Consider the following 43697-nt stretch of genomic DNA (forward strand, 5'->3'; position numbering starts at 1 on the left):
TTGTCGTTAAAAACATTGTACCGTAAAAGGACTGTTATATGGCCTTTTTACTTTTACACAATTATACGGACTTTATCCAGCTAATAGGTCTTTCCAATTAGGATATTTAAAAATATAAAAATCATGGAATTGTAATATTGCATTATTGCGATAGGCCAATTGTAAAACTAGTAAAAAACCACTATTCAACTCGTCATCAACGTACATACAATAATAATTTTCTCCGTTCGATAAAACGACGTTTACCGTTAACAAAAGGCCTGAAGGAATTACATTAATATACTTTATATTATCTAAACTAAATAACTCTTCTGGATTAGCAATGTACTTTATCTCTGGAGTATCATAGTTCTCCCCACTAATTTCTAAAAATGGGAAAGAATGTGCTAAATCGGGTAAACCGAAGGTATTTGAATTATCCTCTTTTAAATAAAAACTACTTAATCTGTTACGCACCATGAAATTTGAAGGATAATTTTGCTCTACAATTTTAATATAATCATCAATTCCATTGGTTTCCAGAGTGCTACACTCAATCACACTCTGATCATACTCAAACTCTCCATTAACCCATGATATAGTTTGTATTAATTTACTAAATCTCCTATTGGGATTGAAGTCAAGTCGACGCTCTATGCCACAACTACATTTATTGTAAGAATTGCATCTAGAACAACGACCTTCTGACATTACAGTTTGTAACTGAGAAAGAGTTGTTATAGATTCTAGACCAAATTTAGTAACATCAATATTAAACGCATCTCTACCAATTAATAGTAGACAATTAATCAATGATTGTATTTTTTCCGTTGTATAATTGATAATCCGAAAATAACCAAGATGCTTGTTCTTATATGAAAGATTCTTAAAATAATTGAAATATACTTTATTATATTCTCTCATGTATATTGCTTCATTTTTAAATGCTTCCACTCCAGATTTCTCAAGAAGTCTCAACATTTCTATATATGTAGCAAGCTGCTCTTGCATTCTTTTATAATATTTACTAACACCTTGTAAAATTTCATCTCTAGTAGAATCTGTAAGAGATATTTTTTCAAACATTATCAATAGTAGACCCAAAGAAGATGTATGGAAAATTCGATGGTGAACAGTCTCATGTTGAATTATCGGTAATAATTCATGTAAACTCTTATCATGTAGTCCACCATTAATAAAAAATGATTCACCGTTATTGTAATAACCTGACTCAGTTGTATCAAACATATAATTAATCCTTTAAAATAGTTAGAATGATCGGAACTAGACTGGCTTTGTGATTATATTATTGAACGAATTTATTACTCTAAGAAATGTAAAAGTCTACCGACAAGTCTTCATCAGATTCATGTGGTTTCCAAGCTACATTAAAGCCATATCTCTCGCTCAAATCTGGATGCCAGTCGTTATAATATGGGACACGGCTGTATTTGCCAAGTGTCACTTCATCCTCCTCTGATGATTCCTGACAGGTTATCCCAAACTGGATACCATCAAGTTCCCAGGAATTTCCCCAAACATAATCATCAGAAATGACATCAACCCATCGAGAAGCGTCAATCTCAAAGTCGGTACATAACTTTAACGATTGGAAAGTACTGTAATTCATCTTGAAAGGTTTGATATGTATAGCGCAGTCAACGTGATACTTTTCATAATTGGTATTCAATAGGACAACCTTCATTGGAATGGGAACGCCATTCAGTTCCAACCACCAGTATCCAAGTTTATTGTGCAAAATATCGAAATAGTCATCTGCTACTAATGATTTAGAAAAATCATCTATTTGCAAACATCGACCTGACCTTAATAATTCAGCTGCAATCTCTTTTGCTTTCTCTTTATCAAAATCAGAATAACGCTTAATCACATGCTTTAACTTGTCAATTGGATATGAGAGGTCTTTTTGCGAAGCCTGAAATATCTTCACAACATGAGCAACCTTTTCGACATTGTTGATTCCAACAGGTACAACCACAAAATGGTCTTCCCTGATTGATTCATCCTCACAAATATAGATGTACTCCTCACCAAACTCTGAGAAAGTGACTGATGCAACTCTATAAACTATATCTGATGAATTTGAATCAGTCTCTTGATCAGTTAGCTCCTTCTCTTTACGATCTAAATCTATCCACTTATAGAAAGTATAACAATTTGGATTCTCATCCTCACCGAATACCATCAAGCTATGACAATTTGGACATTGCCAGGCATAGTATGAAGCATCAGAAATATCATAATAATCAATCTTATTATTTTCATCTGCGGTATCCGTTATCTTTTCCCATAACTCATTCGAGAATACCGAAAAAGCATTCGGGTCTGGGGCAGCATGGTCATTCATTGAATATCCGCATTGACAAGTCCACTTACCCATAATATAACTCCTACAGCTAGTAACCAATCTTACCGTTTATCGTTTTAGCTTATTATACCACAAAACAACACAAAAAACCGCAACCTTTCGATTGCAGTCTCCTACAAGTCAACTTCTGTTCCTTCTAGAAAGGTTACAGGAATCTGCCCACTTCCTGAGATTGTGATGTTGTCGAGAAATTGGCACATGATATTCCTGTAAAAATGACTACTAAACTTAACCAAAATCCTATCCAGTTTACCATCTCTACAATCCTATATTAGTCGGTTAAAGGCATCACCACACTCAGCGGTTCGGACTTACCGTATCATTTCGTCGGTTTCCCTCCTCATTCTACGAGTCCTATCCCATGGGCGGAGCATCTTCTTCTACTTTGCTGATGCCTCAGCTCGTATAAGCAGTGATACCGCCTCAACATGATGCGTTTGAGGAAAAAGATCCACCGGCTGGACTTTCCTCAACTCATATCCCAATTCTTGATAGAGTTTGATATCACGCGCCATGGTTGCGACATTACATGAAATATAAGCGATGCGGTCTGCTCCTGTTTGGGCGCTTGCTTTGATAAAGCTCTCGGTCAAGCCCTTGCGTGGTGGGTCCACTAGGATAACACTTGGTTGAATACCTTCCTTGAGCCAATTCTTCATGGCATTTTCAGCTGTGTCACAGACATAGTGAGCATTTGTAATATTGTTTAATGCAGCATTCTTCTGGCTATTCTCTACTGCTTCTGGAATCACTTCAACACCGTAGACTTCTTTGACATGCTTGGCAACGGATAATCCAATCGTTCCAATCCCAGAATAAGCGTCAATCACCACATCATCTGCTCTTAACTCCGCAAAGTCAATAGCTGTTTGATAAAGTTTTTCTGCCATTTCTGTATTGACCTGATAAAAGGCTGGTCCAGCGATTTGGTAGTCATTTCCCAACATCTGGTCCGTGATATTGTCTTGACCATAAAGAGTCTTCCACTCCTTGCCAAAAATCGCATTGGTATTCTGGTCGTTGATATTTTGCATGACAGACACAATCTCTGGGAACTGCTTGATAAGGTGTTCAATCAATTGCTCCACTCGGAAAACTTTCGGACGAGTTGTTACTAAAATGACCATGATTTGTCCGGAATAATGACCACGTCGCACTACAAGATTTCGAATCAAGCCAGACTGCTCCTTTTCGTCATAAGGTTTTAAATCAAAACGACGAAGCAAATCGCGTAGAACTACCACAACTTGGTCAATGACAGGATCCTGGATAAAGAAATCTTCAAGAGGCATGAGGTCATGCGAATTTTTACGGAAAAAACCAGTTTCCAAGACACCATTCACTCGACGAACGGGCACCTGTGCCTTATTTCGATACTTGACTGGATGTTCCATGCCAAGCGTTTCAGCAACCTCTACATCCGTGATTCCAGCAATCTTATATAGACTATCTTTTACTTGTTTGGTTTTAAACTTGAGCTGCTCTGGATAGGCAAGATGCCCCAAATCAGCGATACCTGAGCGTAGATAAGCTAGGTCAAGATCTTGGTTACGATGCGGAGAATGTGTAAGGTATTCTTCAACTTTCCCGTAGCCAATCTTTTTATTGACCTTAAGGACTCGCATGAGGATTTTCTCAGTTGGAAGAGCATTTTCTACAAAGAAAACCAAACCATCTACCTTAGCAACCCCAGCACCTTCATGGGTCAAATCAACAATTTCAACTTCTACAATATCATTTTTCTTTAGCATATTTTTCACTTTCTATCGGCCGTCAAAAAAAGACGGCAACATTTCTGTTACCATCTATTATATCATGAAATGACCTAAGCACCAAAACTCTTGAAGAAGTTGACAATGGCTTGCCAAAGGGAGCTAAAGAAGTTACCCCCCTCTTCTAGCGCTTTATTGGCATCAAAGTTGAGGTTGATATTTTTGAAGCTATCTCCAGCTTGGGAAACAATGCTTTCCTTGAGGTCATTTAGGGTTTTAGTGAAATCAGCATTGTTCAAAATGTCACTCTTTGAGAGGTTGAGTGCAAAATTGATAATGATATTGACCTGGTTTCCTGTTATAACCTGATCGAGTTTGTAGTTTTTTAGCGTGTCTTCAACGATTTTGCGGACATCTTCTTCTGTCAGGTTACCTTTGGCTTCTTTTGCTTTTGCGATTCCTGCCTTGATATCTGCCAAAGCGACATTGAGTTTATTGGCATCGTACCCTGACTTGTCCTTGTTTTCAGCATTGATATCTGATAAGGCTTTTAGCTCCTCTTGGGCCAAGTCTTTATTAGCTTGCGGTACTTTGGCACCATTGGCCTCTAACGAGTAGTAAATCCCTGCTAGGGCGCTCTCTCCTGTAACTGGAATAGGAGCTGCAACTGTGATTTTGGCATGCTCCACTCCCAGCGTCACTGCTGCGTTACGGTACATATCTTGCGTCACCTTGGTGATATTTTCAGGCGTTTCAATCTTGACTTCTAGAGGCGACTTATCCCCCAGCTTTTGAATCTTAGCTGACGAATAGAGCTGTAGGCTAGCATCATTAGCAACATTCATAATTTTCGAGTAGACATCCGGTGTCATAGTTTTGATATCTTTGGTGTCTTTTGATGCGTCATAGCCAAGTTTGCTAAGAGTTTGGTTTTTCTGGTCTTCAGATAGAGAAGAACCTAGAACATATTCAGGTTGAACATAGGTTTCATCGATTACTTTTTGAACATCAGTTGCTGCGTGGACACTCGTCATAGCTGTTACGGCCCACAATACTGCAGCACTTGTTAGAAAGAATTTCTTTCTCATGGGGTATTCCCTCCTTTACCTTTCTAGGGTAATAAAACAATCTTAAAGAAAACTTATAGTGAAAAACACCTGGTCAAACCAGATGTTTAGAAGAAATTAAAGAATTTCATGATATAGAGATTAAAGCGAACCTGTCTTGAGTAGTAATAATTTCCACCATTTTCATAGAGTTCGGCTCCGTGAAAGATAGAAATGGGGTTGATGTAGGTGTAGGTCTTCCCTGTAGTATTACCAAGGATTGGAGCGACCGTTTCTCGGGAGTAACGCTTGGCTAAGGCCAAAGTATTTTCCTTACCATTCTGAGCAATAAAGTCGATATAGGCAGGTCCAAAATTATAGGCTTGAACGGCGGTCCAGACATCTACTCCTTTGCTCTGTGCTAAATAGAGATTATCTGTTAGTGTCTGTACCCCTTGGCGAATACTAGAGGCACCATCATCAATAGTATTGGTAGCGCCACTAGCAGACTCACTAGACTGCATGACATCCCGCTCTTTACCCTTTGTTTCGGTATAAATCATGGCGAGCACCAACTCTTCATTGGCTGGAGTATCTCTTTCACTGAGGATTTCCCGAACCATAGGTTGGTAGGTCATGACTTGTTTAACATCCTGATGGATATGATAAGCTTTGTATCCTGCGAAAAGGAAGACTGCTAGCACAAGCACTCTTCTTATAAATTTAAACATTATTTACTTTGAATATCCTCGATATTTTTGATTAAGATAGAATAGGTTCCATTGTCATTTTGGATAAACTCAACAGATTCCGCGTCTTGGTATACATTGTTGGGAACGATGAGCTCGATTCCATTTGACAAGGAGAGTTTTTGGTTTTCAAATTTCTTGAGCTGACGACTGGCATCGATTTCATCGAACTGGACTGGTTCTGGTACGGCTTCCTTGACTTGGTCGATAAAGCTCAAACGAGCCGTCAGATTGTTATCAAAAAGGTCATTAGCCAATTTCTCAGGTGACAATTCATTGCTTTCTTCTAGGTTGTTGAAAATCGCTGATTTCACTTTAGATTGAAATTGAAAATCATCTGTGTTAAAAGTCTCAGCAATTCTCTGGGCCGTTTTTTCCAGTTCCTTGATGGATTTCTTGGGAGAAATCTTAGGGGAAACGGCAAGAAGATTGTCTGAAAAATAGTTCAAGAAAGTCCCATTGTACTTGATGCGTTTTTCAATGAGATGGTACTTGCGACTCTGAAGATTGACCACCAAGGCCTCATCAGCACCCGTTCCAAATCCAGGCAGGTTATTCTGAGTCAGCTTGATTGGATTATCAACTTCTCCACCGAGGTGGGTCAGGGTCTCACGCAGGGCAATTCGTAAGAAAGCGAAATGTTCTACACCTTCTTTAGAAAATTGCACAAAAATCAAGTCATTGGTCTTGAGATTTTCGGAAATGCTGAACTCCTCTTTCCAGAGATTAGCCAGTGTTACTGATGTCTCCAACAAATCGTCTGTGATGTGATTGAAGAAGGGATTTTCTTCTTCGAAAATCCCAGTCTTGGCTTCATCTGAATACACACGTTCAATTTTTTTACGCAAGTATTCTTCGATTTTTGGAGTGATATTGAGAAACTTATCCGCTAGAAACAGCTCGGTATCATCCGGGCTAAACTGATGGATAATGGCTTTCTTAATATAAATGTCCATAAAAGTTTTAGTCCTCGTATAATGGGAAGGCATCTGTCAATTCTTTAACTGCACTTCTCACTTCTTCTAAGACAGCTTCATTTTCTGCATTTTTAAGGGTTTTAATGATTAGTTCAGCCACTTTGCGACTCTCTTCTTCACCAAATCCACGTGCAGTGATGGCTGCAGATCCGATACGAATCCCACTTGTCTTGAATGGTGACAAGCTTTCGTATGGGATTGAATTTTTATTTAGGGTAATATTGACTTCATCCAGCAAGTTTTGAGCAACTTTTCCGTTTTCTATAACCTTAGTCACATCCACTAGGAAGAGGTGGTTTTCAGTTCCTCCAGAAATGATACGAAAATCAGGGTCTTGCAAGAAGACATCTGCCATAGCCTTGCTGTTCTTGATAACATTAGCAGCATATTCCTTGAAAGCTGGATCCAAAACTTCTTTGAAGGAAACAGCCTTGGCAGCTACAACATGCTCCAAAGGACCACCCTGAATACCAGGGAAAATAGCTGAATTGATTTTCTTGGCAAGTTCTTCGTCATTAGTCAAAATCAAACCACCACGAGGTCCACGAAGGGTTTTGTGGGTTGTTGTTGTCGTGATGTGAGCGTATGGCACTGGGCTTGGGTGGAAACCAGCAGCAACCAAACCAGCGATATGAGCCATATCCACCATGAGCTTAGCTCCAACAGCATCTGCGATTTCACGGAATTTTGAGAAGTCGATAATTTGAGAATAGGCTGAAGCACCAGCTACGATTAGTTTTGGTTTTACTTCTTGGGCTTGTTTCAAGATAGCATCAAAGTCCAAGAGTTCTGTTTCAGGATCCACACTATAAGAAACAAAGTTGTAGGTTTGACCAGAGAAGCTAACAGGAGCCCCGTGGGTCAAGTGACCACCTGCAGCCAAATCCATTCCCATAACCGTATCGCCAGGCTCAATCAAGGCCATGTAAGCCGCACAGTTGGCTTGGCTTCCTGAGTGTGGTTGGACATTGGCAAATTTAGCACCGAAAATTTCTTTAGCGCGTTCAATAGCTAGAGTCTCTACTACGTCTACTACATCTGTTCCACCATAATAACGGCGTCCTGGGTAGCCTTCGGCGTATTTATTCGTCAAGATAGACCCTTGAGCTGCCATAACTGCCTTGGAAACCACGTTTTCCGAAGCAATCAATTCAATGTTGTTTTGTTGGCGTTCTTCTTCTTTGGCAATAGCATTCCAGAGATCAGTATCGTATGCTTTAAAATCGTCTTTGTCAAAAATCATAGGTCTTCTCCTTTATAGTGTAACTGGTCCTTTAGTTTGTTTTACAACAAGAAAATAAACTAAAAGATGCGAATAAATCGTTTTTGCACTTTATCACAAGTATAACCAACTTTTTCATAAAATGCATGAGCACCCAGACGATGATCAGCAGAGTTTAAGCGGATAAACCCATAGCCGCGTCTTTTTGCTTCTTGCTCCAACCCTTGCAGTAAGCTTTTACCAATACCTTGACCTTGCGCTTGAGGTGAAACTGCTAAAGCTAAAATATTAAATCCTGCTTTAGAATAAAGTGATTCATAGACCTCAGCGTGGACATATCCAAGCAAGGCATGACTAGCTGCATCCTCATAAGCAAGTAAGAAATGATGGGAATTCTGAGATAGTCTAGCTAGTTGACTAGCCGTTTCCTCTGGACTAAAAGAATAGCCCAAAGCCTCTTGGTTAATGTCACATATAGCTTTCAAATCAGTTTCTCTTAAGTCTCTTAGCATTTCATTCCTCCTCAAAAGAAATCTCTGGCAACTGAGCAAGAATATCTTCTCGCTTAATCGCCCCTTGGCGTAAGATTCTCACCTTGTCTCCAGACAAATCCACGATAGTTGAATCCTGTCCAGTTAAAAAAGCATCGTCTTCCAGACCCAGAACCTCTTGATCAAAATTCTTCAGAATTTGTTCAAAGGTCACTCCACTTGCCTGACCTGAAATATTGGCAGACGGCCCAATCAAGGGACCTGTCTCTCGAATCAAATCAAGGGTAATGGGATGACTAGGCATCCGAAATCCAACAGTTGCAAGACCAGAATTGACCCAATAGGGAACTCGGTCATTGGCTTCGAGAATGATGGTTAAGGGACCTGGTAAAAAGTTCTCTACAAGTTTTTGTAGATAAGGTGGCTGATTCTTAGAAAAGTGCAAGATGTCCTCTAGAGAGGCGATATTGAGATTTAGTGCCTTGTCTCTTGGACGACGTTTGAGCTGGTAAACATGGTCAACTGCTTCTTCGTCTAAAGCCTTGGCAAAGAGACCGTAAACCGTCTCTGTAGGCAAAACAACAGCTCCGCCCTTTTCCAACTCTTGTCTAATCCTGTCCATCATCAACCACAACCATCCTATCTTGACCAAATTGGTCCTTAAGTGTTCGTACTCGTTTTTCAGGAAGATGCTTACTAAAAAGTTCAGGAACACTTTGACCTTGCTTGTATCCAATTTCAAGGTAAATCTTACCACCATCTTTGAGATAGTCTTTTGCATCTTCCGCAATTCTACGGTAAATAGCTAGGCCATCCTCGTCTGCAAAGAGAGCTAGATGAGGCTCCGAATGCAAAACATTCAAACCGACCTCTGACTCATCTTCACGAGAGATATAGGGTGGATTGGAAACAATTATATCATATTTTTCAGAAATTTCTGTAAAACAGTCAGATTTTTTTAAAAATATTTGAAGATTTTGATTTTTAGCATTTTCGGATGCAAGGTCAAGAGCCTCTTGGGAAATGTCTGCTGCTGTCACTGACCAAGCTGGTCTGTTTTTTGCTAATCCAAGAGCTATGGCGCCACTTCCAGTCCCAATATCTAGGACCTTAAGATTTTCCTCAGGATTTTCTGTGAGGATGAGTTCCACCAACTCTTCTGTTTCTGGACGAGGAATCAAAACCCGCTCATCCACTTTTAACTGCATTCCAAAGAATTCTGCGTGGCCAATGATATACTGAGCTGGTTTGTGGGCCGTTAACTGCTGGTAAATTTCCTCTACAAATTGTTTTTCTTCCTCTGTTACTTCTTGCTGGAGGGCAAAGACGAAATCTGTAAAAGAGAGTTTTTTTAGGCTACGATAGACAAAAGAGAGGCTTTCTGCTTCCTCTCCTTGTCTTATCAATTCTTCTTCAAAATCTGAAAATAATTGAGCTAGTTTCATTATTTGTTTAATTCTTCTAATTTCTGTGTTTGATCGTAAAGGACCAAAGCATCCACAACTTCATCCAATTTACCAGACAAGATGGTATCTAGTTTTTGGAGGGTCAATCCAATACGGTGGTCTGTGACACGGTTTTGTGGGAAATTGTAAGTACGGATACGTTCTGAACGGTCACCAGTACCGATTGTCGACTTACGCTCAGCGTCTTGTTCATCCTGGGCAATCTGAGCAAAATGGTCAGCAACACGCGCACGGATGATTTTCATGGCCTTCTCACGGTTTTTCTGCTGGGTACGTTCTTCCTGCATCTCAACCTTGATATTGGTTGGCAAGTGGACAATACGAACGGCAGTTGCAACCTTGTTGACGTTCTGACCACCAGCACCAGATGCGTGGTAGATGTCAACACGAAGATCTTTTGGATCAATATCGTACTCTACTTCTTCGACTTCTGGCATGACAAGGACAGTCGCTGTAGAGGTGTGAACACGACCCTGACTTTCTGTCACAGGGACACGTTGAACACGGTGGGCACCAGACTCATACTTAAGTTTAGAGTAAACGGATTGACCAGAAACCATAGCAACCACTTCTTTGAATCCACCGACACCGTTCATAGAGGCTTCCATGACTTCAAAGCGCCAACCTTGGGCTTCCGCATACTTTTGGTACATAGTTAGAAGATCTCCAGCGAAAAGTGCTGCTTCGTCACCGCCAGCCGCTCCACGAATTTCAAGGATGATGTTCTTGTCATCGTTTGGATCCTTTGGAAGGAGCAAGATTTTCAGTTTTTCTTCGTACTCTTCTTTTTCAGCCTTAGCATCTTTGAGTTCTTGCTTGGCCATTTCTTCCAAGTCTGCATCTCCGCCTGATTCCTTAATCATTTCTTCAGCATCGACGATGTTTTGAAGGACTTGTTTGTACTCACGGTAGGCTGTTACTGTGTCACGAGTGGAAGCTTCTTCTTTGGACAATTCCATGAAACGTTTGGTATCAGATACCACATCAGGGTCACTGAGCAATTCTCCTAATTCTTCATATCGGTCTTCTACAGCTTGTAGTTGATCATAGATGTTCATTTTTCCTCATTCTCCTTATTGATTTCAGGGGCAAAATAATGTTTACGGCAGACTGAGATATAGGTTTCATTGCCACCGATTTGAATTTGTTCACCATCATAGACTGGCACACCATCGTGCGTACGCAACACCATAGTCGCCTTTTTCTTACAGTACTGACAAATGGTCTTGATTTCGTCAATCTTGTCTGCTAAGAGCAAGAGGTATTTGGAACCTTCGAACAATTCATTGCGAAAGTCATTCTTCAAACCAAAAGCCATGACAGGTATGTCTAGCTCGTCCACAACACGAGCTAGGTCGTAAACATGGTGACGCTTGAGAAACTGGGCCTCATCGACCAACACACAGTAAGGTTTTTCAGGTAAGTCTCGGATATAGCCAAAGATATCTGTCGTTTCCTCAATCGCAATGGCTGGGCGTTTCATGCCGATTCGACTCGACACATAGCCAACACCGTCACGCGTATCCAGAGCCGAAGTCATAATCACAACTCCCTTTCCTTGCTCCTCGTAGTTATAGGCCACCTTGAGAATCTCAATCGTCTTACCAGAGTTCATGGTCCCATAACGATAATACAACTGTGCCATGCTTCTATTTCACGTCCATTTCTAAATTTTTGCTACATTCTAGTATATCATAATTTTCTGAAGCTTTAAACGGCAAAATGTGGTAAAATAGAAGAAATCAAAAACTAGTGGAGGAAGCTATTATGCCATTTGTACGCATCGATTTATTTGAAGGTCGCACGCTCGAGCAAAAGAAAGCTCTTGCTAAGGAAGTAACGGAAGCTGTTGTCCGTAACACTGGAGCCCCTCAATCAGCCGTTCATGTCATCATCAACGACATGCCAGAAGGGACTTACTTCCCACAAGGAGAAATGCGCACCAAATAAACCAGCTTAAGCAGTATTGCTTAGGCTTTTTCAATCTCCAAGTAGCATCCATTGAAGAAATAGTCTAATTTTGTTACAATTTGAAGAGATGCTTGGATACCTATCCTAAGAAAAGAAATACAAAAGGAAATAGTATGATTACACGTGAATTTGATACCATTGCTGCTATCTCTACTCCTCTTGGAGAAGGGGCCATTGGTATTGTCCGCTTGAGCGGAACAGATAGTTTTGCCATTGCGCAAAAGATTTTTAAAGGAAAAGACTTGAGCAAGGTTGCAAGCCATACCCTCAACTACGGTCACATTATTGACCCGCAGACAGGGAAGGTCATGGACGAAGTTATGGTTGGAGTTATGAAGTCTCCAAAGACCTTCACTCGTGAGGATATTATCGAGATTAACACTCACGGTGGGATTGCGGTGACCAATGAGATTCTCCAACTAGCTATTCGTGAAGGAGCTCGGTTGGCCGAACCTGGTGAATTTACCAAGCGTGCCTTTCTAAACGGTCGTGTGGACTTAACACAGGCTGAGGCGGTGATGGACATCATCCGTGCCAAGACTGACAAAGCTATGAATATCGCAGTCAAACAATTGGACGGTTCTCTTTCTGATCTTATCAATAATACTCGTCAAGAAATCCTCAATACACTTGCCCAAGTTGAGGTCAATATCGACTATCCTGAGTATGACGATGTTGAGGAAGCCACTACTGCAGTCGTCCGTGAGAAAACTATGGAGTTTGAGCAATTGCTAACCAATCTCCTTAAAACAGCTCGTCGCGGTAAAATCCTTCGTGAGGGAATTTCAACTGCCATCATCGGACGCCCCAACGTTGGTAAATCGAGCCTCCTCAACAATCTCCTTCGTGAAGACAAGGCCATCGTAACGGACATCGCTGGTACTACCCGTGATGTCATCGAAGAATACGTCAACATCAATGGGGTTCCTCTCAAATTGATTGATACAGCCGGTATCCGGGATACAGATGATATCGTGGAACAAATCGGTGTCGAACGTTCTAGAAAAGCCCTCAAGGAAGCTGACTTGGTACTACTAGTACTAAATGCCAGTGAACCACTGACCGCCCAAGATCGCCAACTCTTAGAAATCAGCCAAGATACCAACCGCATTATTCTACTTAATAAAACGGATCTTCCTGAAGCGATTGAAACTTCAGAACTCCCTGAAGATATCATCCGTATTTCAGTTCTTAAAAATCAAAACATTGATAAGATTGAGGATAGAATCAACAACCTCTTCTTTGAAAATGCTGGTTTGGTTGAGCAAGATGCTACTTACTTGTCAAATGCCCGTCATATTTCCTTGATTGAAAAAGCAGTTGAAAGCCTACAAGCTGTTAACCAAGGTCTTGAGCTGGGTATGCCAGTTGATTTGTTGCAAGTTGACTTGACCCGTACTTGGGAAATCCTAGGAGAAATCACTGGAGATGCCGCACCTGATGAACTCATCACCCAACTCTTTAGCCAATTCTGTTTAGGAAAATAAGAAGAATCCATGATCGTTCTTGCAGTCATGGATTTTATTGTCTTCATTAGTAATCTGGTCTAAGGACACCTGTTACGGTTGCCTTAGTTGCTTCGTAGTCACCATCTACGACAACTTTGATAATGCGTTTAGCATCTTCTTCTGGTGCTGGAACTAGAGGTAATCGAGTTGGTCCAGCTTCAAATCCCATATAGTTCAAAACAGCCTTAACCGGAGCAGGACTTGGATAAGAGAAGAGGGCGTTGACCTTAGGAATGAATTTACGTTGAATAGCTGCTGCTTTCTTCATATCGCTTTCTGCAATGGCAGTGAGCATCTCGTGCATCTCATCTCCATTTGTATGGGAGGCAACAGAAATAACCCCATCCGCACCAAGGTTCATGGCATGGAAGGCATCTCCATCTTCACCTGTATAAATCAAGAATTCTTCTGGCTTGTGCTCAATCAAGTAAGCCATATTGGCCAAGCTGGTACATTCTTTAACACCGATGATATTTGGATGGTCAGCCAAACGAAGCAAGGTTTCTGGAGTTAATTCAACAACTACACGCCCTGGAATGTTATAAATGATAATAGGTAAATCTGATGCATCTGCAATAGCTTTAAAGTGCTGATACATGCCTTCTTGAGAAGGTTTGTTGTAGTATGGTACGATCGCAAGTCCAGCAGCGAAGCCACCAAAGTCTGCTACTTCTTTGACAAACTCGATCGAGTCACGCGTATCATTGGTACCTACACCCGCAATCAAAGGAACACGTCCATTAACAATCTTTTGTACAGCCGCAAAGAGTTCCAACTCCTCATCGTGGGTCAAGGTCGGACTCTCAGCAGTCGTTCCAGCTAGAAGAATGCCGTCTGTGTGATGGGCCAATAAATGCTCAATCAAGGCTGGAATGGCATCAAAGTTGATGGAGCCATCCTCATGGAAAGGGGTAATAAAGGCCGTGATGATTTTACACTCTTTTAAATCTTGATAAGACATGAGAAACACCTCTCTATTTCAAAGAAGGAGTTCATCTGAACTCCTAAACGATATGACTATTTTAATTCAAATTTCAACTCAGCTGTTGGACGAACCAATCCACGTTCATGAAGCGTTTCTGCAATCTGAACTGAGTTCCAGGCAGCACCTTTGAGAAGGTTATCTGAAACAACCCACATGTGGATTCCTTTTTCTGCATCCAAGTCTTTACGGATACGACCAACAAAGGTATCACGTGAACCAACTGCATTGATGGCTTGTGGATAGATTTGATGAGCTACATCATCTTCAAGAACTGCACCTGGGAAGGCTGCGATAGCTGCTTTCACTTCTTCGATTGGGGCCACTTCTTTTGTTTCGATATAAACTGACTCAGAGTGAGCTGATAAGACTGGAATACGAACACATGTTGCAGACACTGCGATGCTGTCATCTTCCATGATTTTCTTCGTTTCCTTGGTCATCTTCATCTCTTCGTAAGTGTAATCATTGTCTGTGAAGACATCGATTTGCGGAAGAGCGTTAAAGGCGATAGGATAGTGTTTCTTGTCACCACCTGAAGGCAAGATTTCCGCATGCAAATCACGTGGATTCACACCATCATTCAAGACTTCACGAAGTTCACGTTGTGTTTCAAGAATCGCTCCCATACCTGCACCAGAGACTGCTTGGTAAGTTGAAACGATGATACGATCCAAGCCCCATTTTTGACGAACTGGCTCAAGAGCCACCATCATTTGGATTGTTGAACAGTTAGGGCAGGCAATAATCCCGTTGTGGGCATCAAGTGCATGAGCATTGACCTCTGGAACAACCAAAGGAACATCTGGATTTTGACGGAAATAAGATGTGTTATCTACTACTACAGCTCCAGCTTGAACTGCGTATGGTGCATACTTAGCTGATGTCGAACCACCTGCTGAGAAGAGTGCAATATCAACACCCTCAAAAGCGGTCTCAGTCGTTTCTTCAATCGTAATATCTTGGTCTTTAAATTTCAAAGTCTTGCCTGCTGAACGTGCAGAAGCAAGGTAACGAATTTTATCGATTGGAAGTGTTGATTCTTCCAACATTTTTATCATCTGAGCTCCGACAGCACCTGTCGCGCCGACTACAGCAACTGTATATCCCATAAATAACCTCTTTCGGAATTTTCTAAAAATTTCTATAATAGATGTATTATACTACTTTTTCCAGAAATTGAAAAGCATTTTTGGGTTATATTTTCTGAAAATTAAAAATCCCTAGTCATTGACCAGGGACTAAGAGGCATCTTCATGTGATGAGCAGGTTCACACAACTCATCAAGGTCCGCTCCTGCGTTATGACCTCCTTATGCTCAATAGCAGTCCGAAGACTGCCTATCGACTCATCGCATCTACTATTCTACTAGATAGAGTCACTTTTGTCAACAGCCAAAACGCTTTGCTTCATTTATACAGGTGCATAAGAAATATCTTTGAAAAATTTGGGGCAGACATAACAAAAACCCTTGTAAATAAGGGTTTTTCTATCTATTTAATGCTAATTGCCGGGATTGAACCGGCGACCTCATCCTTACCATGGATGCGCTCTGCCAACTGAGCTAAATCAGCTTACCTAAAAAGTATACTATAGTTCTATGTTCTTGTCAAGCGCTCTCTTTTAATTTTATGGAATGAAAAAAGCTAGATTTAGCAAGAATCTAGCTTATAAACTTCTTATTTTGTTAGATCGATTCGCTGTCCCAGTTTACCAATCAAAATCGCTCCCACAATAAGTGATGCAAACTCACCAATTCCAGTAGAGAACCATGTGAAGAAGAAGGGAGCTTCTGTCAAAATATGGAGTTCAGCTGCAATGGTAATCATTGAAATGGAGAAGAGGATTGAAAAGAAGAAATGATCTTTTCGAATCAATCCGTTAAAGAGGTAATCTTTGCTGTATTTTGCAAAGAGCAATACCCCTAGACTAAGGAAAACTAGGGTAGAACCTCCACCAACAAAGACATCTATTAGGCCAAAACTACTAAATAAATTAGCAATCATACATCCAATTGTCACACCGATGATGTATTTAGGGTTGTAAAATGCCAAGAAATTCAGCATTTCTGAAATCCGGAACTGATACACCCCAAAACTAAGAACATTGATTGGTGGTGTAATAGTCAAAACCACATAAATAGCAGCAACAATAGCGATGTCTGCCATGTCACGAACAGTTAATTTTTTCATGTTTTCTCCTTTAGCGGTTTCCCGCGTAAAATATGCTTGGTGAAAGAAGCTAAGCACCAAGGGTTGAGGTTATCAACCTTACTAGTATAGCACATTAGCTAGCATTATGCTATACTAAAATCATGAAAAAACGAATAAAAGCTTTCTTTGATAACGAGATTCTCTCCTACCTATTTTTTGGTGGCGCTACGACTTTGGTTTCTATTGTATCTCGTTTACTTATTTACCATATCAGCCACCAGGAAATCCTCGCAACTGCCCTCGCAAATATTATCGGGATTCTCTTCGCCTTTCTCACAAATGATACAATCGTCTTTAAACAAGAGAGAAGGAATTGGCCACCCCGCCTGGCTAAGTTTTTCTTAGCTCGTCTTTCTACTCTTGGTCTTGACGTTCTTTTAACTTATATCTTTGTTACAACTTTCCCTGATATTATTGGCCAGTTTGTCGAATTTAATATAGATAGGGTTAATACGATTGAAACTATTCTAGCACAAATCTTGATCATCATTTTAAACTATATTTTCAGCAAAATCTATATTTTTAAAGGAAACAACTGACCACTTTGAGCGTTCAAGTTGCTTTTTGTCACAATTTAGGATATAATAAATTAGAAAATTAGGAAAGGAATTTATGAAAATGTTAAAGGATCTTAAAGAATTCTTGCTTCGTGGTAATGTCGTTGACCTCGCTGTCGGTGTGATCATTGCCTCTGCATTTGGTGCTATCGTTACTTCATTTGTTAACGATATCATCACTCCACTTCTATTGAACCCAGCTTTGGAAGCTGCGAAAGTACAAAACATCGCTGAGCTTGCATGGAATGGTGTTACATATGGTAAATTCTTGAGTGCTATTATCAACTTTCTCGTTGTAGGTACTGTGCTTTTCTTCGTTATTAAAGCTATGGAAAAAGCGCAAAACCTTCGTAAGAAAGAGGAAGTAGTTGAGGAAGCACCTGCTGCTCCAACTGAACTTGAAGTTCTTCAAGAAATCAAAGCTCTTCTTGAGAAAAAATAAAACAGATAAAGGATTTAGCTTAAAGCTAAATCCTTTTTTCTTTACTCTTTTGGTAACTTCCCAGCTTTTTCGAGCATTTTCTTAATCAAGTAAGGCATCTTCACATTTTCACGGCCTTTTTTCTCAATGAGCTTTTTGACAAATTCTGGCATCTGAAGGTCGTCTGTCTCCTCCATAATGTCCTTGGTAGTTGCTGAAGGCGCTAACTCATCGAAGGTTTCTTCTTCTGGGAGAAAAGCTTTAAATTCCTTGTTTTCGTTGGCTCGTACAGTAGCAACTAAAGCGTCAATTAAACGGCTATCCGTATTGGGCATAGGTGGACGATGGTAGGTGACACCTAATTCTTGACACAACTCATAACATTCTACATCGTTGTCAAACAAGACTTCGATGTGCTCACTGATAAAGCTAATCGGGACAAAAATATAATGATCTGGATGTTGCTGTTGATCTCGTAAATATTCTAAGACATCTGGCTTGATCCAAGGGATTCCAATATCGCTTTCGCTCTGCCAAGTATTGGTATACTGGTCGGCTGTTAGGCCGAGTTGTTCAGCGATTAGCTTGCTATTATCAAAAATCTGGTCAATATAAGGATCTCCATAGTCTAAGGCAAAAATGGGAACACTGTGAGCTGAAAAGATTACCTTGAAAGGCTCTTCTCCCACATGGTTTCGTAAAATTTTTTCAATCTCATCTGTCCAGAAGTCCAGCAAAGGCTGTTGTTGATACCAGTCCTTAATGACTAAAAATCGGATCTGCTGACTTTCCAAAAACTTTTCATACCCCATCACCGAGTAAAAGGAATAATGAGGTTCCAAAATCAAGCAGATACATTCTTCAACACCATCAGCTTCCATCTGCTTGATCACGTCTGGAATAAAGGGACGAGAAAATTTGTTGGCAAAGTAGATACCATACTCCTCCCCTAATCGTTCCTTGACTAAATTGACCTCATCACGTGTAATCCGCTGCAAAGGTGTCCCACCGATAAGGACGTAGTTGTCATAGAGAGTCTGGATCTCGTGGTCTTGGGGTCTAACTCCACGACGAATGTTTGTAAAGAATTCTGCTACTCCTTCAAAACTAATCTCCTCTGGAGATCCAAAGGTCATCATCAATATTGCTTTTTTCATGTTATCATCCTTATGATATTATTTTCACTATCTATTCTATCATGAAAGAAAAAAATAGTAAACGCTTCCGACGTCTACTATTTCTTTTGTTCTTTTGTCTTTCTATCTCGTCTTATGATTAGGATGATAACGACAAGGAGTAAAATAACAATAATCAAGAGAAGAAAGGCAAGGATATAAATCCAATGCGTTGCTAGCCCTTGGTCAAAATAGCGTGTTCCTACTGCTTCCCCACTTTTATCCTGGGATGCTTTTAGTGGTGCATCCGTTATTTTAGCTAAGAGGATATGCCGTCCGTTGGTAATGTTAAGGAAACAGGTGCTTAACAAAACAATCTTGTCCGTTGAGGTCAAGGAAACATCTCGCTTGTACTTGGATTTACTTAGCAGATATTGATAGTAAGCCTGGTGTTCCTCATCGTTGGAACTCAAAGTCCGGTAAATCTCCGTGTCATAGGCATCCACTTCTAAAATCCCAAATATCTCCAGACCACGTTCACGACCATTGTAGTAGATAGAACCATAACGGTGATTTTCGAAAAACTCTTGGTTCGCAAACTTTTGTATCTCACCAAACATGGCACCAGAGGCCATAGAGTGACCGTAGATGATGGTGTTAAAGTCGGTAAAGTTGGGGTTAAAACGATAGTCTAGGAATATAGAACCTGACACAGTATAATCGCCAAAGGCATTGCGGTCAAGGTATTTGACATTGTCCTGACTCTGCAAGAGGGGATAGTCTACCTTGGTTCCATCAAGGCTAATCCAACCACAAACATCCTTGTTGAGATGCTGCAAGGTTTCAAAGCCCGTACTGCTGGCATCCTTTTCAATGGGATTATAATGATCATAGTCACTTGCAAGGACTCTATCAGCTGTAAAAAGACAGAAAAAAGCTAGAAAGAGGGATAGAATGACCTTTATAACTTTGCGACTCGTACTTGTTTTCATATTTCCTTCTTTCTCCTTTCTAGCCTTGAAAATAAAAGAGCAAGAGAGGCTGTCCCTTTCTCTTTTATTGGTAGTTTAGTCAGTAATGGTATCTGCCCCTTTTTCCTTTGCTTCTCTTCTACGACGCAAGATCAAGTAGAGGATGATGAGCAAGAAGATCAATAGCAAGAGCAAGATAAATAAGATGATATACCATATCCACAAAGGAATCGATGAGAGAAATCGTCCGAGCGACGAATTATCAAAGACGCTGTAAGGAAATGGTTTTGATTTTTTCGTATGGAAGGTGTTCTTTGGAACTGTATCCGTAATCTTGGCAACTACGATATGTCTCCCATTTGTTACGTCTAGGAAACAGGTACTGAGAAGAATGATATGGTCATTTGGCCCCAGTGTAATGTCTCGTTTGTGAATGGCAACCGAGAGTAAGTGATCGATATATTCTTGGCGCCGATCATCCCCATTAATACCTGGATCGTAGATGTTAAAGTCATAGGCGTCCACCTCGAGCATCTCAAAGATCTCAAGACCTTTTTCTACGCCATTATAGTAAATACTACCGTAGCGATGCTGGTCAAAAAATTCCTTATCAGAAAACTTTGCTACATCTCCAAACATAACCCCATTTTCTACATGGTGTCCGTAGATGATGGTATTAAAGTCTTCGAACTTGGATTCATTTCGAGCCTCAAGGAAAATAGCTCCTGTAGCTGCAAATTCTCCTTTTGAGTCCTTGTTCAGGTACTTTTCATTGTTTTTGGCTTGAACTAAGGGATAGTCGATATTGGTGCCATAGACATTGATCCAACCGAGAACCTCTGGATTGACTTGCTGTAGCTTGTGAAAGCCAGAAAAACTAGCAAGCTCATCCTTCTCACTGGTACTAACAGGTCTATAAGCCTCATACTCACTTGATGAAGCCTGAGAATAAACCTGATTGGCATCCCAAAGGGCGTAGAAACCAAAGAGAAAGACTAAGGCTGCCAAGAGGAGCAAGATATGATTCATCAATGCATCTACAGCAAGGACCAGACGCCTAGACAAACTCCTTTTTGGTTTCTCACGCTTGATTTTCATCGGTCAAACCACTTGCTTAAGCTTGTCTGCGTTTTTTAGACAAAACAACAAATCCAGCCAAACCAAGACCAATCATCAAGATGAAAGGAAGGTTATCAATCAAGAGACCAGTAGGGGTAACGTCTGGTAAGCTATTTGTGATAGTGTTATCGTTTGGTTTTTCACCAATAAGGATACTATCTTGAGTGAAATTTGTAGAAACTGTACCAGCTTGATTTTTTGATGCTCCGTTCTCCTTATATGCAGCTGAAGCTGTGTAACCTTGAGATCCAGTTTCAACCAATTTATAACGAGTACCTGCTGGGATTGTATCAAACACTAAGGATTGATCATGGTGTAGTTTAATTATTGTTTCTTTTCCATATTCAAAAGTTTTGGAATCATTACCAATCTTTCCTACAATTGAAGTTTTATCTTCTGTAGATGCTTTTGTGAAAGTAAGCTTGAAAGTGAAGTCTTTCGTTTTATCTGCAGTAGCTCCAGACACAACTTTTTTAATTACTAATGATTTAGCATTAGGATCGTATTTTCCAAGGTGAGGATCATTAGGATGGGGATCATTAGGATCTGTTATTTTACCAGCATTCTTACGATAGATATTTGTGAACAAATCATACTTAAAGGTGGCTCCTTTTTCAGATGGCTTCACTTTAGCAGTGGCACCTGTTGTAACTTGTTTAAAGTATACTGATGAAATGTACACACCACTGCCACTAGTCACTCTATTTTTTACAATAACGTGCATTTCATAGCTACGGTTATCATACGTCATTGAGTCAATTGCAACATCACCTTTTTGCATTGCCGTCCAACCATCATTTTGTTTTTCAGCTACAGTGTAAACATATTCTCCAGCGTGAGTGTAGGTTACATTTGCAAAAATATTTCCAGTGTTTTTCTTAATACTTGTTTCACCAGATACCAAAGCATCTGTTCCTGAATAGGATACTGTTTTATCTGCTATTTGACCGTTTGAGGCAGTGACTGTTTCGTATGGTACTCCGTTATTCGAGTTACCACTTTTAGGTGTAAAAGTAAAGGTGAAGCGAGCTAGTGGAGTAGTGATTCCTTCCGCAATATTCAACACCTTGTTAATGGATACTTGTACATTTGATTCTCCAATGGACATTGCGGTTGCGTCAGAGTTTTCATCCGCAAATGTTGGCACTCCTCTAAAGACCGACAAGGCGGTTACAGCTGCAATACTTGCAGTAACTAATTTTTTCAAAAATGTTTTTTTCATAAATTGTCATCAAAAGCCCCGTCGCCTTAGGACTGTTACTACCTTGCCATGGGTATCCTGTATAGGAATGGTTCCAAAAGCACGACTATCTACAGCCGTTGTTCGATTGTCTCCGAGGACAAAGAGTTGTCCTGCTGGGACTTTCATTGGGAAGCTAGCCCCTTCCTTATAGAGCAGCGTTTCTTTGTAGATATCCTGCTCTTGTTGAGGAGAAGCGTTGATGATGAGACCATTTTCGTTTATATCGATCGTACTTCCTTCGGTTGCTATGACACGCGCCACTCTTTCCTTGCCCTTATAACTATAGACGAGCAAATCACCAATCGAATAACGTTTATCCAACCTATAGTAGACAACCAAGTCGCCATCTTTTAAGGCTGGCTTCATGCCATCGTCATTGTATCTCAATAGTCCAAAGACAAAAAAGTAAAGGGTGGCCAGTACAAACCCAACCATCAGAAGCTTACTGACTAAGTAGAGGATATCTCCCCATACACTCGGCGGAGACTTATCCCGATTAACTTGTGTTACTGTTTTCTTATGTTTCTTTTTAAGTAGCATTATTTTCTCCTATGTACCACTAGATATCCGAGTAGGATTGTAAAGAAGATTCCCCCTAGAGGAAGGATTATTCCTAACACGAGTGTACTGCTGAGGAAGTCAACTCCGGTTTCAGGCACGCTATTCTTATTATTCGTGACTGTCGCGGACTTATCCCCATCTAGCTCGCCTTCTTGATTTTCATAAGATACCTGATATCCACGCGAAGAGTTTGATTCCTCTTCAATAGTGTAGTGACTATTGAGTGGAAGTCCATCAATTTTTATGGTTTGATCTTTGTTTAGATCAATAGACGCTCGACCATTCGTAAATTGCAGAGGGGTTCTTTCATTATTCACCGTTGCATTATAGGTTCCATTCAATGGACTGTTCTGAGCATCCCTGATGTTAATGGTAATCTTGAAGGATTTTAATAGATTGGCAAATACACCCGTAACTTTTTTTGTGACTGATAAACTTGGAAGCTTGTGATTCGTAACAGTGCTGGTCTCGTCTTTATTCAGATCGCCCTCTTGATTCTCATACGTAACGTGGTAACCATTCGTTGATGCCGCTTCTTCTTCAACCTTGTAATGGGTTCCTCGAGGAAGATAGCTTAGAATACCTTTCCAACGTTTTCGTTTTTCGACACGGATCTCCGCTTCACCATTCACAACAGTTATCTCACCAAAAGTTCCATTCAATGGCGTAGAATCAGGAGAGGTTAGTTTTACCTTAATCCTAAACTCCTTGTTCAAGTTATTTTCAGCTTCCAACACTTTCTTAATCGTCAGACTTGGCAATTGTTTATAGCTTACCTTAAAGGATGGTTTAGTTTCTGTACCAACATTTTTTATTTCTTTGGTAAAGGCGGGGACGTCCGGTGCAATTATATCGTATTGATATCCTTTGGCAACCTTTTCAAAGTTCCTCGTTTCATTAGATTTATTTTTTTCAACAGTCACATTGGTCTTTCGATAGTCTTGATTATCAGAACCTCCGTTCTTGTTCTTTTGAACCAGTTTCAGTTCAACATTACTCGGTTGATCAGCTGTAATAACAGTTCTCGCCCCCGTCACACCTTGCCATTCAACTTCCACTGGTACCGTTAATGGATCTGAAGGCTTAAAGGTTGGGTTGTCAGAGTATTCTTTGGTCTTGGTTTGGGAGGTGCCTATTCCATAGGAATAAGTGACATTGGCCCCTTTATTGGAGTAGAGTTTATTGACATCAGAACCCTCAGCATCACCAGCCTCTATCTTCTTATCACCAGCAATGGCATCTAGAGCTTCTTGACTTGATGTAACAGTGAATTTTAGAACATATCTAGCTCCATCTTCTAAGGAATAATTCGGAGAAAATTTAGCCGTAACTTCCACTAATCCTTCTGAGGTTGTTTTGGTATCAAAAGTTACTTGATTTTCAGTTAATGTTTCACTGCTACCAGCCTTTTCTTTTACTACACGAAACTCTGACGATCCGTTTGGTAATAGCTGGACATACTTAGAAAGAACATCCTTGATGGTCACGTGGTGGACTCCCAGTGGCAGAATCTTATCAGTGATATCTTTGAAACTGTCTTGTAACTGGTCTTCATCATTTGCAGAGAATATTTCATTTGGAATGGAGGCATTATGTTGCCTCATATAATATTGCAGACTGGTAATACTGTCGACATTATTTGAATAACGAAATTTAATCGAATAGAAACCATCAAGTGTTGGAGCCAAGCTATATGATAGACTATTTAGATTATTATTTAATCTATCCCAAAACCACTGGGGAGCTGTTTCGATATTAGGATCCTCGTTATTGTAGTTATATATAGTGTAACCATTGGCATCGTAGACCATATTCGCAAAGCCATCTGAAAGCAAAATAACGACTTTCTTAGCATTAGATCTTGCACTTCCCATTAACTGGTTGGCCAAGGTTAATCCAGCCCCAATATTGGTCCCGGTACCAATACCTGACTCAGTACCAATGGAATTACCTCCTGCAATACTCATGTTGTATACCGCTGTTTTAGCAGCACGAGCATTGTTACTCCATCCTAAAATCGTGTTAGCATCATCCCATGGTGAAACGCCATCATAGTATTTTGTCATCCGTTCATAGGGCCAGTATGGTCTAAAAAGTCTCCATTTGTTTCCATCCCAATACTGATCATTCTTTTTATTGTCAATTTTCCCACCAAATCCTACCATAGATAAACGGTTATTAGAATTGGATAGAATGGTATCAATTAAGCCCTTACGACCATTTGTTCCTCTTAGAGTATTTTTCAATGCGTCAATCCGACTGATCGTCCGTCCATCAAAAGATTGGACATCCTGATTCTGCATACTTCCTGAGAGGTCTGCTACTAAAACAACATCCAAGGGATCCGTTTGGGTCTCCGTTCCCAGTTTGGACGTGATATCCAATGACAACTCATACTTGTCATCCTGTCCCGATATCGGAGTAATTGTCTTGTGAAGGGTTGTCTGAGGTTCTGTAGTAGAATCAGCATTTAACAGGCTTATCGGAGCACACAAAAAGAGAATAGCTAACAGTGTAACTAAACGGCGCGCAATAATTTGAACTTTCTTAAAATCGAAGCGAATGTTCATTTTATTCTCCTTAACTAGAATGTACTAATATTGTTACTATATCAATCTAGGACATTTACAAGATAATTGTACAATAAAGTTCACGCAGTGTCAATTAATATGATTAATTTTATATTATGTTAATTAATAAAAAAGTATGATTCTTCTTTGTCTTTCAAACTATTCTATGGTAAAATGAAAAAAGAAATAAAAAATCTCATAAAATATCAATGCATATATTTTGTTCTAAAATATCCAAAATTTCATTTAAAAGTCTATTGAATTTGAATTATTATATTTTTTCAAAATTCATGAAATCTTCAGAGTAAGGTTTTTTCCGAAGTTTGCATTCTATTTTATGATTGTTAAAGGAGTTTTTATGACTTATTCGAACCTTTTAGATCGTTTCTTGACCTACGTTAAGGTCAATACGCGTTCTGATGAACACTCTACTTCTACTCCAAGTACGCAAAGCCAGGTAGATTTTGCGACCAATGTTCTTATTCCTGAAATGAAACGTGTCGGTCTGCAAAACGTCTACTACCTTCCAAATGGTTTTGCTATTGGTACCTTACCAGCTAATGATCCCAGCCTAACACGCAAAATTGGCTTCATCTCCCACATGGATACTGCTGATTTTAATGCTGAGGGAGTTAATCCGCAAGTCATCGAAAATTACGATGGTGGAGTTATCGACTTGGGTGATTCTGGATTTAAACTTGATCCTGCTGATTTCAAGAGCCTTGAGAAATATCTAGGCCAAACGCTTATCACAACTGATGGCACGACCTTGCTGGGTGCTGATGACAAGTCAGGAATTGCTGAGATTATGACTGCTATTGAATATCTGACTGCTCATCCCGAAATCAAACACTGTGAGATTCGAGTTGGTTTTGGACCAGATGAAGAAATTGGCGTTGGTGCCAATAAATTTGATGCAGATGACTTTGACGTTGACTTTGCCTATACTGTTGATGGTGGTCCGCTAGGAGAACTTCAGTACGAGACTTTCTCAGCAGCTGCTGCTGAACTCCATTTCCAAGGGCGCAATGTTCATCCTGGTACTGCTAAAGGTCAGATGGTCAATGCCCTTCAGCTAGCAATTGATTTTCATAATCAACTTCCTGAGAATGACCGACCTGAACTAACAGATGGTTACCAAGGTTTCTATCATCTTATGGATGTGTCAGGTAGTGTCGAGGAGGCGCGTGCAAGCTACATCATTCGCGATTTTGAAAAGGATGCCTTTGAAACACGTAAAGCAGCTATGCAGTCTATTGCTGACAAGATGAATCAAGAACTTGGGAATGATCGCGTGACCTTGACTCTGACTGACCAGTACTACAATATGAAGGAAGTCATTGAGAAAGACATGACACCCGTTATCATTGCTAAAGCTGTTATGGAAGATTTAGGTATCACGCCAATTATCGAACCAATTCGTGGTGGAACAGATGGGTCTAAGATTTCCTTTATGGGAATTCCAACTCCAAATATCTTTGCTGGTGGTGAAAACATGCATGGACGTTTTGAATACGTCAGCCTTCAAACTATGGAGCGTGCGGTGGATACCATCATTGGCATTGTATCTTATAAAGACTAAAAAAGACGAGGTAGCTCAGCTACTTCGCCTTTCTTTTTATTCATTTGGTTGAGCACTTGTCTCAGACTCACTTTGTGCTTGCTTTTCTGTTGGTTTAGAAGTAGCTGTTTCACTGTCTTTCTCAGACTTAGATTGGCTATCAGTTTCACTTGCTTTTGAACGGAGTTCCTGGTTCAAGCTAATGATTTCTTTAGCTAGAGTGAGGAGGCCTTCTTTATCACTGCTTTTGGCTGCAAGTTGATCAAATAGGCCATCAACACGTTCAAAGTCAGCATCGGATCCCTTGTTATCCTCAAGATACTTGTGAAGAGAGAGCAAGACATTATAGAGTTTTTGGTAGATGATCACCGTTTGTGGATCCTGTTCTGCTTCTTTTTTCTCTCGTTGGATAGTCGCTGCAATACGATTCAAGAGATCCTCAAGTTGTGTTTTAGCTTCGTCAAGGTCTGCATTTTCCTTTTCAGTAGCCGCTTTGATATTAGCTGCTTCTTCAGCTAGGGATTGTTTGACACCATCTTCTTTGACACGTGCTAGGAGTTGGGCAGCTTTAGTTAGGAGAGCTTCCACTTCTTCCTTCTTAACATGGCTAACCCGTTCTTCTGGCATAAAATCACCGTAGAGCTCTTTTAGGAATTCATAGATGGCGGCCTTAGCAGTTTGACTATCTACTTTTTCCGTATCTAGAATAGTCTTACCAGCTTTTGTAGAAACAGGTTCTTCTTTGAGAGCTTCTTCTACTTCTAGCTTAGTTTGGTAAATAGTTGGGAATAACTTGTTCAAGTCGGTTGCTTTGAGGAAAGATTGTGACTGGTAAAGTTCCCATGTCAACTTGGCAACACGGTTCCGAAGTTCTTCTCTCAAACGACCATCAGACACATGTTCGTAGAAGTACTTGATGTACTCTACTGTTGTGACTCCTGTCCGATCTCGGAAATCTTGCAAGGCCTGAAGTTTCGCTTCAATGGCAGCCAACTCTGTCTCATCCTGTGCTAGTTTTGCTTCCTGCAAATGTACCAAAAGATCTTTCTTAGGCAAGCCATAAGTGTCCGTATCCAATGTATTGATCTTATCTACAAGGGCTTGGTACTTCTTATCTAAAGGTGAAGTTTCAACCGGTGCCACACTTTGATCCACATGGATATACTGTTTATCAAAGAGATCCAAGGCTGCTAGGTATCCAGCAGTTGAGTTTGTTGCCAGTTTTTTCATATTTTCGGTGAACTGCCCCAAAGCAAGTTCAAGCCGTCTCTGCATGATTGGCTGGTCTTTGTAGAGACTTCTGCTATCTGCTAACAGTTGATCCACTTTAGATAGAACCGTTTGTTCATCAAATGCTCCAGGTTGATAGGTCGATTGTAGGGCCGGAATCTTATTTTTCAAAGCTACTTCATAGCCCTTAGTTTGAACCTTGATGTAGTGATTGTGGTCTCCGTGAGGAATCACAAAACTACCACTTTCTACCTGTAAACTATAAGGAGATACCCCATCACGTAGGGCAGTCGTATAAAGTTCATTTAGGAAATCCAGTTCTGGATTTCCAGTTTGGAGAGGAATACGAACATGTTCTTTTCGAACAGCATAGGGATGGATATGGGTTGGATCATAGGCTTGATCCGGATTTCCAAAGACAAAGAATCCATTTGAAATGCGAATTGCTTCGAGCGGTACTCCGTAGGTCTGTGAGATATACTTGATTTTTTCTTCATCGCTCGCATCTCTCGAGAAACTTTCCACAGTCTTTGCAAGTGGTTGAACGTGCTGCGGCTGATGATTTTCTTTCAAGTGATCTTGGGCAGCTTTGATTTGGGCTGCAGTCAAGTCCTTCTTAAAGAAATAATGAGCGTGATCTCCATGAGAAACTACAAACCCTTGCTCATCTTCACTAATAACACGGTCAGCTGCAAAACCATGATCATGTTCTTCGCCGTGATGGTGGTCATGCTCCTCTCCATCATGGTCATGGTCTTCATGGTTGGTATCCTGACTTCCATGGTCACCGTCTTGGTCATGATGATGATCTGGTTGAGCTGGATGTTCTGTTGGTTTGCTTGGATTTTCCAAAGGTGTTGGCTTCCCACCGTCGCTAGATAAAGGAATCATACGCGCAATCTTTTCTTCCAAGGCAGAAAGTTTTGTATATGGGATGAAATGATAGTGATTTCCGTGAGGAATCGCCACACCACTCGGCGTTCTACTTGAAATCTTAGCAGGGTCAAAAATCAAGCCATCTGATTCAGCATAACGTTGACTACTTGGAAGAGCATAGAGCTGTTGCAATAGACTCTGAAGACTCTCAGCTTGATTACTTGGTGTTTCAGCCTGTTGACTTTGGTTGGTAGTTTGACCAGTTTCGTTTGGACTAGGACGATAGTTAGTCACACTCTGCTGAGTTCTAGTTCCAGAGAGGTAGGCTTGGGCAGCAGCTAATTCGCTAGCAGACAAGGAACTCTTTGGAATGTAGTGGTAATGTCCACCGTGAGGTACGATATAAGCATCTCCAGTATCCTCTATAATATCAGAAGGATTAAAGATGTAGCCATCATCAGTTGTATAGCGACCTTGAGATTGAGCAAGCGCCACTGCACTATTAGAAGTTGGTGCATCATGAGTATGACCTTGTTTTTGGCGCTCAATTTCGTCCTTCGTACGAATATTATCAGCATGAGCCGCATCTTTAAGGTAGACATAATACTTACCATCCACCTTGATAATGTAGCCACCTTTGATTTCATTGACAATATCAGCGTCTTTCAGTTGATAATTGGCATCTTTCATCAACAGTTCTTCGCTGAAAATCGCATCAAAAGGAACTTTACCATTGTAATAATGGAAGTGATCACCATGTGAAGTCACATAACCTTGATCGGTAATTTTCACAACAATTTGTTCAGCCTGAATGTCTTCTTTTTTGCTAACTTGGTCTGGCGTCTGGGTCTCTGTTTTTTGAGTGTCTTGCTTCCCATCAACGTAAGACACACGGTTATTATCTTTGTTTCCTTTCACCTGGTGTTGGTTCAATGCATAGATGCATAGGCTTAGGGAAAGGACAAGAGCCGATCCTGCAGCAAGGTATTTCTTCTTCATTTTCATCATCTCCTCATTATACTTCCTTAACCATAGCGTAGATAGGATAGAAACTGGTCACAATTTTTATCCCTTTACCTGTCTGACTTTCCTTTTGACCACAAGCAGCTAATACTAGAACCAATGCACTGGTCATCAATACTAAAATCGTTCTCTTTTTCACCATAACTCCTTAACTAGTATTTAACCATTTAATTAACTAGTAAATAGTTTATCTTTTTTTATTTAATAAGTCAAGATTTTAATCGTCAAAAATAAAATCACTGTTTTAGGACTCTTTGATTCATTTTTTTAAGACAGTAACCCCCAGCTTTTTTAACAAAGAAAAGGACATTATTCTATCAAAAATAGAACAATATCCTTTCGAATAGATTATAACAAATAAAAATCTTTTAAGGTTTTATTTGTTTTAGTGTCTTAATGTCATACATCACTAATTCACCGTTTTTATTGTAAAACTGAACCCCTTCTGGTTGAAAGATTAGAAACTTAGGATCAATTTGGGCAATTTTCGCTAACTTTTCTATATGTTCATTTAAAGTTACTTTATCTAACCCATAATCTGGTAAATCATCATCATTTTCTTCTTTGGAAATTTCTTTATTTTTTGAAGGAATTTCGTTGGTTGTACCAGTCTCATTCTCCCCTATATTTTTCTTCGGTTGCTCCTCAGTTTTATCTACAGTAGTCTTATTCTTATCACTATTTTCAGTATTGTTTGAATCAGGTTTTAATTCTTCATTAGGATGTGTAGACGTTTCAGTTTTAGATTCCTTTTCTTTCATTCTTTTGGCTATTAAGTCCTGCGCTTGTTTCCATTCTACTTCTGATAAGTCGGATTTAGTGATACTTCTCAATGAACCACCTCCAGCTCTTGGAATACTAAATGATTTGTCTTCCCATACAAAAGTTTCTTTTGCCAATACATCTTTCGGATCAAAAATATAACCATCTGGAGTTGCAAATCGACCTTCTGCTAGAGCTTTCTGAACTTCTTCAGCAGAATGGATAATTTGCCAATTCTGCATTCCAGCGCGTTTTTCAAGAGGAGTCACATTAGCAATAACGGAACCTGAATCCTCGTGACCCGGCTTAGACCAAACTTCAGGACGAACCTCAGGGTGTTGCATGACATATTTAATAGTCGCAATTTGATCAGGCTCTAACCATGAGTAAGGCACAACATGAATATGATCAATGTGTGGAATAATGAATGAACTTCCAGTATCATAGGTAGTATTCGCTGCATGCATCGGCAAACTTGAGACATCTACAGCTAATCTTGGTTTGATCCCTGTGTCTACTATATCATAACGATAATGATCTCGATCCTTAAGCATGAGTTCTTGTTCAGAAAAAGCAATTTGAGTAAGATCAAGTTCATCTCGAGAGTAGAAGTATTCTTTTCCGTTTTCTTTAAGAACATAGCCTACTTTACCATCTTTAGTCACTTTACCAGTCACTTTTTTTGAATCAAATTTTGGTTTTTCTTTGTTATCCATATTCTCTGAAGGAATAACACTCTCATTAGGTTGGCCTTTTTCCTTCATCCATTTGCTAACTTCATCTAATTCGAACTGTTCTAACTCTCCAAATCCCACATAATGGAAATGATTTCCATGTCTTGCTATAATGCCTGATTTATCAACTGAATAGATAGAATCTTTACTGAATACATATCCATCACTAGTATCGTATGGTTTGCCATCCAGACCTTTACCATAAGCCTTAATTGAATTTCCTAAAAATGTATGCTCAACTGTACTGTTTGTTGGCTTTTGAGTATTTACTGGCCTGTTGTTTCCGTTATTTTGTCCTTTTACAGAAATCATTCTCGCAATCTTCTGCTCTAAGTCAGACATTTGAGAATAAGGGATGAAGTGATAATGATCTCCGTGTGGCACTGCAACACCATTCGCAGTTTTTCTTGTAATCTGCGCTGGATCAAAGACTAGTCCATCTGATTCCACGTGTCGTTGACTAAGTGGCAAGGCATAAAGTTGTTTCAAGAGACTAGATACATCTTCACTTGGACTTTCTTGATAACTATTATCCACTTGTGAGCTAACACTTGGAGCCCATCCTCTAATATTTGTCTCAACTTTACTATAATTTGTTTGTCCGTATGAACTACTATTCGATGCATCTGATGAGCTACTAGAAGAATTTGTAGACGGACGATACCCAACTGAGCTTGTTTGACCACCTTTACCAGATAAGAAGGCTTGAGCAGCAGCTAATTCACTGGCAGACAAGTCACTCTTAGGAATATAGTGGAAGTGATTACCATGAGGAACGATATAAGCATCGCCCGTATCTTCGATGATATCAGATGCATTAAAGATATAACCATCATCTGTTGTATAGCGTCCTTGAGCTCTGGCTACAACTACTGCCTGATCGTTAGAACCTCCTCCGTGATTACTACTATGTTCTTGTTTCTGACGAGTAATTTCTTCTTTTGTTCGAATATTATCCGCATGAGCCGTATCTTTCAGGTAAACATAGTATTTCCCGTCTACCTTAATCACATAACCACCCTTGATTTCATTGACAATATCTGAATCTTTCAACTGATAATTCGGATCTTTCATCAGTAGCTCTTCACTGATGATAGCATCATAAGGGACCTTACCATTATAGTAATGATAATGGTCTCCGTGAGAAGTCACATAACCTTGATCCGTGATCTTGATGACAATCTGCTCAGCATTTATACCTTCTTTTTTACTGACTTCATCAGGTGTCAAAGTCTCTGCCTTTTGACTCGGTTGTTTTCCATCTATATAGGAAACACGATTATTTTCCTTGACTGTTCTAGCTTGATACAGTCCCAACTCGTAAGAACAAACACTTAAAATTAAAGCTGCCGCAGAACCTGCTAGATATTTTTTATTGATTTTCATAATTTCCTCATTTTAATTCTTCTGCAAGAACATTCATGTTTTCTTCTAGATTTTCTAAGTAAGTTTTGTCATTTTCAGGATCTGCTTCTAAAGGATTGAGTGTCTTTAGGCTAACTCCTGTTGATTTGACCAAGGTTTCAGCGACTTTAGAAGAAGCATTGCTCTCAGTAAAGATGGTTTTAACCTTATAGGTCTTAACGAATTCTTGAATTTCTGTTAGTTGTCTCGGACTTGGCTCTTGTTCAGGGGAAATCCCTGCTATACCAAGTTGTTTCAAACCAAAGCGTTTAGCGAGATAAGAAAAGGCTGTGTGTTGTGTAACAAAGGTCTTTTGACTCGCTTTTTCAAAAATAGGCTGGTACTTCTTAGTCAATTCTTGGGCTTTAGCGATAAAGTTTTTAGCATTCTTTTGATACGTTTCCTTATTAGCACTATCAATCTCCGAAAGTTTGTCAGCGATAATCTGAGCTTCTTCGCCAGCTTTTTCTGGATCTAACCAAGTGTGAGGGTCGTAGAGTGTTTTTTCATCAATACCGTCACCAGCTTCTACATCTTCTAAACCTGGAACACGCTCCAAGGTCATTCCTTCAGAAGCTTCTAAAACCTTAACTTTTGAGTTTTTCAAGTTAGGATCTAGACTTCCAGCCCAAGATTCGAGCGTATGAGAATGGTAGACAAAGACATCCGCGTCATAAATAGCAGCAATGTCATTTGCTGACGGTTCAAAGGAGTGAATCCCACTACTTGACTGAATCATCCGTACATCATTCAAGTCCCCTGATACCTCTTTGACCATGGCATAGATTGGGTAAAAACTTGTGACAATCTTCATCCCTTTTGCTTCTTGTTTTTCTTTTTGGCTACATGCTCCTAAGACAAGAATCAACAGACTTGCCATTAATAGTAGAATTGTTCTTTTTTTCATCATTACTCCTTAACTAGTATTTAACCATTTAATTAACTAGTAAATAGTTTATCTTTATTTACACTATATGTCAAGATATTTTGCATATTTTCATGAAAAAAATGAGAATTAGAACTTACATTCTATTCTCATTTTCGATTTTATCTTTTCTAGATCTCCTATCCTGTTTTTAGGATCTAGAAAATGCTTCTACCTTTACTTGCTCTCCTTTAATAAAGCCAACAACTTTTCAGCATCAGCCATAATGGTATTGTTATCCTGAGCACCAAATAGCAGGTTATTTTTTAAGCCAGTGAGAGTTTCTTTGGCATTGGACTTGATAATGGGATCTTGGATCTTTGCAAGTAGCTCTTCAGCCTCTCTCAGTTTTTCTTCAACCTTTTCAGTTTCAACCTGAGGTTCTTCTGGTTCCTCTGGTGATTCTTCTTCTGGCTCCTCAGTTGGTTTTGGAGATTCTGGTTTCTCACTTTGAGGCTTCTCTTCGCGTGGCTTTTCTTCCTCAGGTTTGTCTGTCCGAGGTTTCTCCTCTGATGGTTTTTCCGTTTGATTGGTATCAGCTTGACCATTTTGGTTTCTTTGAACATGGTCACTTGCATTCCCCCAACCACTATCTGAATGCGGACGTTCGTTTGGATGTTCGACATAGTACTTGACAGTCGCAAAGAGATCTTCTAGACTATACCCCTTAGGTGCCTCATAAAGTCCTTCGTCAAACCACTCAAATTTGATGTTATGATAATGGTCATAATGAGGAATAATCAAGCTTCCGTTTTTGACTTCCACAGTATGTTGGAGATTGTAAGGCATACGATTAAGTGGCACCTTCTTGGCTGCTTTCACGCGGTTGTAGATAGCTTCTGCTCCCTTAGCCTCAGTATTTCCTGAATTCTGATGGTCTGTCGAAGGAGGCGTTAAACCTTTCTCTTTAGCATAAGCCTGGGCTGCCGCTCTTTCAGCTTCAGACAAACTATCTTTCTTAATCCAATGACTGTGGGTCATATGAGGAGTTACATAAGCATCCCCCTCATCACTTGTGATATCACGAGGATCAAAGATATAACCGTCTTCTGTTGTATACTTACCTGCCAACTTGGCTACTTGAATCTCATCATCAGTATAAGCAATTTGCGCATTTGGTTTCCCTAGACGTTCTGGATGACGAATCGGTGCTAGGAAGGTAAGAATATCATCAACTAACTTGACTTTATCGCTTGAGACATCATTGAGACGTTCCAAGAGTTTATCCAAAGCCTCAAAATCAGTTTGTCGCCCTTTATTATCAAGTAAGTCTTGATGAACTCTTGCTAGTAAATCATAAGCCTTATTGTAAAATCCTCGATCACTTGATGGGAGGTTGGTTTTCTTAGGACCTAGCTTATGAGCTAAACTTTTTTGATTGGCTAGTTTGCTATCAATGGCTGCAGCAGTTTCTGCTGAAAGTTCCTTGGCAGGAATATAACGAGAGATTCCATTCTCCTCAAATACATAGCCATCAGCTACTTTTCGAATCACCTGTTTAACCAATTTTTCATCAATTGGATTGCTTGGAGTTGGTTGAGGAGTTGGTGCAGGTTGCGGTCTTGGACTAGGTTCCGGAGTCGGTTGTGGACTTGGTTCTTCTGGTCTTGAATCCGGTACCCAATGGTTTGAACGATAACGAAGCGGGATGACGCGAGCGATTCGTTCTTCCAATTCAGACATTTGTTCGTAAGGGATAAAATGGTAATGGTCACCATGAGGTACAGCAACTCCTCTAGCTGTTCGACTTGTAATCTGCGCCGGATCAAAGACAAGGCCATCAGATTCCACGTGTCGTTGACTGAGTGGCAAGGCATAAAGTTGTTTTAGAAGGCTATCAATACCCTCATCACTTTGACTTGCTTGACTGTTAGTATTGCTGTTGTTACTTGTGTTAGTATTGGTAGTTCCCTGATTGCTTACAGAAGGTACCCAGTTTGTTCCTGGAGTGTTATCGCTATTTTGTCGGCGATAGGTTCTTGAACTTGACAGATTTCCCCGACCAGATAGGAAGGCTTCTGCAGCAGCCAACTCGCTGGCTGATAACTCACTCTTAGGAATGTAATGGTAATGATCGCCATGAGGAACGATATAAGCATCACCAGTATCCTCTATAATATCAGAAGCATTAAAGATATAACCATCATCTGTAGTATAACGTCCTTGCGAACGTGCCAAGGCAACAGCACTATCGTTTCTTGGAGTCCCACCTTCACGATGCTGACTATGTTCTTGTTTTTGCCGATTGATTTCTTCTTTTGTACGGACATTATCGGCATGGGCTGCATCCTTAAGGTAAACATAGTATTTTCCATCTACCTTAATCACATAGCCACCCTTGATTTCATTGACAATGTCTGAATCCTTCAACTGATAATTCGGATCTTTCATCAGCAGTTCTTCACTGATAATAGCATCATAAGGAACCTTACCATTGTAATAATGATAGTGGTCGCCATGTGAAGTGACATAGCCTTGGTCTGTTATCTTGATGACGATTTGCTCCGCATTGATTCCTTCACGCTTGCTAACCTCATCAGGAGTCAAATTCTCCGTTTTTTGCGTCGCTTGTTTTCCATCTATATAGGAAACACGATTATTTCCCTTAACCGTTCTAGCTTGATAAAGTCCCAACTCATAAGAACAGACACTTAAAATCAAAGCTGCCGCAGAACCAGCAAGGTATTTCTTATTAATTTTCATCGAAACTCTCTTTCTATTTGATATTTCTAGTTGCAATTCATTTCTAAATTGCAGAAACTCCTCTCTATTACTTAACTGGTTAATAGTTTACTCCTAAATTTGCAACTTGTCAAGCGTTTTATGAACCGGTTAAGTATTTTTTTATTCTGCCCCACTACTTTGTCTTCGAAAGGCTTCATATTAACTAGTTTATCTTGATAATCCTTTAAAAAATATAAAAAATCCCTGCAACTAAGTTGCAAGGACTTTTCGATTAATCAAAATTAACGTATTCTTTTTGAAGTTCAAGAACTTCTTCCATTGTTGAGCATTCTGTAAGGGCACGGTTTGCGTACTCTTCCATCTTAGCTGTGTCGAGTTTCTTCATCAAGCTACGTGTACGAAGTACAGATGTTGCTGACATAGAGAACTCATCCAAGCCCATTCCGACAAGAAGTGGAACAGCTTGTTGGTCACCAGCCATCTCACCACACATACCAGCCCATTTACCTTCAGCGTGAGCTGCTTTAATCACATTGTTGATCAAACGTAGGATTGATGGGTTGTATGGTTGGTAAAGGTATGAAACTTGTTCGTTCATACGGTCTGCTGCCATTGTGTATTGGATCAAGTCGTTTGTACCAATTGAGAAGAAGTCAACTTCTTTGGCAAATTGGTCTGCAAGCATTGCTGCTGCTGGGATTTCGATCATGATACCAACTTGGATATTATCCGCAACTGCAACACCTTCAGCAAGAAGGTTTGCTTTTTCTTCGTCAAAGACTGCTTTCGCTGCACGGAATTCTTTCAAGAGCGCAACCATTGGGAACATGATACGCAATTGACCGTGAACAGACGCACGAAGAAGGGCACGGATTTGTGTGCGGAACATAGCATCTCCAGTCTCAGAAATAGAGATACGAAGGGCACGGAATCCAAGGAATGGGTTCATTTCGTGAGGCATATCGAAGTAAGGAAGCTCCTTATCTCCACCGATATCCATTGTACGAACGACAACAGGTTTACCGTTCATTCCTTCAAGTACAGCCTTGTAAGCTTCGTACTGCTCGTCTTCTGTTGGGAAGTCTTGAGAATCCATGTACAAGAACTCTGTACGGTAAAGACCAACAGCTTCAGCACCGTTGTCATTGACACCTTCAACGTCTTTTGGAGTACCGATGTTGGCAGCCAATTCAAAGTGTTTGCCATCAGCTGTTACTGTTTTAGCATCTTTCAGGAGAGCCCATTCAGCTTTTTGTTTCGCATAAGCTTCACCAGCAGCCTTGAATTCTGCTGCTTGCTCATCAGTTGGGTTGATAATAACTTCACCTGTGATACCGTTAACGGCAAGAATGTCACCATCTTTAACGATTTCAGTGATATTGTTTGTACCCAATACTGCTGCAATTTCAAGCGTACGCGCCATGATAGCTGAGTGGCTTGTACGTCCACCAATGTTGGTTACAAAAGCTTTTACAAAGTTTTTGTCCAATTGAGCTGTATCTGAAGGAGTCAAGTCATGCGCAATCACGATTACTTCTTCATTGATAGAAGCTGGGTTTGGCAATTTTTTACCAAGGAGGTTTGCCAATACACGTTTTGTCACGTCGCGGATATCCGCTGCACGTTCTTGCATGTATGGGTTGTCTTCCATGCCTTCAAAGATAGTGATAAACATGTCTGTTACTTCTTTCAGACCTGCTTCTGCATTCACTTTCTTCGCACGGATTGTTTCCTTGATTTGGCTGATCATTTCAGGGTCAGCAAGAACCATTAAGTGAGCGTCAAAAACTTGAGCTGCTTCTTCACCGAGCGTACCTACTGCTTTCTCGCGAATAACAGAAAGCTCGTCTTGTGATGCTTGTAGAGCGGCATCAAGGCGAGCTTCTTCTGCGTTTGTATCTTCGACTGTAATAGTCTCAAATGACAAATCCGGTTGAACGAGTAGATATGCTTTTGCAACTGCAACACCGTCAGATGCTGCGATTCCTTTAAGCATTTCTGTCATTTTCCTTATGCCAATCCTTCTTTTTCCATAGTTTCAGTGATAGCAGCGATTGCGTCGTCAGCATCTGCACCTTCAGCTGAAATTGTAACGTCAGCACCTTGGCCAACACCAAGACTCATAACACCCATGATAGATTTAAGGTTTACTGATTTACCTTTGTATTCAAGAGTGATATCTGAAGCAAATTTGCTAGCTGTTTGAACCAACAATGTTGCTGGACGTGCGTGAATACCTGTTTCTGCCACTACGTGGAAATCTTTAGAAGCCATAGTTTGACTCTCCTTTAGTTATTTCTTTTTTGGATTATATGTGATAACCCTTACAAGACTGTATTATATCACCTTCTAGATTATTTTTCAAGTGTTTTATGGACTTTCTTATATTTCCTTTCAGATAACTTGCTGAAAATCTTCTATTTATCTTACCAATATACAGTATATAGTTTTTTTGTTTTGATAAACTTTGATAGTTCAATGAAAACCCAATTTTACACTCTGACAAAACACTATATCTTGTGCTTTGTTTTTAAAACTGTAACTTTTTAGCACAAGATTTAGTTTAAAAAGTTTGACAAAGTTTTTTTTTCTGATATACTAAGAAAGTAATCTATTTTGAAAGAGGAGTTACGAAAATGGTAACCGTTTATTCTAAAAACAACTGTGTCCAATGTAAGATGACCAAGCGTTTCTTGGACAGCAACAATGTCGCTTATCGTGAGATCAATCTCGACGAGCAACCTGAGTACGTCGATCAAGTTAAAGAGCTGGGTTTCAGCGCTGCTCCTGTTATCCAAACACCAACTGAGGTCTTTTCAGGCTTCCAACCAGGAAAACTGAAACAATTAGCATAATCTTAGTACATCATCCAGAAGAAACTGCTTTTAGGGCTAACTTAGAAGCCTTTCTTTTGTAATTAGATAAGGGAAATTTTATGGGATTAAAACATCTTGAAGACGTGACTTACTTCCGTCTTAATAACGAAATTAACCGTCCTGTTAATGGACAAATCATGCTTCATAAAGATAAGGAAGCCTTGGATGCTTTCTTTAAAGAAAATGTAGTTCCAAACACTATGGTTTTTGATTCAATCAAAGACAAAATCAATTACCTCATTGAACACAACTACATCGAAACAGCCTTTATCAAGAAATACCGTCCAGAGTTCTTGGAAGAATTGGCTCAATTTATCAAAGACCAAAACTTCCAATTCAAGTCATTCATGGCAGCTTATAAATTTTACAATCAATATGCCTTAAAGACTAATGACGGTGAATACTATCTTGAAAATATGGAAGACCGTGTCTTCTTCAACGCCCTTTATTTCGCTGATGGGAATGAAGCTGTTGCAATCGATATTGCCAATGAAATCATCCACCAACGCTACCAACCTGCTACTCCTTCCTTCTTGAATGCTGGACGTGCTCGTCGTGGGGAGTTGGTATCTTGTTTCCTAATCCAAGTGACGGATGATATGAACTCTATCGGACGTTCTATCAACTCAGCTCTTCAACTTTCACGTATTGGTGGTGGTGTGGGAATTACCCTCAGCAACCTTCGTGAAGCTGGTGCACCTATCAAAGGCTATGAAGGAGCTGCTTCAGGTGTCGTTCCTGTTATGAAGCTTTTTGAAGACAGCTTCTCTTACTCCAACCAATTGGGGCAACGTCAAGGTGCCGGTGTTGTCTACCTCAACGTCTTTCACCCAGATATCATCGCTTTCCTTTCAACTAAGAAAGAAAACGCTGATGAAAAAGTACGTGTCAAGACTCTATCACTTGGTGTTGTAGTACCTGATAAATTCTACGAATTGGCTCGTAAAAATGAAGAAATGTACCTCTTCAGCCCTTACTCTGTAGAAAAAGAATACGGTGTGCCATTCAATTACATCGACATTACTGAAAAATACGATGAATTGGTCGCAAATCCAAATATTCGCAAGACAAAAATCAAGGCGCGGGATTTGGAAACTGAAATCTCTAAATTGCAACAAGAGTCTGGCTATCCTTATGTAGTCAACATAGATACGGCTAACCGTGCAAATCCTGTTGATGGAAAGATTATCATGAGTAACTTGTGTTCTGAGATTCTTCAAGTTCAAGAACCAAGCTTGATCAACGATGCTCAAGAATTCCTTCAAATGGGAACAGATGTTTCATGTAACCTGGGTTCAACCAACGTGGTTAACATGATGACTTCACCTGATTTTGGTCGTTCTATCCGTGCTATGGTTCGTGCCCTTACTTTCGTTACAGATAGTTCACATATCGTAGCTGTACCAACGATTGACCATGGAAATAGCCAAGCCCACACCTTTGGTCTCGGTGCCATGGGACTGCACAGCTACCTTGCCCAACAACTCATTGAATATGGTTCACCTGAGTCTGTTGAATTTACAAGCATCTACTTTATGCTTATGAACTACTGGACCTTGGTAGAGTCAAACAATATTGCGCGTGAACGTGGTATTACCTTCCACAACTTTGAAAAATCAGACTATGCTAACGGAAGTTACTTTGACAAGTATGTAACTGGTGAATTTGTTCCAACATCAGACCGTGTTAAAGAACTCTTCAAAAATGTCTTTATCCCTGGTGTTGCTGATTGGGCTGAACTTCGCGACAAGGTTCAAGAAGATGGTCTTTACCACCAAAATCGCCTTGCTGTAGCGCCAAATGGTTCTATCAGCTATATCAACGACGTTTCTGCTTCTATCCACCCGATTACGCAACGTATCGAAGAACGCCAAGAGAAGAAAATTGGTAAAATCTACTACCCTGCTGCTGGCTTGTCTACAGAAACCATTCCTTACTACACTTCTGCCTACGATATGGATATGCGTAAAGTCATCGATGTTTACGCTGCTGCGACTGAACACGTGGATCAAGGACTTTCACTCACTCTCTTCATGCGTAGTGACATTCCAAAAGGCCTTTACGAATGGAAGAGGGAAAATAAACAAACGACACGTGACTTGTCCATCCTTCGTAACTATGCCTTTAACAAGGGAATCAAGTCTATCTACTACGTCCGTACCTTTACAGATGACGGTGGAGAAGTCGGCGCCAACCAATGTGAAAGCTGTGTGATTTAGTTTCTAGCATAGAAACATTATTTTTCCCTAAGCAGCACAGATAAAATCAAATCTACTATGTCATAACATAATTTATGTAACATTTTAAAAGTCGGGCTTCCGACTTTTTGTGCGATACTCCTATAGAATTATGGTAAAGTAGAAATAATTGTGAGTTCGCAATACTAAACACAGAAAGAGATTTTAAATGGAAACTTACTACAAAGCCATTAACTGGAATGCCATCGAAGATGTCATCGACAAATCAACTTGGGAAAAACTGACGGAGCAATTTTGGCTCGATACACGTATTCCCTTATCAAACGACTTGGATGACTGGAGAAAGCTATCTAACAAAGAGAAAGACTTGGTCGGAAAAGTTTTTGGTGGTTTAACCCTTCTTGACACTATGCAATCTGAAACTGGGGTTCAAGCCCTTCGCGCAGACATCCGTACACCACATGAGGAAGCTGTTTTCAATAACATCCAATTTATGGAATCTGTCCACGCTAAATCTTACTCATCAATCTTTTCTACCTTGAATACTAAGGCTGAGATTGAAGAAATTTTCGAATGGACCAATACCAATCCTTACCTACAAAAGAAGGCTGAGATTGTCAACGAAATCTACCTAAACGGCAGCCCACTTGAAAAGAAAGTTGCCAGCGTCTTCCTCGAAACCTTCCTCTTCTACTCTGGTTTCTTCACTCCCCTCTACTATCTCGGTAACAACAAACTAGCCAACGTTGCAGAAATCATTAAATTGATTATTCGTGACGAGTCTGTTCACGGAACCTACATTGGTTACAAATTCCAACTTGGTTTCAATGAATTGCCTGAAGAAGAGCAAGAAAAACTCAAAGAATGGATGTACGACCTACTCTATACTCTTTATGAAAATGAAGAAGGCTACACAGAGAGTCTTTATGACGGTGTTGGTTGGACTGAAGAGGTTAAAACCTTCCTTCGCTACAATGCCAATAAAGCTCTCATGAACATGGGACAAGATCCACTTTTCCCAGATTCAGCTGAAGATGTCAACCCAATCGTTATGAACGGTATTTCAACAGGAACTTCCAACCACGACTTCTTCTCTCAAGTTGGAAATGGTTACCTACTTGGTGAAGTTGAAGCCATGCAAGACGAGGATTACAACTACGGTTTAGACTAATTTGGCCAATCATTCAAAATATCATGGTTTGTTTAAAACAACCATGATATTTTTGTTTTTTGTTTTATTTTGTTTTTTTCCATTTGATATATTGAGCGTTTTATGGTAAGATAATGATAGTAGAAATCGAGGTGATAAGGATGCTAAAGCAAGAGAAACTAGATAATATTCTAGAAACAGTAAATACAAAGGGAACTATTACTGTAAAAGAAATCATGACGCGTCTGGATGTATCAGATATGACAGCTCGTCGCTACTTACAAGAATTGGCAGATAAGGATTTGCTGGTTCGTGTGCATGGTGGTGCTGAAAAACTTCGTACAGGCTCTCTCTTAAACAACGAACGCTCAAACGTTGAAAAACAAGGCTTACAGATTGCTGAAAAACAAGAAATTAGTCGTTTTGCAGGTCGTTTGATTGACGAAGGAGAAACCATTTTTATCGGTCCAGGAACAACCTTGGAGTGTTTTGCTCGTGAGCTCCCTATCGATAACATTCGTGTTGTAACAAACAGTCTTCCCGTTTTTCTCATCCTAAACGAACGAAAACTAACAGATTTGATCTTGATTGGTGGAAACTATCGCTCCATCACTGGTGCTTTTGTAGGGACACTTACCCTGCAGGATTTAGCCAATCTTCAGTTTTCTAAAGCTTTTGTAAGCTGTAATGGTATTAAGGATAAGGCAATTGCTACTTTCAGTGAAGAAGAGGGCGAGGTACAACGAATCGCCTTGAACAATGCCAATAAAAAATACTTACTGGCAGACCACAGTAAGTTTAATAAGTTTGATTTTTACACGTTCTACAATATCTCAGAGATTGATACCATCGTTTCAGATGCCAAACTGAGTCAGGAAACATTTGAAGAGCTGTCGAAACAAACAACCATTCTTTTATCAAAACCATAAAAATTGGCTCTTTGTCAACTGTAGTGGGTTGATGAAAAGCTAAGCTCGAGAAAGGACAAATTTCGTCCTTTCTTTTTTGATA

The 43697-nt window shown here is 40.0% G+C and carries 36 protein-coding genes, 1 tRNA gene, 1 pseudogene and 1 riboswitch; of the genes and pseudogenes, 9 read left to right on the forward strand and 29 right to left on the reverse strand.

What is annotated here, in order from left to right; all coding sequences use genetic code 11:
- Nucleotides 1–72 precede the first annotated feature (72 nt).
- The 12 genes from ACIY19_RS07015 to ACIY19_RS07070 form a co-directional block, all read right to left on the reverse strand.
- Entirely contained in the window at nt 73–1227 is a 1155-nt protein-coding gene (locus tag ACIY19_RS07015; protein WP_409003049.1) for a hypothetical protein, read from the reverse strand.
- A 79-nt stretch (nt 1228–1306) separates the two neighbouring features.
- Complete coding sequence (locus ACIY19_RS07020; RefSeq protein WP_409003050.1) at nt 1307–2380, reverse strand: hypothetical protein; 1074 nt, start codon at nt 2378–2380, stop codon at nt 1307–1309.
- 368 nt (nt 2381–2748) lie between these two features.
- Nucleotides 2749–4119, reverse strand: a complete 1371-nt coding sequence (gene rlmD, locus ACIY19_RS07025; protein ID WP_409003051.1) for a 23S rRNA (uracil(1939)-C(5))-methyltransferase RlmD — start codon at nt 4117–4119, stop codon at nt 2749–2751.
- 74 nt (nt 4120–4193) lie between these two features.
- Nucleotides 4194–5168 (reverse strand): DUF1002 domain-containing protein, encoded by a 975-nt coding sequence (locus ACIY19_RS07030; RefSeq protein WP_409003052.1) that lies wholly within the window; start codon nt 5166–5168, stop codon nt 4194–4196.
- Nucleotides 5169–5254: 86 nt separating this feature from the next.
- The gene (locus tag ACIY19_RS07035) at nt 5255–5857 is read right to left on the reverse strand and encodes a lysozyme family protein (RefSeq protein WP_180833192.1); all 603 of its coding nucleotides are present in this window, start codon (nt 5855–5857) and stop codon (nt 5255–5257) included.
- Nucleotides 5857–6831: a nucleoid-associated protein gene (locus ACIY19_RS07040; RefSeq protein ID WP_185757721.1), complete on the reverse strand. Its 975-nt coding sequence runs from the start codon at nt 6829–6831 to the stop codon at nt 5857–5859. The genes ACIY19_RS07035 and ACIY19_RS07040 overlap by 1 nt, the downstream gene beginning before the upstream one ends.
- A gap of 7 nt (nt 6832–6838) precedes the next feature.
- On the reverse strand, nt 6839–8095 hold the full coding sequence (gene glyA, locus ACIY19_RS07045) for a serine hydroxymethyltransferase (protein ID WP_261012227.1): 1257 nt from the start codon (nt 8093–8095) through the stop codon (nt 6839–6841).
- 59 nt (nt 8096–8154) lie between these two features.
- Entirely contained in the window at nt 8155–8586 is a 432-nt protein-coding gene (locus ACIY19_RS07050) for a GNAT family N-acetyltransferase (protein ID WP_084888052.1), read from the reverse strand.
- Between the two features lies 1 nt (nt 8587).
- Entirely contained in the window at nt 8588–9190 is a 603-nt protein-coding gene (locus ACIY19_RS07055) for an L-threonylcarbamoyladenylate synthase (RefSeq protein ID WP_192855674.1), read from the reverse strand.
- Entirely contained in the window at nt 9174–10010 is an 837-nt protein-coding gene (gene prmC / locus ACIY19_RS07060; RefSeq protein ID WP_409003053.1) for a peptide chain release factor N(5)-glutamine methyltransferase, read from the reverse strand. The genes ACIY19_RS07055 and prmC overlap by 17 nt, the downstream gene beginning before the upstream one ends.
- Entirely contained in the window at nt 10010–11089 is a 1080-nt protein-coding gene (gene prfA / locus ACIY19_RS07065; RefSeq protein WP_001028815.1) for a peptide chain release factor 1, read from the reverse strand. Before prfA ends, prmC begins: the two co-directional genes overlap by 1 nt.
- Nucleotides 11086–11676, reverse strand: coding sequence for a thymidine kinase (locus ACIY19_RS07070; RefSeq protein WP_000068123.1), 591 nt, complete (start codon nt 11674–11676; stop codon nt 11086–11088). Before ACIY19_RS07070 ends, prfA begins: the two co-directional genes overlap by 4 nt.
- Before the next feature lie 122 nt (nt 11677–11798).
- On the opposite strand from ACIY19_RS07070, the gene ACIY19_RS07075 reads away from it, so the two are divergent.
- Nucleotides 11799–11981 (forward strand): 4-oxalocrotonate tautomerase, encoded by a 183-nt coding sequence (locus ACIY19_RS07075; protein ID WP_001117401.1) that lies wholly within the window; start codon nt 11799–11801, stop codon nt 11979–11981.
- 134 nt (nt 11982–12115) lie between these two features.
- Entirely contained in the window at nt 12116–13489 is a 1374-nt protein-coding gene (gene mnmE, locus ACIY19_RS07080; protein ID WP_095726046.1) for a tRNA uridine-5-carboxymethylaminomethyl(34) synthesis GTPase MnmE, read from the forward strand.
- A 46-nt stretch (nt 13490–13535) separates the two neighbouring features.
- Here mnmE and dapA read toward each other — a convergent pair whose 3' ends face one another.
- From dapA to ACIY19_RS07100, 4 genes are all read right to left on the reverse strand, one after another.
- Complete coding sequence (gene dapA / locus ACIY19_RS07085; protein WP_084880676.1) at nt 13536–14471, reverse strand: 4-hydroxy-tetrahydrodipicolinate synthase; 936 nt, start codon at nt 14469–14471, stop codon at nt 13536–13538.
- Between the two features lie 56 nt (nt 14472–14527).
- Complete coding sequence (locus ACIY19_RS07090; RefSeq protein WP_000542494.1) at nt 14528–15604, reverse strand: aspartate-semialdehyde dehydrogenase; 1077 nt, start codon at nt 15602–15604, stop codon at nt 14528–14530.
- A gap of 389 nt (nt 15605–15993) precedes the next feature.
- Nucleotides 15994–16066, reverse strand: a tRNA-Thr gene (locus ACIY19_RS07095).
- Between the two features lie 105 nt (nt 16067–16171).
- Complete coding sequence (locus tag ACIY19_RS07100) at nt 16172–16684, reverse strand: QueT transporter family protein (protein WP_409003054.1); 513 nt, start codon at nt 16682–16684, stop codon at nt 16172–16174.
- Nucleotides 16682–16778, reverse strand: a riboswitch (PreQ1 riboswitch). Its footprint overlaps the gene before it by 3 nt.
- A gap of 28 nt (nt 16779–16806) precedes the next feature.
- Here ACIY19_RS07100 and ACIY19_RS07105 point away from each other — a divergent pair.
- Together ACIY19_RS07105 and mscL are read left to right on the forward strand one after the other, a co-directional pair.
- Nucleotides 16807–17244 carry a GtrA family protein gene (locus tag ACIY19_RS07105; protein ID WP_070838617.1) on the forward strand — a complete coding sequence of 146 codons (438 nt, stop codon included), beginning with the start codon at nt 16807–16809 and terminating at the stop codon, nt 17242–17244.
- A 79-nt stretch (nt 17245–17323) separates the two neighbouring features.
- A complete protein-coding gene (gene mscL / locus ACIY19_RS07110) occupies nt 17324–17704 on the forward strand; it encodes a large conductance mechanosensitive channel protein MscL (protein ID WP_000910206.1) in 381 nt (126 codons plus the stop codon).
- 41 nt (nt 17705–17745) lie between these two features.
- Here mscL and hemH read toward each other — a convergent pair whose 3' ends face one another.
- From hemH to pitA, 6 genes are all read right to left on the reverse strand, one after another.
- Nucleotides 17746–18840: a ferrochelatase gene (hemH, locus tag ACIY19_RS07115; RefSeq protein ID WP_409003055.1), complete on the reverse strand. Its 1095-nt coding sequence runs from the start codon at nt 18838–18840 to the stop codon at nt 17746–17748.
- Between the two features lie 77 nt (nt 18841–18917).
- Complete coding sequence (gene srtB, locus ACIY19_RS07120; protein ID WP_409003056.1) at nt 18918–19790, reverse strand: class B sortase; 873 nt, start codon at nt 19788–19790, stop codon at nt 18918–18920.
- Between the two features lie 75 nt (nt 19791–19865).
- Nucleotides 19866–20867 carry a class B sortase gene (gene srtB / locus ACIY19_RS07125; RefSeq protein WP_409003057.1) on the reverse strand — a complete coding sequence of 334 codons (1002 nt, stop codon included), beginning with the start codon at nt 20865–20867 and terminating at the stop codon, nt 19866–19868.
- 16 nt (nt 20868–20883) lie between these two features.
- Complete coding sequence (locus tag ACIY19_RS07130) at nt 20884–22110, reverse strand: phosphate-transport permease PitB (RefSeq protein ID WP_409003058.1); 1227 nt, start codon at nt 22108–22110, stop codon at nt 20884–20886.
- Between the two features lie 9 nt (nt 22111–22119).
- Entirely contained in the window at nt 22120–22671 is a 552-nt protein-coding gene (gene sipA, locus ACIY19_RS07135) for a PI-2 pilus system signal peptidase SipA (protein WP_409003059.1), read from the reverse strand.
- Complete coding sequence (pitA, locus tag ACIY19_RS07140; RefSeq protein WP_409003060.1) at nt 22671–25262, reverse strand: PI-2 pilus tip adhesin PitA; 2592 nt, start codon at nt 25260–25262, stop codon at nt 22671–22673. Before pitA ends, sipA begins: the two co-directional genes overlap by 1 nt.
- 358 nt (nt 25263–25620) lie before the next feature.
- Here pitA and pepT point away from each other — a divergent pair, with 358 nt between their 5' ends.
- Nucleotides 25621–26844, forward strand: coding sequence for a peptidase T (gene pepT, locus ACIY19_RS07145; protein ID WP_409003061.1), 1224 nt, complete (start codon nt 25621–25623; stop codon nt 26842–26844).
- A gap of 36 nt (nt 26845–26880) precedes the next feature.
- Here the strand turns inward: pepT and ACIY19_RS07150 are convergent, their stop codons facing one another.
- The 7 genes and pseudogenes from ACIY19_RS07150 to ACIY19_RS07180 form a co-directional block, all read right to left on the reverse strand.
- A complete protein-coding gene (locus ACIY19_RS07150) occupies nt 26881–29928 on the reverse strand; it encodes a pneumococcal-type histidine triad protein (RefSeq protein ID WP_409003062.1) in 3048 nt (1015 codons plus the stop codon).
- A 19-nt stretch (nt 29929–29947) separates the two neighbouring features.
- A pseudogene (locus ACIY19_RS07155) lies at nt 29948–30094 on the reverse strand (adhesion protein); the annotation flags it as partial.
- A 226-nt stretch (nt 30095–30320) separates the two neighbouring features.
- A complete protein-coding gene (locus ACIY19_RS07160; RefSeq protein ID WP_000700248.1) occupies nt 30321–32834 on the reverse strand; it encodes a pneumococcal-type histidine triad protein in 2514 nt (837 codons plus the stop codon).
- 7 nt (nt 32835–32841) lie between these two features.
- On the reverse strand, nt 32842–33759 hold the full coding sequence (locus ACIY19_RS07165; protein WP_000747438.1) for a metal ABC transporter substrate-binding protein: 918 nt from the start codon (nt 33757–33759) through the stop codon (nt 32842–32844).
- Nucleotides 33760–33954: 195 nt separating this feature from the next.
- Nucleotides 33955–36480 (reverse strand): pneumococcal-type histidine triad protein, encoded by a 2526-nt coding sequence (locus ACIY19_RS07170; protein WP_409003063.1) that lies wholly within the window; start codon nt 36478–36480, stop codon nt 33955–33957.
- 253 nt (nt 36481–36733) lie between these two features.
- Nucleotides 36734–38467 carry a phosphoenolpyruvate--protein phosphotransferase gene (ptsP, locus tag ACIY19_RS07175; RefSeq protein ID WP_000138129.1) on the reverse strand — a complete coding sequence of 578 codons (1734 nt, stop codon included), beginning with the start codon at nt 38465–38467 and terminating at the stop codon, nt 36734–36736.
- Nucleotides 38468–38472: 5 nt separating this feature from the next.
- The gene (locus ACIY19_RS07180) at nt 38473–38736 is read right to left on the reverse strand and encodes a phosphocarrier protein HPr (protein ID WP_000146948.1); all 264 of its coding nucleotides are present in this window, start codon (nt 38734–38736) and stop codon (nt 38473–38475) included.
- A gap of 362 nt (nt 38737–39098) precedes the next feature.
- Here ACIY19_RS07180 and nrdH point away from each other — a divergent pair, with 362 nt between their 5' ends.
- The 4 genes from nrdH (at nt 39099) to ACIY19_RS07200 (ending at nt 43615) form a co-directional block, all read left to right on the forward strand.
- Nucleotides 39099–39317, forward strand: coding sequence for a glutaredoxin-like protein NrdH (nrdH, locus tag ACIY19_RS07185; protein WP_000259241.1), 219 nt, complete (start codon nt 39099–39101; stop codon nt 39315–39317).
- An 80-nt stretch (nt 39318–39397) separates the two neighbouring features.
- A complete protein-coding gene (gene nrdE, locus ACIY19_RS07190) occupies nt 39398–41557 on the forward strand; it encodes a class 1b ribonucleoside-diphosphate reductase subunit alpha (protein ID WP_000523249.1) in 2160 nt (719 codons plus the stop codon).
- Nucleotides 41558–41744: 187 nt separating this feature from the next.
- Entirely contained in the window at nt 41745–42707 is a 963-nt protein-coding gene (gene nrdF / locus ACIY19_RS07195) for a class 1b ribonucleoside-diphosphate reductase subunit beta (RefSeq protein WP_409003064.1), read from the forward strand.
- A gap of 140 nt (nt 42708–42847) precedes the next feature.
- A complete protein-coding gene (locus ACIY19_RS07200) occupies nt 42848–43615 on the forward strand; it encodes a DeoR/GlpR family DNA-binding transcription regulator (RefSeq protein ID WP_409003065.1) in 768 nt (255 codons plus the stop codon).
- Nucleotides 43616–43697 lie beyond the last annotated feature (82 nt).

This window comes from Streptococcus sp. ST14 (assembly GCF_046098195.1).
GTDB lineage: Bacteria > Bacillota > Bacilli > Lactobacillales > Streptococcaceae > Streptococcus.

Bases quoted from the DNA above. Each gene is read 5' to 3' on its own strand.
- prmC (WP_409003053.1), bottom strand. From the start codon at position 10,010: ATGAAACTAGCTCAATTATTTTCAGATTTTGAAGAAGAATTGATAAGA.
- mscL (WP_000910206.1), top strand. From the start codon at position 17,324: ATGTTAAAGGATCTTAAAGAATTCTTGCTTCGTGGTAATGTCGTTGAC.
- ACIY19_RS07040 (WP_185757721.1), bottom strand. From the start codon at position 6,831: ATGGACATTTATATTAAGAAAGCCATTATCCATCAGTTTAGCCCGGAT.
- dapA (WP_084880676.1), bottom strand. From the start codon at position 14,471: ATGTCTTATCAAGATTTAAAAGAGTGTAAAATCATCACGGCCTTTATT.
- ACIY19_RS07050 (WP_084888052.1), bottom strand. From the start codon at position 8,586: ATGCTAAGAGACTTAAGAGAAACTGATTTGAAAGCTATATGTGACATT.
- ACIY19_RS07160 (WP_000700248.1), bottom strand. From the start codon at position 32,834: ATGAAAATCAATAAAAAATATCTAGCAGGTTCTGCGGCAGCTTTAATT.
- ACIY19_RS07170 (WP_409003063.1), bottom strand. From the start codon at position 36,480: ATGAAAATTAATAAGAAATACCTTGCTGGTTCTGCGGCAGCTTTGATT.
- prfA (WP_001028815.1), bottom strand. From the start codon at position 11,089: ATGAACATCTATGATCAACTACAAGCTGTAGAAGACCGATATGAAGAA.
- ACIY19_RS07055 (WP_192855674.1), bottom strand. From the start codon at position 9,190: ATGATGGACAGGATTAGACAAGAGTTGGAAAAGGGCGGAGCTGTTGTT.
- glyA (WP_261012227.1), bottom strand. From the start codon at position 8,095: ATGATTTTTGACAAAGACGATTTTAAAGCATACGATACTGATCTCTGG.
- ACIY19_RS07150 (WP_409003062.1), bottom strand. From the start codon at position 29,928: ATGAAGAAGAAATACCTTGCTGCAGGATCGGCTCTTGTCCTTTCCCTA.
- pitA (WP_409003060.1), bottom strand. From the start codon at position 25,262: ATGAACATTCGCTTCGATTTTAAGAAAGTTCAAATTATTGCGCGCCGT.
- ACIY19_RS07200 (WP_409003065.1), top strand. From the start codon at position 42,848: ATGCTAAAGCAAGAGAAACTAGATAATATTCTAGAAACAGTAAATACA.
- ACIY19_RS07035 (WP_180833192.1), bottom strand. From the start codon at position 5,857: ATGTTTAAATTTATAAGAAGAGTGCTTGTGCTAGCAGTCTTCCTTTTC.
- rlmD (WP_409003051.1), bottom strand. From the start codon at position 4,119: ATGCTAAAGAAAAATGATATTGTAGAAGTTGAAATTGTTGATTTGACC.
- mnmE (WP_095726046.1), top strand. From the start codon at position 12,116: ATGATTACACGTGAATTTGATACCATTGCTGCTATCTCTACTCCTCTT.
- ACIY19_RS07090 (WP_000542494.1), bottom strand. From the start codon at position 15,604: ATGGGATATACAGTTGCTGTAGTCGGCGCGACAGGTGCTGTCGGAGCT.
- pepT (WP_409003061.1), top strand. From the start codon at position 25,621: ATGACTTATTCGAACCTTTTAGATCGTTTCTTGACCTACGTTAAGGTC.
- srtB (WP_409003057.1), bottom strand. From the start codon at position 20,867: ATGAAAATCAAGCGTGAGAAACCAAAAAGGAGTTTGTCTAGGCGTCTG.
- ACIY19_RS07015 (WP_409003049.1), bottom strand. From the start codon at position 1,227: ATGTTTGATACAACTGAGTCAGGTTATTACAATAACGGTGAATCATTT.
- ACIY19_RS07030 (WP_409003052.1), bottom strand. From the start codon at position 5,168: ATGAGAAAGAAATTCTTTCTAACAAGTGCTGCAGTATTGTGGGCCGTA.
- hemH (WP_409003055.1), bottom strand. From the start codon at position 18,840: ATGAAAAAAGCAATATTGATGATGACCTTTGGATCTCCAGAGGAGATT.
- nrdF (WP_409003064.1), top strand. From the start codon at position 41,745: ATGGAAACTTACTACAAAGCCATTAACTGGAATGCCATCGAAGATGTC.
- nrdH (WP_000259241.1), top strand. From the start codon at position 39,099: ATGGTAACCGTTTATTCTAAAAACAACTGTGTCCAATGTAAGATGACC.
- ACIY19_RS07165 (WP_000747438.1), bottom strand. From the start codon at position 33,759: ATGAAAAAAAGAACAATTCTACTATTAATGGCAAGTCTGTTGATTCTT.
- sipA (WP_409003059.1), bottom strand. From the start codon at position 22,671: ATGCTACTTAAAAAGAAACATAAGAAAACAGTAACACAAGTTAATCGG.
- nrdE (WP_000523249.1), top strand. From the start codon at position 39,398: ATGGGATTAAAACATCTTGAAGACGTGACTTACTTCCGTCTTAATAAC.
- ACIY19_RS07070 (WP_000068123.1), bottom strand. From the start codon at position 11,676: ATGGCACAGTTGTATTATCGTTATGGGACCATGAACTCTGGTAAGACG.
- ACIY19_RS07075 (WP_001117401.1), top strand. From the start codon at position 11,799: ATGCCATTTGTACGCATCGATTTATTTGAAGGTCGCACGCTCGAGCAA.
- ACIY19_RS07020 (WP_409003050.1), bottom strand. From the start codon at position 2,380: ATGGGTAAGTGGACTTGTCAATGCGGATATTCAATGAATGACCATGCT.
- ACIY19_RS07100 (WP_409003054.1), bottom strand. From the start codon at position 16,684: ATGAAAAAATTAACTGTTCGTGACATGGCAGACATCGCTATTGTTGCT.
- ACIY19_RS07105 (WP_070838617.1), top strand. From the start codon at position 16,807: ATGAAAAAACGAATAAAAGCTTTCTTTGATAACGAGATTCTCTCCTAC.
- ACIY19_RS07180 (WP_000146948.1), bottom strand. From the start codon at position 38,736: ATGGCTTCTAAAGATTTCCACGTAGTGGCAGAAACAGGTATTCACGCA.
- srtB (WP_409003056.1), bottom strand. From the start codon at position 19,790: ATGAAAACAAGTACGAGTCGCAAAGTTATAAAGGTCATTCTATCCCTC.
- ptsP (WP_000138129.1), bottom strand. From the start codon at position 38,467: ATGACAGAAATGCTTAAAGGAATCGCAGCATCTGACGGTGTTGCAGTT.
- ACIY19_RS07130 (WP_409003058.1), bottom strand. From the start codon at position 22,110: ATGAAAAAAACATTTTTGAAAAAATTAGTTACTGCAAGTATTGCAGCT.